This window comes from Bacillus sp. I-2, assembly GCF_001974945.1.
In the GTDB taxonomy this organism is placed as follows: Bacteria; Bacillota; Bacilli; order Bacillales; family Bacillaceae; genus Bacillus; species Bacillus safensis.
Map to the genome: position 1 here is coordinate 288,356 of NZ_LZRW01000043.1, position 56,052 is coordinate 344,407.

The window sequence follows — 56,052 nt, forward strand, 5'->3', positions numbered from 1 at the left end:
TGCATGAGGTAGAGGAGCTATGTGACCGCATGATTATCATTCAAAAGGGACAGATCAAAGCTAGTACTCATCTCCGGGATATGGAGGGGAAAGAGCAGGTGCTGATGAATATTCAGCCAGTAGAAAAGGCGGTCTCATGGCTTGACGCACACGACTATACATATGAACGAAATGGAGCGCGTGTACTGCTTCAACTGAACAAAGAACGTGTGCCAGAGCTGAACAAACAGCTTGTGCTGGCGGGATTTGATGTACTTGAAATGATGCCTCAAAAGCAGTCAATTGAAGAGGCGTTTATGAAATGGACGGAAGGCGGGACGACAGATGCTTAACCTCATCAAGAATGAGCATAAGAAAATCATGAAGAAAAAGATCACATTCATTGCTCTTTTATTGATCGTTGTATTTCAACTAGCCATGGCTCTAACCTTGAAACGAGTCATATCAAGCTTTGGTGGACAAGACACAGTCGCGAACTATTTTGCTTATTCCACGAACGTCGTGTTTATTTTGCAGGTACTTGCTGTCGTTATTGGCGCGACATTGATTTCAACAGAGTTTCAGAAAAGGACGATCAAGTTTTTATTGATCCGGCCAAAAACAAGACTGCACATTTTTCTGTCAAAATACATCATACTTGTGCTGACAGTCATTTATTTGTTTGTTTTTTATTATGTTTTGGCTTTTCTATTTGGTCTTATTTTCTTCGGTACTGATTTTGATGAAAGAACGGGGCAATTATTTCAGCATACGTTTGCCGTCATTGGATCTCAGTGGGTGGAAGTGATCATGATGGCAAGCTTTGCTTTTATGTGTTCCAGTTTGTTTAGAAACAGTCTTGTTGCCCTTGTGACCTCGTTTTTTGTTTTATATGCGGCGAAATCACTTGTACCCATCATGTCTCTCTTAGAAAATCAGTGGGGGAAAATCCTCCTTTTCGCGAATACGGACTTTACTCAGTATAGCTTTCAAGGACCGCCTCCTTTTCATGGGATGAGCATTTTGTTTTCTCTATTTATAGTAGGGGCGCATTTTGTTTTCTTTATTGGATTGGCTTGGATTCTTTTTTGGAAACGTGATGTAAATGTGTAAAAATTGTGTCAAATAACAAGAAAAATTCGTGACATCTTTGTGAAAACGAGTCTGTATTTCACGATAACCGGCTGATTTTGTCTTATAATAAGAAGGAGTCATGGAGGTGGCACTATCGTGAAAAATTTCATTACGGCTTTACCAATTTTGTTGCTGCTGTCGTTTTCGTTTGTGTCTTTTGCCTTCCAGTTTGATCACCTTGTTTATTTCAGACTAGCGCTGGGGATCTTTTCGTTAGCGGGTCTTTTCTTTCTGTATACACTTAAAAGAAACATGAAATGGTTCATGGTCTATTTATATGCGAGCTGGATCGTTCTTGCTGCCGTCACGACATTTGAGGAACCAGTCTTTTCTCAATTTTTCTTCGGTGGGTTAACGATGACAATGGGTTATCTCACATATATGCTCATTTATTTAGGAATGAAGCAGGACCGTGTAGCGAAATCACATTAAAACAAAAGCCGATAAAATCGAATAACAGATTTTATCGGCTTTTTTATTTTGTTGAAGCAGACAAAAGAGCAGTCAGTGATGACTGCTCCTCTAATAGTTATGATTCACGCCCAGCAGCTGCAAGCTGCTTCTGGTGTTTTTTGTCGATGGTTTCGTAAATACTTTCCATCATTTGAGGATCGCGCATGATGGCCTTTTTGTTCTCTTCAATCAATTGCTGGTAGGTTTTAATTTTCTTCTTAGACATGTGACTCATCGCTCCTTAATAAGAATGGACGTCTATAGGATTTCACATAGATGAAATTGATAATCATTTTCAATTAGCAATTCCATTATACAAAGACAAATGTCAGAAGTAAAGATTCAATTCAGAAAATTCACGTAACCGACATATTCCAAGCTCGTTCGACGCTGCATTCTTTCCCAGGAAATAATTTTGTCATGACTTGTCGTAAGTAAAACATCAATTTGAAACGTTTTGGCTGTGCAGCTCGTCTTATGAAGAGATTTAAAAAGAAAAAAGACATCAGCAAGAGTTTGCTGATGTCCTTCGTTTCATCAATTAAGAAACGTGCTCTTGAAGAAATTCTGTCACTTCTTCAGGCGATTTTGCGTTTGCACTGTGTAAATGACCTGTTTTTTCACCATTTTTGAAAATTAACAGGCTTGGAATGCCCATTACCTGATACGTTTCAGCTAATTCTGGGAAATCATCTTTATTTATTTCAAACCATTCATGGTGAGCATAAGCTTCTAGGATGTCTGGAATGAACATGTCCATTCTTGTGCAGTCAGGACACCATGTTGCAAAGAATTTAACGATGATTTCTTTGTCTGATTGAATCATTTCATTGAATTGTTCAGTACTTGTGATTTTTTTCAATTTGTCACAACTCCTTTTCAATGTCATTTTAATATAAAATAAAGGCGAATGACATACAAATGCTCGGGAGGCGCTTACAACCTTTACAAATCATTTCAATTACGTAACAACAAAAATTAATTAGAGCATTTTTGCTTGAAAGTGATAAGATAGTAAAGATGAATTTTAGTGGGGGGAGTATCCATTGAAAATAAGTTTAGGATTGATTTACGGCGGAAAGTCAGCCGAACATAATGTATCACTGCAAACAGCCCTTGCAGTTACAAAAGCACTTAACACTGAGAAGTTCGATATACATCCAATTTATATTACAGAAGAGGGTGAATGGTTAAGAGGAGAAAAACTCACTGAACCAGTATCAAACGTCAAAATGCTTCAATTTGAACAGAACGCAAAGACGTTTTTACCAACTTCTTTAAATGAAAGCATGTTTCCACAGCCTGCATCGGCTGATGAGAAAATTGATGTTGTCTTCCCGTTGCTGCACGGACCAAATGGAGAAGATGGCACAATGCAAGGATTACTTGAGCTGTTAAATATCCCGTATGTCGGCAACGGTGTTCTCGCGTCTGCCGCGGGTATGGATAAAGTCATGATGAAAGATGTTTTTGCACAAGCAGGACTTGCACAAGCAAAGCACCTTTCTTTCAATAAAAAAGACTACGAGAAAGCGACACCAGACAGCTTAGAACAGGTGGAAAAAGTACTGGGCTATCCATGCTTTGTGAAACCTGCCAATATGGGATCAAGTGTTGGAATTAGCAAATGCCGCAGCAAAGAAGAACTGCAGACTGCATTTGACCTCGCTTTCCAATATGATCGTCGTGTGGTCGTAGAAGAAGGCGTCGTTGGCAGAGAAATCGAGATTGGTGTATTAGGCAATGATGAGCCGAAATGCTCTGTCGTTGGTGAAATTGCGCCTAAAACAGATTTTTATGATTACAAAGCAAAATATGAAGATGGCGATACAGATTTGATCATTCCGGCGAGTGTGTCAGAGGATGAATATAAGACGATTCATGACATGGCGATTAAGGCATTTAAAGCCCTCGATGGATCTGGTCTCGTACGTGCAGACTTCTTCCTTACAGAAAAAGGTGAAGTGTTGATCAATGAAGTGAATACAATGCCTGGATTCACACCATTTAGTATGTTCCCATTACTTTGGAAACACACTGGTGTAGAGTATCCAGAGTTAATTGAAAAGCTGGTGTCACTTGCAATTGAACGCCATCAAGAAAAACAAACCATTAAAACAACTTTTTAATGTGAGCAGCAAGCAGACACTATCCTTAGGTAGTGTCTCTTTTCCTTCAAACGTGAAATGAGAAAGAGAGGCGAAAAATCATGATCAAACGTACAGTGAAACAAATCGCCCAAATGGCTGGTGGGACCCTATCTAATCAAGCTTTTGGCGAAGAGCAGATTCACGGAGTGACAACAGATACACGAAAAGTATCAAACGGCGCCCTGTTTATCCCGCTTATCGGAGAACATTTTAACGGTCATACATTTGCTTCAAAAGCAGTGGAGCTAGGAGCCTCAGCTGTTCTTTGGAATCAAAAAGAAGCCAATCCGCCAGAAGGCGTTCCAGTAATTCTTGTAGAGGATACACTAGCTGCGCTTCAACAGCTGGCGAAATCATACTTAAAAGAAGAAAACCCTCGTGTTGTCGGTATTACAGGAAGTAATGGGAAAACCACAACGAAAGACATGATTCATTCCGTCTTGCAAACAGCGTATCAAGTTCATAAAACAGACGGTAACTTTAATAATCATATCGGTCTTCCGCTCACCATTCTTGCAATGCCAGAAGGAACCGATATTGCGGTTTTGGAGATGGGCATGAGTGCAAAAGGCGAAATCGAATTTTTATCAGACCTCGCTGAGCCGGATGCAGCAGTCATCACAAATATCGGGGAATCTCATATGCAAGATTTAGGATCAAGAGAAGCCATTGCTGATGCAAAATGTGAGATCGTAAAAGGCTTAAAAGAAGACGGCATCTTTTATTACTTAGGTGATGAGCCTTTGCTTCGCGAAAGAGCAAGTTCACTCTCTCAGCGTGTAAAAACCTTTGGAGAAGCAGAGGACTGTGATATCAAGGTAACGCACATCAACCAGCTTGCAGAAGGAACAGAATTTCAGGTCGAAGGGTATGCCCAAGGTTTTCTCATTCCTGTATTAGGGAAACATAATGTGAAGAATGCACTTGCTGCTATTGCTATAGGCCAGCATTTTGGGCTGAATGAAAGACAAATTGCCCAGGGACTGATGCAAACGAAATTGACGGGGATGCGTCTTGAGCTGTTTAAAACAGACAAAGGAATCACTGTCATTAATGATGCGTATAATGCAAGTCCTACTTCTATGAAAGCAGCTATTGATCTTGTAGGGGATATGGACGGATTCGCCAATCGTATTCTTGTACTTGGAGATATGCTCGAAATGGGCAGTGAAGAAGAAATGTATCATTATGAACTTGGCCGTTACATCAAGCCGGAATTTATTGATCATGTCATGACGTATGGCCGTCTAGGTGCATTCATTGCTGAAGGAGCGAAAAAATCATTCGGGGCTGAGCACGTATTCTCCTTTATGGACAAAGAGGACCTGAAGAAAAAACTAGCTGAAGTGGCAGGGCCTGACGATGTTGTGCTTGTCAAAGCCTCACGCGGTATGAAATTGGAAGAAGTCATTACTGCACTATAAAAGTGAGAAGGTGACAGAATGATTGGCTGTTTATGTATCCACGGTTTTACGGGTGCCCCTTATGAAGTAGAACCGCTGGCGCAATATTTAAAACAGACGGCAGATTGGGAAGTGCAGTCTGTCACGCTTCCGGGGCATGGGGATGAGCTTCAGTTAAAAGGCATTCTTTATCAAGAATGGATAGCGACAGCTGAACTCGAACTTCTATCCCTTTATCGAACTTGTGACACCGTGTATTTGATCGGCTTTTCTATGGGCGGAATGATTGCTTCTTACTTAGCAGCGAAGTACCCAGTTGCCCGTCTCGTCCTATTAAGTGCTGCGGCTAAATATGTGAACCCAAAACAAATGATGCAAGACACAAGGCAGATGGTAAAGGAGTCCCTGTCTGGGTTAATTGATACAAACCCTTTGTATGATCGATATCGTCATAAGCTCACAAGCACGCCGCTGTCAGCTGCGATAGAATTTATGAAGCTGGTAAAGCAAACGAAGAATTCGCTTGAGAAGCTTCATCTGCCTGTGTTAATTGTTCAAGGTGAAAGCGACGGAATTGTGCCCGCTTCAAGTGCAGAATTTATTTATCATAAAGTCCCGTCTCGCCAGAAAGAAATGTTTTATTTGCCCGATTGTAAACATCATGTTTGTCATGAGCCATGTGCCCAGCAATTGTTTGAGAAAGTAGAACATTTTCTAAAAAAAGCAATTTAATATATAGAAAAGCTAAAATGTGGCTAAACTAATATAAATTGAATCCCACTTGTTAAAATTTGCATCATTTTTGTCGAATGAGTGACAGGCATATGGTACAATAGGAAAGAAAAGGTGGTTGATTCGGTTGTTTCAATATGACGGAAAAACCTTTATCCCGCAGTCTAATTCGAGTAACGGAGAAGTATCAGCAGGAACCATATTTCAATATCGTCAGGACGGGAATATATTAACGGGCACATATCAAGGCGGCAGTATTATATCAGGCGTACTTGTAGGAACTGTGAATGAGGATGGAACACTTCATTTTAGATACCACCATGTAAGCAAGGACGGCAGTATGAGAAGCGGGACTTGCAATTCCACTCCAAAGCAGCTGGATAACGGAAAAATTCAACTGTTTGAAAAGTGGAAATGGATGGACGGAGATCAAAGTGAAGGTGAATCTGTCATTGTAGAACAGTAGATATATCCATTTCTGTCTTGTTGAAAAACAAATAGTGTAATGGTAAGATATAAGGTAGGGTAATTCGGGCTTTGTATATAATGGACCTGTCCTTTCAGAAAAGGGCAGTTTTTAATGATCATTCACGAGATTACTGAAACAGCAATTAGAAGGAGTTTGAATAAATTGACTATAACGTTTCAAGATTTTCAATTAAGCGAAAGTCTCATGAAGGCTATTAACCGCATGGGATTTGAAGAAGCAACACCGATTCAAGCAGAAACGATTCCTCTCGGTCTTCAAAATAAAGATGTCATCGGACAAGCACAAACAGGAACAGGAAAAACTGCAGCATTTGGTATTCCTCTGGTTGAAAAAATCGACCCAGCGTCTCCAAATATCCAAGCGATTATTATTGCGCCAACAAGAGAATTAGCGATTCAAGTATCTGAAGAGCTATATAAAATCGGCCAAGACAAGCGTGCACGCGTACTTCCTATTTACGGTGGACAAGATATCGGCCGTCAAATCCGTTCGCTCAAGAAAAATCCTCATATCATCGTAGGGACTCCAGGACGTTTACTCGATCACATTAACCGTCGTACAATGCGTCTTCAAAACGTTGAAACAGTTGTGCTAGATGAAGCAGACGAAATGCTAAACATGGGTTTCATCGAAGACATTGAAGCGATCCTTTCAAATGTACCAAGTGAACACCAAACACTTTTATTCTCTGCGACAATGCCTGCACCAATTAAGCGCATTGCAGAGCGTTTCATGACAAACCCAGAACACGTAAAAGTAAAAGCGAAAGAAATGACTGTATCTAACATCCAACAGTTCTATTTGGATATTCACGAACGTAAAAAGTTTGATACATTGACTCGTCTTCTTGACATTCAATCACCTGAGCTTTCAATTGTCTTCGGCCGTACGAAACGCCGTGTTGACGAATTGACTGAAGCACTTAACCTTAGAGGTTATACAGCTGAAGGAATTCATGGTGACCTGACTCAAGCAAAACGTATGGTTGCACTTCGTAAATTCAAAGAGGGTTCAATCGATGTGCTTGTCGCAACAGACGTTGCAGCACGTGGACTTGATATCTCAGGCGTAACACACGTGTATAACTTTGACGTACCGCAAGATCCAGAAAGCTACGTGCACCGTATTGGACGTACAGGACGTGCTGGACGTACAGGTATGGCGATGACATTCATCACACCACGTGAAAAAGATATGCTTCGTGCGATTGAGCAAACGACTAAACGTAAAATGGATCGTATGAAAGAACCTACACTAGATGAGGCGATTGAAGGACAACAGCAAGTAACAGTTGACCGTCTACGCACAATCATCAGTGAAAACAACTTGAACTTCTACATGACAGCTGCTGCTGAATTGTTGGAAGATCATGATTCTGTAACAGTGGTTGCAGCTGCGATCAAAATGATGACAAAAGAGCCGGATGCAACGCCTGTTCGTTTAACAGATGAAGCACCGATGATTTCTAAACGTCATCGTAACAACCGCAGCTCTTCTAAACGCAGAGACGGCGGCGGTGGCGGAGGCTACCGTGGAAAAGGTAAGAACAGCCGTTCATCTTATGGTGATAAAAAGCGTTCTTCAAATGACCGCAATCGTTCTTCTAACGATCGTCGTCAAAAGAAATCTTATAACAACTAACATACAAGAGCGAATCCTTTGCAGGGTTCGCTTTTTTTAACAGGCTGAAATTGAAACTTTTTAGGCTTTGTTACGTAATATATTGATAGAAAAGTAAGAGAATGGGGGAAGAATGTGAGAAAACAGCCGCAACGTCAAATTAGTTTAAATGGTTTAAAGGTATGGCGTCTTCAAAATGGAATTATCTCATTGATTTTCTTACTCATCATCATTGGGGTATTTGTTGCTAGCTACTATTTTCAATGGCCATATTGGATTGGAGCGATCCTTTCTGGTTTATGGGTCTTACAGGTCATTTTTGGCATTTGGCTCATACCAAAAATCCGCCACCACATCTGGCGCTACGAAGTATTCGAAAATGAAATTGAAATACAGCATGGACTCATTCGCGTCACACGTGTCATTGTGCCAATGGTTCGTGTTCAGCATGTTGATACATCTCAAGGGCCGCTTTTAAGGCGCTACCGTTTGGCATCTGTTCAAATTTCGACTGCTGCCACAGTTCATGATATACCAGCGCTAGAATTAGAAGAGGCAGATGAGCTTCGTGATTACATATCTCGTTTAGCAAGGGTGACGGAAGATGATGTCTGAACCAAAACGTGTACATCCCATTTCGATGTTCATTGATTTTATAGCAGATGCTGTATCCATGATCAAAAACTTCATTATCCCTTTTTTCGTGTTGATTTTTGTGAACTCGAATTCGAGCATTCGCTTTTATGCATTTATCATTCTTGGTGTGCTTCTTTTGTGGAAAGCCGTTTTTACCATTTTAGAATGGAGACGATTCACTTACCGGATGGAAGACGATGAATTTCGTGTGGAATCGGGTGTGATTACGAAAAAGAAAAAATATATCTCGTTAGAACGAATTCAAACGGTTAATACAAGTGAAGGCATTTTTCAGCGGATTTTCGGTTTAGTGCGGGTTCAAATCGAAACGGCAGGCGGAACGGATGGTCCAGAAGTGAGCCTGACCGCGATTACAAAAGCAGAAGCGGAACAATTAAAGCAGTCGATTTTCAACCGGAAGAAAAGCTTGCAGGAAGAAGAAATGACGGATGAAGCAGGTGATCTGCCTGGCCATTTGACTGCGCAAAAACCTATGCAGGAAGAAATCAATGTCTCCTATCGTATGGGTGTGCCAGAATTGCTTTTGGCTGCGACCACTTCAAGCGGTATTGGTGTCATTATCTCCGGGTGTCTCGCCATCTACACGCAAATAGATGAAATTCTCCCTTTGGACGGGTTCATCAAGCAGTTCTCTTTTTTAAGTCATGCGAGCATTGAAATCTATGCGATTTTAATATTTCTTGCCGTATTGATCGCTTGGATCCTGAGTGTTGGGGTAACAGCACTTCAGTATGCAAATTTTGCTGCAAAACGAAAAGGGAATGACATCATCATTACAAGAGGGCTCATCGAGAGACATCAAATGACCATTCCACTTGCGAGAATTCAAGCAGTGAAAATCAAAGAGAATATGATCCGTGAGCCTTTTGGCTTTGCGACCGTGATGCTTGTTAGTGCAGGAGGTTCAATGACAGAGAAAGAAACCTCTTCCGTCTTATTTCCGCTCATTCGCAAGAAAAAAATAAATGAATTGCTGTCACAATTCACCGATCATTATCATGTAGCACCAGAAACAGAGCTGAAAAAAGTGCCAAAACGTTCACTCAAACGCTACCTGATCTCATATGGTTTTGTGCCGTTACTTGTAGGTGTCATCCTGTCGGTACGCTTTCCGCCATGGGGATATTTGGGACTCATTCCGTTACCACTAGCTCTATTCTTTGGCTATTTAGCTTATAAACAATCAGGATATACAATCAAAGATTCATTGATTCAAATGACATCAAGAGGCATTGGCAAGACCACTGGCATTGTCTTGAGAAAACGAATGCAAAACTATACGATGACGCAATCTTTTTTCCAAAAGAAAGGCCGGGTCGCAAGTATTCACACCTTTGTGAAATCCTCTGCGCTGCTTGATTCCTTTGGTGTGCATCACCTTGAGGAAGAAGATGCGGCACGTGTATTTGATTGGTATTCGTATGAAAAAAATCAATCGTCTTAAACGAAAAATGTCGATCAGCTCCTGCTTGAGGAGTGATCGACATTTTTTATGAGATCAATAGCGTCTTTTTTTCGAATGGAAAAGCAGCGTAATCGGTGCTAGAATCATACCGCCGATCAATCCAAATAAGTGAGCCATGATATTGATGTTCGAATTGACGAACGTCATGATGACAGAAACAGCAAGAATCGTTAAAATCACTTGTGAATTTCCGCGGTCCATCATGTGCGGTTTAAACAGGACAAGGTATAGATAAACCCCAAACAAACCGAAGATCGCACCAGAAGCGCCAACGTGTACATACTCTAAAGGCTCCACCCAATAGGTTCCGAGATTGCCAATGAATCCTGCACCAAGATAAATGATCAGAAATCGAACCTTCCCAAGCAAATGTTCAAGCGCTGGGGCGAATAAGAAAAGAGACATGGAATTAAATAAAATATGCGTGAGACTTCCGTGAAGAAAAATAGGTGTGACGAGCCGCCACCATTCTCCAGCCGCTACACCATAATTGAAACCGACGAGATGATCCTGTCCAAGCTGTATAATAGGGATAGGAACCGCAAATATAAGCCACAGGCCAATTTGTAAAACAAGGATCGCTGTTACGATTGGATACGATCTAATAAATTGTTGAAAGCTCTCCGTTCGAATAAACATAACAAACCCCTTTTGACTAGATAATGGTAAGTTTATAGTAACACGTTTATGAAGCGAACACTTAAATTAGTACGAGTATCATAGGAGGTACCTCATGATTAAAGGAATAGGCATTGATATTGTAGAGATCGACCGTCTTTCGCGAGTACTCAGCAGACAGCCTCGTTTACCGGAACGCATTTTGACTTTAAGTGAACAGGGCGTCTTTCGTACACTTAATGAAAAAAGACAGCTGGAATTTTTGGCAGGGCGCTTTGCGGCAAAGGAAGCTTTCGCTAAAGCATACGGAACAGGAATCGGTCAGCATTTAAGCTTTCATGACATAGACATTCAAAAAGACGATAAGGGAAAACCCTTCATCAAAAGCAAGAAAGCAGAGGGAGATCAGGTTCATGTGTCCATTACCCATACAAAGGAATATGCTGCTGCACAAGTTTTAATTGAAAGGTTGTCAAGCTAGTCTGCATATTGTTTGTCCCCCCTTCATATATTGGGTAGTGCGATAAGGAAGGGCGAGTTGCTAACAGGCTTTGATGGTTCGCGGTACGCAGTTAACTCTTGAGGCGTACTGTTAAAGTCAAACAAGCGGTTTCTTCCTTTTAACACAATTAACGAAGGGGTTGAAAAGGGTGAGAAAAAGCTTTGTTTTGCTTGTAACGGGAATCCTTTTTGTACTGATTCTCTCCGCATGCGGTCAAAAATCTCAGCAAGATATCGTTGGAGATTTAAACAAAAAGGCAGAGGAAATGACATCATACAAAGCCAAAGCAAAAATGACCATTGAGACAGGAAATGACCCGCAGGAGTACCATGTAGAAATTTGGTACAAAAAGCCGGAGCTTTACCGTGTCTATTTAGAAAATCCGAAAAAGGATCAGAGTCAAGTCATTTTAAGAAATGGCAATGGTGTGTTTGTGCTGACACCTTCATTGAACAAGAGCTTCCGTTTCCATAGTGATTGGCCGAATAATAGCAGTCAGGTCTATTTATTCGAATCACTTGTGAAGGATATTAAAAATGACAGCGCAGCTCAGTTCAAAGCGAAAGAGTCAAAGTATGTGTTCGAAACGAAGACCAATTATCAGCACAACCAAATGCTGCCTACCCAAGAGATTACCTTTCATAAGAAAACAATGGCGCCTGCCAGTGTGAAAGTGCTGGATAGCGACAAAAAGCCAATGGTGAAAGTGGAATTCTCTCACTTTGAATTCAATAAATCCTTTGACAAAGATGCATTTGATGAGAAGAAAAACATGACACTCTCTCAAATGGATGTTGCCACAAGTGCAGACCCATCTGACAGCTTTGCGGTGAAAACACCAGTTGATATGCCAGAAGGCGTGAAGAAGATGGAAGAGAAAGAAATGACGACAGATGCTGGGAAGCGTTATGTGATTACGTACGGCGGCAAGAAATCCTTCACACTCATTCAGGAAAAAGCGCGAGTAGCTGAAGCGTCTACGCCTGTCACGATGAACGGCGAGCCGGTCGATCTTGGTATGACAGTAGGGGTTCTGACAGATCAATCCCTCTCATGGACATCTGACGGAGTTGACTACTTAATTTCCTCAAGTGATCTATCGAAAGAAGAGCTTTTGATGGTCGCAAAGAGTGTAGAAGGCCAGTCAGCTAAATAAATGAAGTTCTCAGGCGGAAAGCCTTAATAAATGAAGCATCAGCCCTGTGCAAGGGCTGATTTTCTTTGATTTGTTTCACATTATTCTTGATTTTTAGTATCATATGAAGGGATTGAATCATTCAATAGGGAAGTGTGACTGATGGACACAAATGCCTTTTATAGAGACACATGGGCAGAAATTAATTTAACAGCAATCAAGCACAATGTTTCACATATGAAAGATCATATCGGTCAAAATGTTCAATTGATGGCCGTTGTGAAAGCCAATGCATATGGACATGGAGATATAGAAGTGGCAAGAGCTGCCCTCAAAGCAGGAGCAGACTTGTTAGCTGTCGCCTTTTTAGATGAGGCCATTTCTTTAAGAAATCAAGGCATTAAAGCACCGATTCTTGTACTCGGCGCAGTACCGCCGGAGTATGTCAAAACCGCTGTTCGATACAATGTGATCATGACCGCTTACTCCATAGAGTGGCTGAGGGAAGTCGACGCTATGGTGAAAGGGCAGATGGGACAACCCATTCGTTTTCATTTGAAAATAGACAGCGGAATGAACCGTTTAGGTGTGAAAACGTTGGAGCAAGTCAGCGAAGTAAAGAAGCTTGTCAGCGAGCATGCTTATTTACAGCTGGAAGGTGTATTTACTCACTTTGCGACCGCGGATGAAAAGGATGAGAACTATTTTGATCGGCAGGTCGACACCTTTCAAACCCTGCTTCAGCCGCTTCATACGGAGAAGCTGCTCGTTCATTGTGCCAATAGTGCAGCGGGTTTAAGGTTTAAAGAAGTGTTGTTTAATATGGTTCGCTTCGGCATCAGTATGTACGGGCTGTCACCATCAGAGGAAATCAAAGATGAACTTCCTTTCAAGCTGAAAGAAGCCATGTCTCTTCATACAAAGCTTGCCCATGTGAAGCTTATTCAAAAGGGTGAGAGTGTCAGCTATGGGGCGACGTATACAGCTAATCAAGATACATGGATCGGTACGGTACCAGTCGGCTATGCAGACGGGTGGATTCGGAAGCTGGCAGGCACGGAAGTACTTGTTGGCGGAAAGCGCCGGAAGATTGCCGGAAGGGTATGTATGGATCAATTCATGGTTGAACTGAAAGAGAATCTTCCGGCAGGGGAGCCAGTCGTTTTGATTGGTGGACAAGGTGAAGAAATGGTATCAGTCGATGAAATTGCAAATAGGCTTGAAACCATTAACTATGAAGTCACTTGCTCCATTGGCCACCGCGTCCCAAGAGTATATATAGAGGACGGCAAAAGGGTGCATGTGCGGAATCCGCTGCTTCAAGGCGGGTCAAGCTTTTTCTAAGCAGCTTTCACAGGAACGATCGTCAAACTGACATCGTTCCTTTTTATTCGACAAAAAAGGGGTAAACATTCTCCCTTTTTTAGAGATTTTGGAAATACCGTATGATTTTCGGAAAAAAGCGTATAATGTGAAAGAGGAACTCCATTATCATCTTTGATTTACGGGTGAACAGCCGCTTCATGTTCTAATAAGAAATCATGAAAAAACAGCTTTGCTTGCGCATTGAATAATGGTATGATTAGTCTTGGAATGGATCGAAACGGTATCCGTAAGTTTTGTGGAGGTGTATGTTTTTTGTCTGAATCCAGCGCAACAAACGAAATGAAGATTCGACTACCGGAGGCTTTGATGTCTGAAATCGAACGAGTAGCAGAGCAGGATAAGGTAACAAGAAATGAATTGATCTACCGAGCGACAAAAACGTATATTCGTGAACGTAATATTCGACAAAATCGTGAATCGATGAGACGCGGCTACATGGAGATGGCGAAAATTAATCTGAATATCTCTTCAGAGGCACAATACGCAGAATTTGAGGCTGAGAATACAGTTGAGCGATTAGTCAGCGGGGGTTAAACATTTGATTGTTAAACGCGGTGATGTTTACTTTGCTGATTTATCTCCTGTTGTTGGCTCCGAGCAGGGCGGGGTTCGCCCAGTATTGGTGATTCAAAATGACATTGGAAATCGCTTCAGCCCGACTGCTATCGTTGCAGCCATAACAGCCCAAATACAAAAAGCGAAATTACCGACTCACGTCGAAATTGATGCAAAGCGCTACGGCTTTGAACGAGATTCTGTCATTCTCTTGGAGCAGATTCGTACAATCGATAAACAAAGATTGACAGATAAAATCACACATCTTGATGATGAGATGATGGAGAAGGTTGATGAAGCCTTACAAGTGAGTTTGGCTCTTATTGATTTTTAATATGGTGAAATTTGGTTGCTCTCTTGGGAGCAACTTTTTTTTGTGTTCAATTTTTATTAACGTTATAATGAAGAAAGACTAAAAAGAAGTGCTGTTTATGTACGTAGGGGGTAAAACATGTCGAATCATATCGTGTTAGCTTTTGCAAGAGAGCATCGAGAGGAATTACAAAAAGAGTGGACGGACATTTTTAGACGACTCGGAGAAAAGGAAACGGACATGATGCTGAACGACAATATGTATGAAACCATCTGTTCGGAATATGTTCAATTAATCATTACATCTCTTTCAGAAGGGTATGCTGAAGATTTTGAAGAAAAAGTCCAAACTTTTGCTTTAAAAATTGTTCAAATGGGTATATCACTTAAGTTACTGGCAAATGGTCTAACAGAAATCCGTACTCATTTATATCAAAAAATGAACGATGACAAAAATACAACAGAAGAAAGTCATGACCTCATCTGGCAAATTGATCGATTCATCACACCTATTCATAACGAGATCTTAAACCAGTATTCCATCTCATGGGAGAAAACAGTCAACCTTCAAAAAATCGCGCTGCAGGAACTTTCTGCCCCGCTGATCCCAGTATTTGAGCACATTACCGTCATGCCGCTTGTTGGAACAATCGACACAGAACGTGCCAAAAAAATTATGGAGAATCTGCTCAACGGTGTCGTCAAACATCGCTCACAAGTCGTCTTAATTGATATTACGGGTGTACCTGTCGTTGACACAATGGTGGCCCATCATATCATTCAAGCATCAGAGGCTGTGAGATTAGTAGGTGCGAAGTGCTTGCTTGTCGGTATTCGTCCAGAAATAGCCCAAACCATTGTGAACCTTGGAATTGATTTATCTCAAGTTACAACAAAGAATACCCTTCAAAAAGGAATTCAAACTGCTTTGGAAATGACAAATCGAAAAATTGTTTCATTGGAGGGATAACCCAGTGAGAAATCACCCGAAGATTCCAATCTTAAAACTATATAACTGTCTTCTGATTTCGATACAGTGGGAGCTTGATGATCAAACAGCTCTCCACTTTCAAGAAGACTTGCTGAATAAAATTCATGAAACAGGAGCAAACGGTGTTGTCATTGACCTTACATCCGTTGACATGATTGATTCCTTTATTGCAAAGGTATTAGGTGATGTGATCACGATGTCCAAGCTCATGGGAGCAAAAGTTGTATTAACAGGAATACAGCCGGCAGTCGCTGTGACGCTGATTGAACTTGGAATATCGCTTGAAGAAATTCAGACAGCACTAGATCTTGAACAAGGGCTTGAGACACTGAAGCGGGAATTGGGGGAATAGATATGAAAGACCAATCCTGTGTAAGAATATTGACGGAATGGGACATAGTCGCAGCAAGACAACTGGGGCGCAATGTTGCAAAAGAACTTGGATTTGGAACAGTTGACCAAGCAAGAATTACGACGGCCATTTCAGAATTAGCTCGAAACATTTATTTATACGCTGGTAAAGGTCAGATTTGTATAGATGAAGTGATGGAGCGCGGAAAGCGTGGACTCAAAGTCATCGCAGCCGATGAGGGGCCAGGTATCATGGATATACGTAAAGTAATGGAAGACGGATTTTCAACATCAGGTGGACTCGGAGCAGGTCTTCCGGGCGTCAGACGACTGATGGATGAATTTAAATTAGATTCTGCACCAGAACAAGGAACGGAGATACAAGCTGTTAAGTGGCTTCGCTAGGAGGGAAACCATGGATTTTAAGGAGGTAATGGAGCAGCGGTACCATCAGCTGCTCAGTCGTTATATCAGTGATTTAACTGAAACATCGCTTTATCAAGCTCAAAAATTTAGCCGTAAAACCATTGAGCATCAAATACCTCCTGAAGAAATAGTGAGTGTTCACCGAAAAGTGATTCAGGAGCTTTACCCTGATTTGCCGGAAGATGTTTTTCATTCACTAGACTTCTTAATTGAAGTCATGATTGGGTACGGACTTGCCTACCAAGAACATTTAACACTCAGAGGCATCCAGCAAGAAATAAAATCTGAAATCGAAATTGCTGCAAATGTTCAGCAAACCCTTCTGGAAACGAAAATTCCAGAAGGAGATACCTTTGATATTGGTGCGATTAGTGTACCGGCAAAACAGATGAGTGGAGATTATTACCACTTTGTGACGGATCACGATACAATCAATATCGCGATCGCAGATGTCATTGGAAAGGGAATTCCGGCTGCGCTCTGTATGTCGATGATTAAATATGCGATGGATTCCTTGCCAGAGTCAGGGAGCGGCCCAACAAAGGTGCTGAAAACCCTGAATCGTGTAGTCGAGCAAAACGTAGACCCAAGTATGTTTATCACAATGTTCTATGGCAGCTATAATAAAGAAACGCATGAGTTTAAATACGCATCGGCTGGTCATGAGCCGGGCTTTTTCTATTGCAAAAAAGAGAACACATTTTACGATTTAGATGCAAAAGGGCTTGTCCTTGGGATCGCACCAGACTTTGACTACAGACAGTACGAGAAGCATTTGGACGCAGGAGACATGGTGATCTTATTCTCTGATGGGGTCACAGAATCCAAGTCAGAGGATGGTTTCTTAGAGCGGGAGGACATCAAAACACTCATATCAGAGCACCTATCCTATTCAGCTCAAGAAATGGTGGATGCCATCTACGCCAGCTTACTCAAACTGCAGGATTTTCAGCTGCACGATGACTTTACTTTACTTGTTCTCAAAAGAAAGGTTTAGAAAGTGAACATGCGGGTATATAAAACTTTAGGAAACAAGAATTTCGAGGTGAATGCATAATGAATATGTCTGTAAAAGAGCATCAAATAGATCAAAAAACGAAAATCAGTGTCAGCGGAGAAATTGATGTGTACTCCGCTCCTGAGCTAAGAGAAACGCTCATGCCTAAAGCTGAGGCGGGAGAGCATCTTGAAATCTGTCTAAAGGATGTTACGTATATGGATAGTACAGGTTTAGGTGTATTCGTTGGGCTGTTTAAAGCGGCTCAAAAAGCAGGTGGAACATTAAAGCTTGAGAACTTGTCAGAACGGCTTGTAAGGTTGTTTGAAATCACTGGATTAAAGGACATCATTGACATTTCTGCAAAGTCAGAGGGTGGGGTACAATGAACGAATCAGTAGATCTAATCGAGATGAAAATACCGGCAAAACCAGAATATGTAGGCATCATTCGTTTAACTCTTTCAGGAGTAGCGAGCCGGATGGGCTATGCCTATGAAGAGATTGAGGACTTAAAAATTGCCGTCAGTGAGGCCTGTACAAATGCAGTTCAGCATGCCTACAAAGGTGAAGACGGCGAAGATGGAGAGGTGGCTGTTCGCTTTCTTGTCTACGAGGATCGTCTAGAAATCATTGTCGCTGACAAAGGCGGTAGCTTTGACTTTAAGCAAAAACAGGAAGACCTCGGACCGTACACATCTGCTCATACGGTGGATCAATTGGCAGAAGGAGGTCTTGGTTTATACTTAATGCAAACATTGATGGATGAAGTCGAGGTGCAAGCAAACTCCGGAGTTACCGTGGCGATGACAAAGTTTTTAAACAGGGAGCGAGTTGACCATGACACAACCATCCAAAACTATGAAACTAACTAAAGATGAAGTAGACCGCCTCATCCAAAGCTATCAAACCAATCAAGACGAGCAGGCACAGCTCACGCTGGTCGAATGCTATACAAACTTGGTTGATATGCTGGCGAAAAAATATTCTAAAGGAAAAAGCTTTCATGAGGACCTTAGACAAGTTGGAATGATAGGTTTACTTGGCGCCATTAAACGATACGACCCGCTCGTCGGTAAATCATTTGAAGCCTTTGCCATTCCAACCATCATCGGGGAAATCAAACGCTTTTTACGAGATAAGACATGGAGTGTTCATGTACCAAGGCGGATCAAAGAGCTTGGACCAAGAATTAAAATGGCAGTCGATCATTTGACAACAGAGACACAGAAGTCACCTAAAGTCCAAGAAATTGCAGAATACCTAGATGTAACAGAAGAAGAAGTACTTGAAACCATGGAGATGGGCAAAAGCTATCAAGCACTGTCTGTTGACCAAGGCGTAGAGGCCGATTCTGAAGGAAGTACTGTGACGATTTTAGACGTTGTGGGCTCACAGGAAGAGGGCTACGAACGTGTGAACCAAAAATTGATGCTTGAGAGTGTGCTTCATGTGCTGTCGGATAGAGAAAAAGAGATTATCAATCTGACTTACTTGCAAAATAAGAGTCAGAAAGAGACAGGCGATTTACTTGGTATATCCCAAATGCATGTATCAAGACTGCAGCGGAAGGCAGTGAAAAAACTGCGAGATGCATTATCAGAAGATGCGTCTATGGAGCTAGGGTAATGAAACAGATTGAACAGCATGAGCATGTAAAAGCCATTATCTATCAATCGAATAAAGAAGGGAAGTCATGCTGCGGGGACAGTTTTTTTATTAAAGCAGATGATGAAGAACTAATTTGTGCTGTAGCAGACGGATTAGGCAGCGGCCAGTACGCCAATGAATCATCTTCTTTAGTCAGCGAAATTGTCGAAGAATATGGACATGAGGATGTGGCGACCCTCATCGACAGATGCAATCAGGCCATGAAAAATAAACGCGGGGCCACTGTGGCCATATTAAAGGTGAATTTTTCCCAGCAGCAATTTACCTATTGTTCGGTTGGTAATATTCGGTTTATCTTGAATGCACCTTCTGGCGATTATATTTATCCATTCCCGACATCAGGATACTTATCAGGAAAACCTAGAAAATATAAAACATACTCCTATCCCTACGAAAAAGGATCGATATTCATTATGTATTCAGACGGACTGAATGTGCCAAACATGCGCATGTGTTTAAAGCATGGACATTCAGTTGAAGACATCGCCAAACAGCTTGAAACATACACACAAGACAAAAAGGACGATCTCACCTATGTACTTGGTCAGCTCACGTAAAATAGCTGACCTTTTTTCTGTTTTGCCGGTTTTTTTGATACACTAAAAGAGAAGACACAGTGAGAGGATGCAAAGTATGAAGACATCTGACTTTTTATTGAAACAAATTGCGACAGAATTAAAGCTTTCAACAAAACAAATTGAAAGTGTGATCAAGCTTTTAGAGGATGGCAACACCGTCCCGTTTATTGCCCGTTATCGGAAAGAGCAGACAGGCTCACTGGATGAGGTGCAAATTCAAACCATTTCAGAGCGCTATACATATATCCAAAATGTCACGAACCGAAAAGAAGAAGTCATTCGCTTAATTGCTGAACAAGACAAACTGACTGATGAATTAAAACAGAAAATTGAACAAGCGCATAAACTGCAAGAGGTCGAAGATTTATACCGGCCATTCAAACAAAAGCGCAAAACAAAGGCGAATGTAGCCAAAGCAAAAGGGCTGGAGCCGCTGGCAGAATATTTACTCACGCTGCCAAGCGATCAGATCGAGAAGAAAGCAGCTGCTTTTATTAGCGAAGAAAAAGAAGTGACAAATGTAGAAGAGGCACTTGAGGGTGCGCAGCACATCATTGCTGAACAGCTCGCAGATGATCCTGATATGCGAAAATGGATTCGCAGTGAAACGTACCAAAAGGGCAGTCTGGTCACATCAGGAAAAGACGTCGAAAGCGATGAGAAAAACGTCTATGAAATGTATTACGATTATCAAGAGCCAATCAAAAAGATTGTTCCGCACCGTGTACTAGCGGTCAACCGCGGGGAGAAAGAGGGCATTTTAAAGGCAGCCATCGAACCACCAGCTGAAAATATTCGCTTCTATCTCGACAAACAAGTTCTAAAAGGCAAACAGACGACGGCGAGACCGTTTATTGAAGCGGCAATCGATGATGCGTATAAACGCCTCATTCAGCCTTCCATCGAGCGAGAAATACGAAAAGAGCTGACAGAAAAAGCAGAGGAACAAGCGATTCATATTTTTGCTGAAAACTTAAGAAAACTGCTGCTTCAGCCGCCGATGAAAGGGAAACGTGTACTTGGAGTCGACCCCGCATTTCGGACAGGCTGTAAATTAGCTGTCGTGGATGATACAGGCAAAGTCCATCATATTGGCGTCATTTACCCGCATCCGCCCGTGCAGAAAAAAGCGGAAGCGAAACAAAAAGTCAAAGAGATCATTCAATCATCAAACATCGAAGTCATTGCGATTGGAAACGGAACAGCCTCAAGAGAGACAGAACAATTCATTGCAGACTTGATTCAAGAGCTGGATCAGCCGGTGTCTTATTTGATCGTGAATGAAGCTGGAGCAAGTGTTTACTCCGCATCAGCGCTGGCACGAGAAGAGTTTCCAGATCTGCAAGTCGAAGAGCGAAGCGCCATCTCAATCGCTAGAAGATTACAAGATCCTTTAGCAGAGCTCGTGAAAATTGATCCGAAGTCTGTCGGTGTGGGCCAATACCAGCATGATGTCAGCCAGAAGCAATTAAACAGCTCGTTAACCTTTGTGGTAGAAACAGTCGTCAACCAAGTTGGTGTAAACGTCAATACCGCCTCACAGGCGCTGCTGCAATATGTATCAGGCCTTTCAAAAGCCGTCGCAGGGAATATCATCAAGCGCCGCGAAGAGATTGGGAGATTCACAAGCAGAAAAGAATTGAAGGATATCCCAAGGCTCGGTGCTAAGACATATGAGCAGTGTATCGGTTTCCTTCGCATTACAGATGGACAAGACCCGCTTGATCGTACAGGTATTCACCCTGAGAGCTATAAAGAAACAAAACAGTTTTTACGCATGATCAACATGACGCCAGACGATCTTGGCACAGAGCAGTTAAAAGAGAAAATTGCTGAAGTGAAACTGGACGAAGCAGCCCAGCAGCTGGACATTGGGACAATTACACTTCAAGATATCATTGATCAGCTGACAAGACCTGAGCGTGATCCACGGGATGAAGTGCCAAAACCGCTGCTCAAAACAGATGTGTTGAAATTGGAAGACTTGAAGCAAGGAATGGAGCTGCAAGGAACGGTGAGAAACGTTGTAGACTTCGGTGCATTCGTTGATATTGGTGTAAAGCAGGATGGGCTTGTGCATATTTCCAAGCTAAGCAATCGTTTTGTGAAGCATCCGCTTGACGTTGTATCAGTTGGTGACATTGTGACCGTATGGGTGGACTCCGTTGACCAGGCAAAAGGCCGCGTTGCCCTCTCCATGCTGAAACCAGAGTAACAAAAAAACGAGGCGCACCTTAGGATGGGGTGTGCCTTGATGTGACTGAATGTTTTTTTCTATAAAAGTACCAGCATTGATTCAGCAATTTGATTTGATAATGATTTTTCTCATAAAATGCCTTCTGCATCTGATTTTTCAGCCAGTTGGGCATCGCCCATTCCTCCTTTGATCGAAACAGTGGATGTACCTTCAATGTATGCATAGGGGAAATTGTCCCGTTCGAGGTTTTTATAGAAAGGAACGATCTTGATTGAACGAGAGAGAGTTACAGCAGTTAACAGAGCACATTTCCCAGCAGTTCTTTGGCAAGGCATTCCGCCATCAGGCTGTTTTTAATGACCGTCTAAAAACGACAGGCGGACGATATTTACTTGGTACACACAACATCGAACTGAACCGCCGATACCTAGAGGAGCATGGACGAGAAGAATTAATCGGAATCATCAAGCATGAGCTGTGCCATTATCATCTGCACCTTGAGGGAAAGGGCTATCAGCATCGTGACCGTGATTTTAAAGCGTTATTAAAACAAGTAGGAGCCCCGCGTTTTTGTACACCGCTAAAAACCGTACAAAATAAGCGCCGTGCGGAGAAACGCCATGAATATATTTGCACAGGATGCGGCCGGTCTTTTATAAGGAAAAGACGGTTTGATACCTCTCGTTATGTATGCGGCGTCTGCAAAGGGAAATTAAAGTGGCTGCGAACAACCGATTCATTGTGACAAGCATTCCTCTATGGGGATGCTTTTTTTGTTTCTATAGATGTGTGGACATATTGAGACAAAAAGAGACGCATGTCTCATTTTGTCTCTTTTTTCATCGGTATGATTCGTTCAAAACCTAAGTGTTCATGCGTCGTCATGTTGGCACGATTTTTGCTTGTATAGAAGTGCAAGCAAAAAAGATAGGAGGTTTTATCAAATGGAAATGGCATTGACTAAAGAAAAAGCCGTATGGATGTATCAAAAAATGCAGGAAATCCGCCAATTTGAAGACCGGGTGCACACCCTTTTTACAAAAGGAATTTTGCCGGGGTTTGTCCATCTTTATGCTGGCGAAGAAGCTGTTGCCGTAGGAGTCTGTGCTCATCTGAATGAAAAAGACAGTATTACAAGTACACACCGGGGCCACGGCCACTGTATAGCGAAGGGCTGTGATCTAAAAGGAATGATGGCAGAAATCTATGGGAAAGCAACAGGTCTCTGTAAAGGCAAAGGCGGATCCATGCACATTGCAGATTTTGATAAAGGAATGCTCGGTGCTAACGGAATTGTTGGAGGGGGCTTTCCTCTTGCGTGCGGGGCAGCCCTCACAGCTAAATATAAAAAGACAGAAAATGTAAGCGCTTGCTTTTTTGGGGATGGTGCAAACAATCAAGGGACTTTCCACGAAGGAATCAATCTCGCGGCCATCTGGAAACTGCCCGTTATTTTCATCGCAGAAAACAATGGGTACGGGGAAGCGACACCATTTTCCTATGCTTCAAGCTGCAAATCAATCGTAGATCGAGCGGCCGGTTATGACATTCCTGGGATTCAAGTAGATGGAAAAGATGTGATGGCCGTTTATCAAGCCGCAGAACAAGCAATTGAACGAGCAAAAAATGGAGAAGGTCCGACATTAATTGAATGCATGACATATCGGAATTATGGCCATTTCGAAGGAGACGCCCAGCGTTACAAAACAAATCAAGAAAAAACAGAACATCAAGAAGAGAGAGATGCGATCGCTCTTTTTAAAAATGAATTGATCAAGCAGCAGCTGCTGACGAATGGGGAGCTATCAAATATTGAAGCGGCTGTAGCAGAAGCGATAGATGAAGCCGTTACATTCAGTGAAGAAAGTGAATATCCAGATCAGGCCGAATTATTGACCGACGTGTATGTTTCGTATCAATAAATCAAAGGGGGAGAGGAAAATGACAAGAGAAATCAGCATGTCTAGTGCATTAAATGAAGCGATTAAACTTGCCATGAGAAGAGACGAGGATGTCATTTTAATGGGGGAAGATGTTGCTGGAGGCGCTCATGTCGATCACTTACAGGATGATGAAGCATGGGGCGGTGTGCTTGGTGTAACGAAAGGAATCGTTCAGGAGTTTGGGCGTGAGCGAGTTCTTGACACACCGATTAGTGAAGCTGGCTATGTAGGTGCGGCCATGGCAGCAGCTTCCACAGGGCTAAGACCAATTGCAGAACTCATGTTTAATGATTTTATCGGCACCTGTCTGGATCAAGTGCTGAATCAAGGAGCAAAATTCCGATATATGTTTGGCGGAAAAGCAGAGGTACCGATCACGATCAGAACGACACATGGGGCGGGTTTTAGAGCAGCTGCTCAGCATTCGCAAAGCTTGTATGCGCTATTTACAAGCATCCCTGGATTGAAAGTAGTGGTGCCTTCTTCACCATACGATGCCAAAGGATTGCTGCTGGCAGCCATCGAGGATCAGGACCCTGTCATCTTTTTTGAAGACAAAACGCTTTACAATATCACAGGAGATGTTCCAGAGCGATACTACACGCTGCCGCTTGGCAAAGCAGATGTGAAAAGAGAAGGCTCAGATGTGACCATTTTTGCAGTAGGTAAACAAGTTCATACAGCACTCGAAGCGGCCGAGCAATTAGCTGCCCAAGGAATTGAAGCAGAGGTGATTGATCCAAGAAGCTTGTCACCGCTCGATGAAGAGGCCATTCTAACTTCAGTAGAAAAAACAAATCGGCTTGTCATTGTAGATGAAGCAAATCCAAGGTGCGGAATTGCCGCAGATATTTCTTCTCTGGTTGCGGATAAAGGGTTCGATTTACTTGACGCTCCAATCAAAAAAGTGACGGCTCCTCATACACCGGTTCCGTTTTCACCACCGCTTGAAGATATCTATTTGCCGACACCTGAAAAGGTTGTGAACACCGTATTAGAGATGGTTGGAAAGAGTCATGACAAGATCTTGAACTAAAGAAAGGAGAGAGGGAGATGGCTGTCGAGGTTGTGATGCCAAAATTGGGCATGTCAATGAAAGAAGGAACGGTATCTGTCTGGAATAAAGAGGTCGGAGAAACCGTAAATAAAGGGGAAAGCATTGCAAGCATCAACTCTGAAAAAATTGAAATGGAGATCGAATCACCTGCAGAAGGAACCATATTGGATATAAAAGTGCCTGAGGGAGAAGGTGTACCGCCTGGCACGGTCATCTGCTATATCGGTGAAGGAAATGAACAGGTCGAGGAAAAGAAAGTAAAAGACCTGCCGCCAAAACAAAAGAAAGAGAGAAAGAAAATCTCCCCTGTGGCACGTAAGATTGCTCAAAGCGCTAATCTGGACATTCATACTTTAGTGGGAACAGGTCCAGATGGGAGAATCACGAAAGCGGATGTGCTTCGGGCACTTCCTGATGAAAAAGAAAAACAACACAATGAACCAACAAAGCCTCAGCCAGTCAGCATGATGCGGAAAACCATTGCCTCGCGAATGATGGAGAGCCTGCAAACAAGTGCACAATTAACAATAACGATGAAAGCGGATGTGACAAAGCTGACAGCATTACAGTCTGAGTTGAACGAAACAGCCGCAGGACGACACGATATAAAATTAACTATGACCGATTTTGTAGCCAAAGCAGTGGTTCTTTCCCTGCTAGAGCATCCTGCAATGAACAGTCAATATCAGAATGATAGAGTCGAAAATTTTGAGCATGTACATCTTGGAATCGCTGCTGCTTTAGATCACGGTCTGGCAGTGCCTGTTATTCGGCACGCGGAAAAACTTTCACTTATTGAGCTGGCGAAGAGCATCAAATCGTATGGCAAAAAAGCACGTGAAGGCAAACTTCTCCACGATGAAATTGAAGGCTCTACCTTTACAATCACTAACCTAGGCGCCTATGGTGTAGAACATTTTACACCGATTTTGAATCCGCCGGAAGCAGGTATTCTTGGCGTTGGCAAAGCGGATCACATGCCTGTATATCATGGGAATGAATTATGTAAAGGGACGATCCTGCCACTCAGTCTGACATTTGACCATCGCGTGCTGGACGGGGCTCCGGCATCCGAATTTTTATCAACTGTTAAAATGTATTTAGAAAATCCAGTATCCATTCTTTTATAGGAAGAAGGTGAAATGAATGACGCTTGTCATTATAGGAGGCGGGCCAGCAGGATATGTGGCGGCAATAACAGCCGCCCGTTTTGAAAGAGAGGTTGTACTAATCGACCAAGGCCTGTTAGGAGGTACCTGCCTGAATGAAGGCTGTATTCCAACGAAAGCACTTTTGCAAAGCGCTGATATGTACGAGCATGTGAAATCAGCTGGACATTTTGGAATTGAGCTTCCAGGGAAGGAGCCTGTCATTCATTGGGATGCCGTTCAAAGGCGGAAGCGGTCAGTCGTCAAGCAGCTGACTGATGGCGTTCGTTATTTGATGAATAAAAACAAAATCAGCGTGTTAAATGGGAAGGCATCATTTCTTTCAGCACATGAGCTATTGATAGAAAGTGAAGGGAAATCTGAAATCATTCAGGCAAAACAAATCATTATTGCTTCAGGATCAAAACCTGCTGCTTTACCTTTCGCCCCATTTGATAGAGAGTGGATCATTGATAGTAAGGATGCGATGACGCTCCCTTCAATACCAGATTCGCTTTGTATCATTGGTGGAGGGGTGATCGGCTGTGAGTTTGCAAGCATCTTTAGCCGAATGGGATCAAAGGTTGTCATGGTGGAACAGGCAGCACACATTTTACCTGAAGAAGATCACGATACAGCTAACTGTCTTCAAGATCAGCTTCAAAAAGCAGGTGTGGAAATTTTGACATCAGCAGCAGTCAAACAGCTTGATGCAATCTCAAAAAAAGTGGTGGTTGAGAAGGATCATGGGGAGCGCTGTGAAATCAAGTCCGATCATTGTTTAGTCGCCATTGGCAGAAAACCGAGGCTGGGAGAGCTGAATCTTGAGCAGATCGGCATTGAATTTGACAGGAACGGCATCTGTGTGAATGAGCATATGCAAACCAATCTCCCGCATATCTATGCGTGCGGTGATGTGACAGGCGGCGTTCAGCTTGCTCATGTTGCTTTTCATGAAGGAACGATTGCGGCATCACATGCATCAGGTGAAGATGTAAAGGTCAATGAACAAGTGATTCCAAGGTGCATCTACACGTCTCCAGAAATCGCTAGTGTCGGTTTAAATGAAGAGAATGCTAGAAAACAATATGGGGAGATTCGAATAGGGAAATTCGCATTTTCTGCAAATGGAAAAGCATTAATTTTAAATCAGCCAGCTGGTCAAGTAAAGGTCATTGTCGAACCGCAATATCAAGAAATTTTAGGTGTATCCATCATCGGACCGAATGCAACAGAACTGATTGGACAAGCGGCGGTAATGATGCATACAGAGTTGACAGCTGATACATTAGAGCAGTTTATTGCGGCACATCCGACACTCTCTGAGGCGATACACGAAGCCTTGCTGCAAACAAATGGACGAGCGGTGCATTGCTGATAGAGAAACTTTCTATCCAAATGACTCCCTGGGTCAGCCAATAATTGAAAGCGTTTTTATAATTATCTATAATGGATAAAAAGCCCCCAGAGGAGAGGATGGAATGAATCCGACGCCTTGCTATTTAAATACTTGGAAACGTTTTGTTCGTGAAGGTTTGCTTGATAGATCTCGTCTGGATAAGAGAGTGATGGAGTCATGGCACAGATGTAAACAAGCAAATGTGAACCCGTATTTAGATAAAGGACAGTCGTTGTTAGAAAAGGAATTATTCAGTATTCAAAAAAAGAAGTACTCACTATTTCTAAATGCCGCTCTTCCTTACTTAAATAAAATCAGTCAGCAATTAAAAGAATCTGACATGCTGGCATTACTCATTGATGCAGATGGATATGTGCTAAGTCTGACAGGAAGCCAAAGGACGCTGGTAGAAGCGAAAAAAATAAACTTTATGGAGGGTGCGCGCTGGACCGAAGCCGATGTGGGGACGAACGCTATTGGAACGGCACTAGTCATTGGGGAAGCTGTAGCGATTAACGGAACTGAGCATTTTTCAGTCGCTTCCCACCATTGGAGTTGTTCAGCGGCCCCTATTCGTGATGCAGACGGCACGATCATAGGAGTCATTGATATCTCCTGTATGGCGGATCAAAGGCATCCTTTTATGCTTGGAATGGCTTCAACAGTTGCATATGCCATAGAGAGAGAAATTCAGGTCCAGCAAAAAAGGAAAGAGATGGAGCTGATCAGTCATTGTCTCCAGCAGGTAGAAGTGGACGAGCTGTATGTTGTCTGTAATGAGAAAAAGCAGATTGTTTTGGCAAGTAAGCCGATTAGAGACCGATTTTCAGACTGGTACGGAATGGATGTTGATCTGCTCATGGACGATACATTTGTTACACGGGACAAGCAGATTATTCAGTCAGAACAAGACGGAAAGCTGCTTGGGATGTCTTTTTCTCTTGAAGAAGCAGCGAAGAGTAATATAACCGTTTCTTTTGCTCAATTTCCCGGGGAATCTGGAACAAGTACGGCATTTCAGCAGACGCTCAGCGAATTGAAACGAGCGGCACAAACAGATGCAAATGTATATATTTGGGGAGAAACAGGTACAGGGAAAGAACTGGCCGCTCGAGCGATTCACTTAGCTAGTGAAAGACATAAAGGACCGTTTATTGCCGTTAATTGTGGAGCCATACCCGAAAGCCTGTTAGAAAGCGAACTATTTGGTTATGCTGAAGGAGCTTTTACAGGGGCAAAGCGTCATGGAGCACAGGGGAAATTTGAACAGGCGCAAAAAGGAACACTCTTTTTAGACGAAATAGGCGAAATCCCTTATGCGATGCAAGTGGCACTTCTTAGGGTCATTGAAGAAAGGAAAGTCGTACCGCTCGGCGGGACACACGAAATCCCTTTGGATATTAGAATCATTACAGCGACACACCGAAATATGAACGAACTGCTGAAGGAAGGAAAAATACGTGAAGATTTGTATTACCGTCTTCATGTCTATCCAATCAACATCCCGCCGCTTAGAGAAAGAAAAGAAGACATTGTTGATTTATATCGTTACTACCAAAAGAAACACCAATGGAATGCAGCATTTCCTGAATCTTTTTTTCGTAAGCTGGAAGCGTACCATTGGCCAGGAAACATACGAGAGCTTTTTAATCTGTTTGAACATATAAGGGTACTGTTTCCTAAAGGAGGATGGATTGGTGAATCGCAATATGCGGAGGTATTAGAGACGATGGATCAGAAAAAGCAGAAGCTGCATCTACCAGAGTATACCGAGAATCCAAAAGAACTCACGTTTAGGGAACGCATTCAAAAGCAAACAGTGATAGAAGCACTGCATAAAACGAAAGGTCATGTGACAGAAGCAGCGAGGCTGGCAGAGGTGCCAAGAAGCACCTTTTATAAGTGGATGCGAAAGTATAAGCTGTCATGAACCCATAGGGAGCGCAGCAGCAAGGAGACCTTGGTCTTTCAGTTAGAGGTCAGGGTCTTTCTGTCATGTCTAAACAGAAAACAAGGAAGAAAGGCTTGACTGTTATATTAGTATATGTTAAATTATAAAAGCCGTCGCTAATGAGACAGGAATGAAACACTTAAAAATTCTTGACACATTTTTCTGGCATAGATATAATGAAACATGTCTTATTATTCCGCAGTAGCTCAGTGGTAGAGCTATCGGCTGTTAACCGATCGGTCGTAGGTTCGAGTCCTACCTGCGGAGCCATAATGGAGAAGTACTCAAGTGGCTGAAGAGGCGCCCCTGCTAAGGGTGTAGGTCGCGCGAGCGGCGCGAGGGTTCAAATCCCTCCTTCTCCGCCATTATTGTATGGCCCGTTGGTCAAGCGGTTAAGACACCGCCCTTTCACGGCGGTAACACGGGTTCGAATCCCGTACGGGTCATGTCATGTTTTGTTTTTTGATTCGTTGGGCTATAGCCAAGCGGTAAGGCAACGGACTTTGACTCCGTCATGCGTTGGTTCGAATCCAGCTAGCCCAGCCATTTTTCATATGTTTTTCTGCATAGCAGATGAGCCATTAGCTCAGTTGGTAGAGCATCTGACTTTTAATCAGAGGGTCGAAGGTTCGAGTCCTTCATGGCTCACCATTGTCACGCGGGTGTGGCGGAATTGGCAGACGCGCTAGACTTAGGATCTAGTGTCTTTATGACGTGGGGGTTCAAGTCCCTTCACCCGCATTGTTTTTTCAAACAGTGCACTTATGAATATATGAGCACATCATACACGCGGTCGTGGCGGAATGGCAGACGCGCTAGGTTGAGGGCCTAGTGGGTGAATAACCCGTGGAGGTTCAAGTCCTCTCGGCCGCATCTAAGAAACCAAAGGTTGTAGACCTTTGGTTTTTTTGTGCTCTTTTTTATTAAGAAAGCGATCACAAATAGCTCCATCTATTCATTGGATAGATCATTATTATGTTTTAAAACTCCACTAAACAACTATTTAATTTGTATCCTAAATAGAAAGGGCTATAAAGAAGCTGTCCTTAAAAAATTTTAAGGACAGCAAGATGATATATTACTAACCATAAATTAACAAATAAACAAACTTATGTTACTTCTGCCTAAACATCCAATACTTACATTGGATTGGTTTTTATTACTCTTAGGTATATCTGTTTCATAAAGCTTCTGTAGTGAAAGAATTTTTCTCATAGTGTTTAACCTCCTATTTATTTGAAATATTATAAGAAATAAACAAAATATAAACCTATATTAAGAACCAACTATAGAAGTACAAGCGTATAGACTTACTGAGCTACCTTTACCACCCTCACAAATAAAAATGCTGAGAACCGATTTTTTGTCAGGGTTGTCACTTTTTTTTGTAGATAATTTTTGTAATGATAAAATTTTATCAGACATTTATAACACCTCCCTTTAGATTATGATTTTATAAAAAAAGTGAAAATTCACTTTTAACTATTGTAATATTTCCCATAGAGTATTACAATATAAATAACTTAAATTGTATAAAAAGTTATAGAAAGGTAATAAGTCATGGATAATATATGTAAACTTAGTTATAAATTAGGTGAATCACAGGCGAAATCATTGGCTAGCGCATCTATTATCATATACAAAGGCGAATACTTTATTGCTACTGCAGCACATTGCCTATACGACCTGGGGAGTAATGAATTAGCTAATAACATATCAATAGAAGTAGAGAATCAAGGAAAAAAAGAGTCTTATGAAGTGCAAAATATAGTAATACCCGAAAAATGGATTAGTACTCATAGGTTAACTTATGATTATGCCTTTGGAAGAGTTAAATTGACTAAAGAAATGAAGAATGTTGCTTTTATCCCTAAGTTTGATTTTAGTAAGGATATAGAAGCGCATAATAAGGTGGTTTCGTTAGCTGGTTACCCCATCTCACTTTTTAAAACTCAGAAGAAATATTCTAAAGGTGATTTAGATTTAACACTTTTTACAGAAGAAAAGCTTGTTGGAATGCGCTCTAAACTTAAACATGGAATATCTGGCGGTCCTTGGTTTTTTGAAAGTAATAATGAAAAATTCCAGTTTGGTGTTACATCTGCAAGAATTAATAGTTTTAAAAATATGGTTTGGGCATCTGTTTGGACTAAAGATACAGAAAGAATACTTAATACGTTATTGACAAGTGAGCAGAAAATTATTCTAGCCTAAAGTGAGGGATTTTAATGGATTTAAGATATATTGAGTTTTTGAGTCCAGGTAAATTATTTTATGAACTGGTAACACCGAATAAATTATTAAACAATTATAGTATACCTACCTTAAATACAGAAGAGTGGAAACAAAACATGGATATTAATTGGAGGTATTGTATTTATACAAAGGAAAAAATGCCAAAACAAGGTTGGAAAATACATATTACAACTGATATTGATGAGGCACAAAAGACTTTAGATATTGTCATTCCATATCTCATAAGAAATAAAGTATCCTTTAAATTTGTTCCTAATGAGAGGCAATTATTATTCAAGAATTCCAAAAATGGAGATAGAGCATCTTCTGGTAAATTTATTACAATTTATCCTTATGACAAAAAGATTTTTCTAACGTTACTCTCAGATTTAGATAATTTGACAAAAGCCTTAAAAAAAGGCCCCTATATATTAAATGATAAGCGCTGGAAATATTCAAATGTCTTTTTCCGATATGGAGCGTTTGTATCTATGACTGTAAATAAAGATGGACAAAATGTTCCGGCAATTCAACGACCTGATGGCGCATTTATTCCAGATGTTCGTGCTCCATATTATGAAGTTCCGGATTTTATTGAAGAACCTATTGAAATACAAATGATGACTAAAAAAGTTGACGCAGAACTTGATAAAGAAGACACTTCAAAGTTTGATTCATATAATGTTATTTCTGCACTGCATTTCAGTAATGGTGGAGGAGTATATAAGGTTGAAAAAAACGGGAAAACGTTTGTAATGAAGGAAGGAAGGCTTGGTTCGGGTTTGGATCGGTTGAAACTAGATGGTTTTAAACGAATTTATAAAGAGGCTGAAACAATAAAACAATTAAGTGAGAAGCCTTACATAGTTGATTTTCATGATTACTTTGAAATTTGGGAAAATAACTATTTAATTGAAGAACATGTTTCAGGGATTTCTCTTATGGAATATGTATCTCAAAATTTTCCATTTTCATACAAAGAAGATAAAAATATCTATATGGAACGCATGTTGAATGTGATAGATCAGTTGATGGATGCTTTAAAAGACCTTCATAAGAGTAATATTGCACTCGGAGATTTACAGCCAAACAATGTATTGATATTAGAAGATTTCTCAATAAAATTAATAGACCTAGAAACTGCCGTAACTCCTGACAGTAAATACACCCCCGCTTTAATGACTCCGGGTTATGTTACGGATCAAGCAGAAACCTTTGAACAAGCAGATTGGTTTGCATTACTTAGAATTTGCCGATTTTTATTTTTACCAATAGAAAATTTATCTGATTTGTCAATTGATATTGAAAAAAGCCAGGATGAATGGATTGGAGAGAATTTTGGTGATGCAGTTTTAAACAAAATTAAAGAGATCCAAGAGAAGACATTGCCAACCATCAAAAAATTAAGGGAAGCTTCTAATTTAACAATTCCTCCAATGGAAATAAACTATAAGAATATTAAAGAGATAACAGAAGGTTTAAGGAATGGAATTATAAGTAATTTAAAACCTGAGTCTAAAAGTTTAATATCCGGAGACATTAGGCAATTCATTGAAAAAATGGGGAGCCTATCAATTGCTAATGGAGGATTTGGTGGAATAATGGCTTTAGATAGGACAGGGTCTCTATCCGAATCAGTTTATCAATGGGTTGATCATGTATTAGAGGCAATGTTAAAAGTAGACACTGAAGAATATAAGAATTTCCCATTAGGTTTATTTAACGGTATCTCTGGTATTACAACTGTATTATACGATATTGGTTATAAAGAAGAAGCAATTAAAATATTAAATACAATACCCTTACCAGATAAAGAAGATTTAGATTTAACACTGTTTTCTGGATTGGCTGGAATTGGATTGAACTACCTAGCTTTTTATAACATTACACAGAAAAAAGATTTTCTAGATCGCTCAATAAAAATAGGAAACAGAATAATAGATGCCTATAAAGAAGGCTGTTCCATTACAGTAAGGGATCCTTATGCAATGCCGTATGGCTTGTTAAATGGCTGGTCTGGAGTCAGCTTGTATCTTCTAATATTAGGAAAGGTGACAGACAATAGAAGCGTAATAAAACTGGCTGGCGAAATTTTCAGTAAAGAAATAAGCCAAAACATTGAAATTGATTCTAAATTAGAATTAGCACAAATAAAAGAACACTCATTGGGCTATAAAAGGTTAATACCGTATCTTGGAGAAGGTGCAGCTGGTATCGCATTAATTATGCTAGAGTTCAACAAGAATCTTCCTAATTTTATGACAGAAACTAATACGGAATTGTTCAAAAAACTAGCAAATGTTACAGACTTATACAGCACATTTGCTAGCGGCATCTTTCGAGGTGTGGGAGGAATGATTATTCTTGCTAACGCAATGAAATGTGAGGAGTTAAAGTCAGGCTCGTTAGAATACAGTATTAGAGCACTTGGTAATTATCTCCTTTATAAGAGAGGCGAGGGGATATTAAGCCCAGGAGAGTATGGCTATCGTTTATCTTTAGACTTACAAACTGGGAATAGTGGTTTACTTCTCGCACTTTCAGATATAGATAATGACAAATGGAATAGTTGGTTGCCGTTGCCTAAAGATAATAAATTAAATCTCTTTGAAGTAGAGAAATCCAATAAAGGAGGTGAAATAAATGAAAAAATTATTATCACTTCAGCACAAAGCACTAGATAAAGAGGTTACTCTATTAGCAGGCAGATCATCAGTAAGTTTAGGCTGCGGTAAGATCAGTACAGTGAGTCTATTTCTCTGCGCTAATTAAGTTACTCTTAAAGGAGGTGAAAAAACAATGAAAAAGCTACTATCACTTCAGCACAAAGCACTAGATAAAGAGGTTACGCTATTAAAAGGTAGATCATCGGTAAGTTTAGGTTGCGATAAGATCAGTACAATAAGTTTATATTTCTGTGGTAACTAATTATACTTAAAGGAGATGAAACAATGAAAAAGCAATTAAGTTACTCTTAAAGGAGGTGAAAAAACAATGAAAAAGCTACTATCACTTCAGCACAAAGCACTAGATAAAGAGGTTACGCTATTAAAAGGTAGATCATCGGTAAGTTTAGGTTGCGATAAGATCAGTACAATAAGTTTATATTTCTGTGGTAACTAATTATACTTAAAGGAGATGAAACAATGAAAAAGCTACTATCACTTCAACACAAAGCACTAGATAAAGAGGTTACGCTATTAAAAGGTAGATCATCGGTAAGTTTAGGTTGCGATAAGATCAGCACAATAAGTTTATATTTCTGTGGTAACTAATTACACTTAAGGGAGATGAAACAATGAAAAAGCTACTATCACTTCAGCACAAAGCACTAGATAAAGAGGTTACGCTATTAAAAGGTAAGTCATCAGTAAGTTTAGGTTGCGATAAGATCAGTACAATAAGTTTATATTTTTGCGGTAACTAATTACACTTAAGGGAGATGAAACAATGAAAAAGTTACTATCACTTCAGCATAAAGCACTAGATAAAGAGGTTACGCTATTAAAAGGTAAGTCATCAGTAAGTTTAGGTTGCGATAAGATTAGTACAATAAGTTTATATTTCTGTGGTAACTAATAAATTTTCGAAAAAATATTTTATCAAAAGAGAGGTCAGCCTCCTCTCTTTCTTTATATTATTCAAAAAGCAGTTGGTGTAAATATAAAAAGGGCTAATTAGAAATGCCATAAAGTTTCAAAATTCAGATATTCGTCCATTATATACTGTCTTATGTCTCCAGCTAGTATAACTTTTGTTTAGCTAATCTTCCTGTAAGCGCCAGTGGTGAGTGCAGGAGTTGCTTTGTATTAATTGAATTAAGTATACATTAAAAAAGGGTTTATAAAGAGATGAATTAAAAGAGGTTCTCAGAATAGCTAAATCGAAGTATTTTTTTATAATTGTAGTTTGTTTAGAGGAACTGCGTGATAATAATGTAATATTGATCAATATTCTAGTCATAGTACAAGTACGATATCTTAAAGGCGCTAGATATATATACATATTCTATTAGAAAGAAATATACACTTCTGGGGACTTTAGATAACATTTATCAAATAATATATTTTCTGGTTCATCAGGATGATTACTCGTAATACAAGGTTTTATAAAAAATACTAATTATAGGGGCTACCTGTGATGAACATTAATAAAGTATATGAGTCTAAATTTTAATTATTTCTTTTGATTGAAATTTAAGATAGATACTTTGTGGTGTATTTTGAATATTGATAGTCTATAGCAGAAAGGATATTATTATGAGACCTAAAAATCCCTTATTCTTTTTATTGCGTAAAATAAAACTGCCATTATTATTAATTTTATTTGCTATTACTATTTCATCTGTAGGGAGTATTAGTGGTTTGTTTATACCTCTATTTACTGGTAAAGTTGTAGATAAATTTTCTGAGAACACTTTTAATTTAGGATTTATAGCGCTTTTTTTATGTATGTTTCTAATAAATGCGGTCTTGAGTGGTATTGGTTTATATTTGCTCAGTAAAATTGGAGAAAAAATGATTATGGCAATTCGTTTTATGCTGTGGGAGCATATAATAAAATTAAAAACTCCTTTCTTTGATAATAATGAGAGTGGTTCAATAATGAGCCGTATTACAGAAGATACTAATGTTATCAACGCATTTGTATCTCAAAAATTACCGAATATAATCCCTTCTATAATAACTGTTTTAGGCTCTATTATTATCTTATTGGGAATGGATTGGAAAATGACTCTTATAACACTTATTATAGTTCCTATATTTTTAGCCATAATTATTCCTTTAGGGGGAATGGTAAGAAAAATCTCAAAAGAAGCACAATCAGAAGCAGCTAGCTTTAGTGGATTATTAGGTCGTGTCTTAACCGAAATACGTCTAGTAAAGATATCAAATACAGAAAGTTTAGAATTAAAAAATGCTCATAATAATCTTTTTGAAATATATAAATTAGGGTTAAAAGAAGCCAAAATCATTGCAATTATACAACCATTAACTAGCCTTATTCTTTTACTGACTATAGGAATTATTCTAGGATTTGGTGGTATAAGGGTTTCAACGGGGGCAATATCTGCTGGTACTCTAGTAGCTATGATTTTCTATGTAATACAATTATCTGGCCCTCTTACTAATTTTTCAACCTTACTTACAGACTACCAGCGAGCGATAGGAGCAAGCCAGAGATTGAGTGAAATATTACGCGAAGATAAAGAAGAACTGGAATCTAATAGACATGTTTCAAATATTGATTTCTGCAATAGAAATTTGAAATTTTCAAGCGTTAGTTTCAAGTTTGATGATAAACCGATTTTGAATAAAATAACTTTTGATATCCCAAATAAAAAGGTCACTGCTTTTGTAGGTCCGTCTGGTTCTGGTAAAAGTACTATTTTCAATTTAATAACACGATTATATGAATTGCCTTTGAGCAATGGGAGCATATCACTTGGAGGAATACCCATTAATGAATTTAATTTATCAGATTGGCGAAATAAAATTGGCTATGTAATGCAAACTAACGCGATGATAAATGGCACGATAAAAGATAATATAGTGTACGGCATTAAAAGAGAAATTAGTGAAGATGAAATCATTAAATATTCTAAACTGTCAAATTGCCATGAATTTGTTAGTTTGTTAGATAAAGGGTATGATACAATAATTGGAGAAAAAGGAATAAAGTTGTCGGGAGGTCAACGTCAACGAATTGATATTGCAAGAAACTTTATTAAAGACCCTGATATCCTATTATTAGATGAAGCAACAGCAAGTTTGGATAGTGAGAGTGAGAGAAAAGTACAAGATTCACTAGAAGCATTAATGAAAAAAAGAACCACAGTGATAATAGCTCACAGATTAGCAACTATTAAAAAAGCAGATCAGATCATATTCTTAGATCAAGGAGTAATTACTGGTAAAGGAACTCATGACCAATTAATGCGTACCCATGATAAATACAGGCGATTTGTGTCAGCCCAAAAATTGGTTGATTAAGTAAATTTTTGTAACACTTTATGAGTGTTTAATTAACATTTAGATCATTTATGTTAAATGTATTAAGGAAGATAACATGTTTTAGTGTAATCTTAAGATATAAAATAATGAGAAATTTGTATTAGCTTAAACTAAATAATAACTAATTGCTACTTTTAATCCGTGTGCCATATATCTTGTGAATAATTAATAATAAAGATTATTTCAGCTAAATTGACTGCATATAATTCAATTAAATAACATAAAATGGTTATGGTTTTTTAAGTATTTATCGAAAAAGGAGTTATGATAATGATAAAAAGGTTTTTTTTGATTTTACTCACATTAATTATGTCCATTGTATCAATGCTAGTAGCTGCCAAAAATTCTCCTGGGGATAATGTGATTTCATTTGATGAACCTCGTATCTTAATGATATCAATGGGAATAGTTATATTTTTATTCATTCCGCCATTGATTATGTCTTTTTTTGGTAATTTTGTTGTAAGGGTTATATCTGGTGTATACCAATGTTTTATTGTTCTTTCCTTTCTGGGACTCATTCCAATAGGATTTCTTATTCCTAATGGCTTTTTGACTATTGTTGTTGCTATTGCAGGAACTTTAATTAGCATATTTAGCGTTACAGTAACCTTTTCTATTGATAAAAATAAAGAAGTTAAATCTTAACTGAATAAATAAAAATTTAGAAGGTTCTATCCTTATTTGAGGAAAGGAGCTTTCTTTTTGAGTTTTCTGTTGTGGATTACTAAATCTTTGATAACTGATTGTTGTTTGTGGGTGTAGTTTTTTGAAAAGAAAAGTTTTAGAGCGTATCCATTAATACGCTGCAAATAAAAGAAGCACTCATTATAATAACTACGTGTTAGCTATTCTCATATCTCAGAAATGCTCCAAGTATCAGGGACATCTTCATTATCACAGGGTTAGATAGTTATCATTAAAAAGAAGATATATTGAACTCAATTCTTTTATAAAACTTTTTTTAATAGCGATTCTCATTTTTTTGACCTTACACATCAAAAAAATTGCAATTATTTCCGATTCATGCTACAATAAGAATAATTATTTTTGTTCGGCGTAAAGGATAGCATGAAGAAAGACTTTTCGTCTTGAGGATACTTTGGGCAAGGATAGTATAATACATTGTGTGGTATACGCACGAGGAGGCAACAAACATGGAACAAGGTACAGTAAAATGGTTTAACGCAGAAAAAGGTTTTGGATTTATCGAACGTGAAGAAGGCGACGATGTATTCGTACATTTCTCAGCTATCCAAGGTGACGGATTCAAATCTTTAGACGAAGGTCAAAAAGTAACATTTGACGTAGAGCAAGGTTCTCGTGGAGCTCAAGCTGCTAACGTTCAAAAAACTGCTTAATCTTCATCCTTTTAAAACAGGTTCTCTGTAGAGAGCCTGTTTTTTTATGCTTTCACTCATTTTCTCAATAAAAAACCCTACTCAGCGTACAAGTAGGGAAGTGTTACAAGGTAATCGTAAAAAAATTCATGCTTCAAAGGTTTATCAACAGTATAGCATATTGGATTTACAATATGCGGAATTTGCCTAAATAAATTCTTTTTTTAAATAAAATGAAGGGTGGAAATGTTCGTAGAGAACGTGTATTCAAAAATGGTGAGCGTGGAAGAGATTCTTAACAAAAACTTTTTATTTGTTTTTCTGTAATCCCTTTGATGACTTCTAATTCACTTAGCAAAAATTCATGGGCATCATCTAGCATTTTCTTTTCACTTGCATTGAGTGCTTTCTCTTTCTTCATACGCATCAGATCACGCACAACTTCAGCACCTTCTTGGATGTTACCCGTTTTTATTTTGTTTGTGTTAATTGTATGCCGTTCTTTCCATGTCAGTAATTGATCTGATTTGCCATGCTGGAAAATGTGCATTACATCCTTTAAAGCCAGTATATCTGTAACAGGTCTAATACGTGAACCTGACATTTTCCGTGTTGGAATCATTACTTTCATATGACTGATTGCCATTTTAATCACATAATACTGTTGTTTTTCATCAGAGAATTCTTTTTCTTCTATGGCTTCAATTATACCTGCTCCGTGCATTGGATAAACAATGTTATCACCAATTTGAAACATATCATCCACCTCCATAATGTATCTACTTTAAGGGTACCACACTTAGGGATTAAATAATCAAATTTTTAATAATAACATGTTTATTTATTTGTTGTCAACAAATTTTGTTCTAAAAAAGAGAGGTTATTTTGTGGGAATTTTTGATATGATTTTTTTAATTTGAACATATCCTCCTTGCTATAAGAAAAACAGGATATCCACAATTACAGCTCGGACTCCACCCTGTATATCCGTCATCCAGTCATTCAAACGTAAACAGCTGTTTGTGAGGAAATTATGTTAAATAGCTGCAATATAAAAAGACCAGCCATTGAGCCAGTCTTTCAAAATAGAATACGATCATAATGTCGAAATATCAATCACAAACCGGTAACGCACATCACTTTTCAGCACCCGTTCATACGCTTCATCAACTTGATTAGCGTTGATGACTTCAATTTGTGGTGCGATGTTGTGAGCAGCTGCGAAATCGAGCATTTCTTGTGTTTCTTGGATGCCGCCAACGAGTGAACCAGCTATGCTGCGGCGGCCGGAAATTAATGAAAAGACGTGGAATTGATCCGGCTTAGGCGGTGCACCGACGTTCACCAAGGTTCCATCTACACGGAGTAAGGATAAATAGGCATCCACATTAATGTTGGCAGAGACCGTATTGAGAATAAGGTCGTACTGACCAGCTAGTGTCTGAAACGTATCAGGATCACTTGTAGCAAAATAGTCTTTTGCGCCAAATGACAGTGCTTCTTCTTTTTTATTCAAAGAGCGGCTCAATACCGTCACTTCAGCGCCCAGAGCACTCGCGAATTGAATGGCAACATGACCGAGTCCGCCCATTCCGACGATAGCAACCTTTTTGCCAGGGCCTGCCTTCCAGTGCTTTAATGGTGAATAAGTTGTAATGCCAGCACAGAGAAGAGGGCTTGCGGCATCAAGGGGCAGTTGATCAGGAATGCTGACGACAAATCGTTCAGTCACGACAATTTTTTGACTGTAGCCGCCATAAGTCGGCTCCCCGTCATAGTCACGGCTGTTATACGTTTGGACGACTCCTTTTGTGCAATACTGCTCGTCTCCATTTTGACAATATTCACAGGTGCCGCAGGAATCCACAAAGCAGCCAACGCCCACACGGTCTCCGATCTGAAACTTCGTCACATCATCCCCTACAGCTGCCACGACTCCAGTGATCTCATGACCTGGAACCATCGGGAAAATGCCGCCGCCCCATTCATCAAAAGCGCTGTGGATATCTGAATGACAGATCCCGCTAAATTGAATATCAATTAAAATATCATGTGGACGAAGCGCTCTTCGTTCAATGGTCGTCCGTTCAAAATTCGCTTTGGCATGTGATACACTTAAAACGTTTGATTGGTGCGTCTGACACATTCTTGATCATCCTTTCAAAAATAAGATTCGATTCTTTCCTCTATACTGTACGTCTTAAAGTGAACTATAAGTCAACAGAAAACCTTCTGTAATAATAAATCCAGGCTGTTACAACATTCTTGATATCAAGAATTGAGCCAAAAGCATCTTGCTTTCTTTTTCAAAATGGAGATGATGAGGAAAGGGAGATCGGAAGGTAAGAGAAAGAAGGAGGGCACAATGAAAATAGCACAAGCAGCAAAACAGCTCGATTTATCCACTGCGACACTTAGATATTACGAAAATATTGGTTTGATTAGGGAAATCAAACGTGACGATCATGGGATTCGTGATTATACGGAGGATGATCTTCAATGGATCGAATTTATCAAGTGTATGAGAAATGCAGGGCTCTCGATTGATGCGCTTAGAGAATATACAGCCTTATTTTTTGAGGATGATGATCATACGTTATCTTCGCGAAAAAACATTTTGGTCAATGAACGAGAAAGACTCGTCCAAAAACAAAAGGAAATCGAAGAGACCATTAAACGATTGGATTTCAAAATAGAAAGTTATGAAGATATTATCCACAATCATGAGAAAAAACTCGCTCATCAACTGAAAACTCATTCTAATTAAACGAAGAAAAACCTGTGAAAAATCACAGGTTTTTTTGATAGAGTTATCTTTTTGTGTAACGCACCCAGTTATAATGTGCGTGGAGTGGGGTAACACCGTTGTAGGAGCCGAGCCATTCATCGACACCTGCACCATTCCACAGGTTCATCATAATTTTCCCTGGTGTTTGAGGAATTTGAGTGGTGGCGGTATGTTTTAATTGTCCATCGACATACCATTTGATAGAGTTTGGCTGCCAGTCAAATGCATACGTGTGATAAGAGTTCGCTGCATCGAAACCAAGGTTGACGATCTTTTCATGATTTCCTACACCATTGGTATAGTAGTTAAACTGTACCTTTGTTGTATCTTTTCCTAGAAATTCAATGTCAATCTCATCCCAAGGCGTGCCATCAGTCGGTCCCGTATAAGTGAAGAAAGAAGAGACGATCCCCACATTTTTGGCTGGCTTCATGTTGACTTCGTACAGCCCGTAGCCGTAAGTTTGTGTGGAGCGGTTTTCTCCGCAGTCAAACTTGTTATAGGCGGGACTTGTGAGCGATAAACGCATTTCACCTGATGAGGTCATCGACACGTTATTTGCACGCCACGTACAGTTAAACATGTTTCCATTCGAGTATCCATCGGCTTTTTGCCACAACCCCGTATTATAGTTATTAAAAGGTTCATAAAACGATCCACCCGTTTGTGCCGAGGCACCAGCTGTAAATGTGGACAAACTCAATACTAATCCAGTGACAAGCAGCATCAACATTCGTTTCATACGGTACATATTCGCATTCTCCTCTCCTTTTATGGAAGCGCTTTCTTTATTGATCATACATGATTTTTTCAAAAGGGAAAATCGGTCTAAATAATGATAAACAGTGTGCATTATTTAATAGAATTGAAAGAAGGATCATAAGTAAAAAATAATGATTGACATTGCGGACAGTTGTCCGTAAGATAATATCGGGACAATTGTCCTAAGAAAAACCTAAAGTGTTTTGATTTAACACATAGAGATGAGTGTCATGTGGATGAAGGTAAAGAAGGTGAACATGGTGGAAAAGGATATTGGGGAGGAAATTGAAGAGATCGCTTTCTCCTTGTTTCAAGAATTTGGTGTAGAAAATGTCAGTATGCATAAAATTGCGAAAACAGCTGGTGTTGGGCAGGGTACTCTTTACCGCCGCTACGCCAATAAAAGTGATTTGTGCCTTTCTATCCTTGGGGAGAGATTTGAACAGCTGATTCCAGCTTTGCATCTTTACTTGAGCAAAATAAGTGATCAGCCGGTTCGTGAACGTTTGCGCTACGTTCTCGAAGAAATTCATCTGATCGTCGGTCACCATTTAGACTGGATTCGGATGCTCACAATCTCTGGGAATTTAGAGCAGACAAGTAAAGTGTATGAGAGTCATTACAGTCAATCGCTTAGACAAATCATTCGTGATTTGCTTGAAGAAGCGAGAGAAAAGGGAGAAGCAAACATACAGGATATAGAACTGACAACGTTATGTATGTCCTCTCCAATGACGCCTGAGCTCATGTTTTATATACATGAATCCGGCTATTCAATCGAAAAAATTGCTCAATTTGCTGCAGAAAAACAGATTTTATCCGTCTTTCAATAGACATGAAAGTGGCTCATTTCTGACCACCCTGACTTCCTAAGGTTCATCTAAATTGAAAAAGAAAAGGAGCCAACTTAATATGAACAAACAGAAAGCAGCAGCTTCTGACATTCGAACGCTGCCTATTATTATTTCTTTTATCACAGCTGGATTTATTGGCCTGTTCAGTGAAACGGCATTAAACATGGCGCTGAGAAGTTTAACGTTAGACTTTGGAATTGAAGCGACGACTGCTCAGTGGCTGACAACAGGATATTTATTAACACTTGGTATTCTCGTACCGATTTCAGGACTCATTCTTCAATGGTTTACGACAAGACAGCTTTTCATTACATCGCTCGTCTTTTCAATCATCGGAACATTTATTGCGGCGGTTGCGCCGGTCTTTAGTATTTTAATGGTAGCGCGTGTCGTGCAGGCAGTCGGCACAGCATTGCTTCTGCCATTGATGTTTAATACGATTTTGGTCATCATCCCGCCTCATAAACGAGGCAGATCGATGGGGATTATTGGTCTTGTGATCATGTTTGCACCAGCTGTCGGCCCGACCGTCTCTGGTCTTATTCTGAAATCGCTGACGTGGCATTGGATTTTCTGGATTTCACTTCCTTTATTAATGGCTGCACTCGTATTTGGTTTTATTTTTATGCAAAATATTACAGAACCAACAAGACCGAAAATCGACATCTTATCAATTGTGCTTTCAACCATTGGTTTCGGCGGAATTGTATATGGCTTTAGCAGTGCCGGAGAAGGCGGCGGCTGGAGCAGTATGCATGTCATCGTTGCAATTGTAGTTGGTGTCATAGGAATTCTTGTGTTCTCCTTAAGACAGTTGAACATGAAAGAACCAATGTTGAACTTAAGCCCGTTTAAATATCCAATGTTTGTCATTGGGTTACTTCTGATTTTAGTGTGTATGATGGTGATGCTGTCTGCTATGATGATTTTGCCATTGTATCTGCAAACGTCCTTGGCGCTTTCTACATTTACAGCAGGTTTAATGCTATTGCCAGGTGGAATTATCAACGGACTGCTATCCCCAATCATGGGTGGTCTATTTGATAAGTTTGGTCCAAAATGGCTTGTCATTCCAGGTCTTGTCATTGTCGCAGCGACGATGTTTGGCTTTACGAATCTAAGTGTGAATACGTCGATTGGATTCATTGTCACCCTTCATATTACCTTAATGATCGGAATCGCGATGATCATGATGCCTGCTCAAACAAATGGATTGAATCAGCTGCCGCCAGAGCTATATCCACATGGTACAGCGATTATGAATACATTGCAGCAGGTGGCAGGAGCCATTGGTACTGCAATCGGTATCTCGATCCTTTCATCAGGAGCCCGCAGCTTTATGGAAAATGTGTCTGATCCCGCAAATCCGGTGAATCAGCTGCTCGCCTTTACAAATGGCGTCCAGCATGCATTTATCTTTGCAGTGATCATGACCGTCATTGGTTTAATCATCGCTTTCTTCATTAAACGAGTGAAGGTAGAACAACAAGTATCATAAGAGAAATGAAAAGCACTGAGGGCATAGCGCCGCAGTGCTTTTTTATTTGCTCCATGCTTGTTTCAAAGAGAGTGAAAACGGGGAGATAGGTAAAAAGTGAATTATTGATAATTTACTGCTGGTTTAGTAGGAGGAAAAGAGGAAAAGGAAACGAATGAGTAACTAAGAAATGAATAAGATAGGAGTCTGAGATCATGAACTTAGAAGAACAAATCAAAATCGCTGCTTCATTACGCCAGCCATCTGAAGATTCATTAGCGAGTCAATCGGAACTAAAGCCAGTAAATCCTCCTGAAGTGAACAAAATGGAATATGATATTCCAACAAGTGCTGGCGAAACAAAGGTGTGGGTATTTAAGCCAGTGAACACATCAAAACAGCTGCTTCCTGTTTTTGTGAATTTACATGGCGGCGGATTTATCATGGGCAGTGCTGAAATGGACAATCCATGGTGTCCAGTCATTGCAGACCGGGCGCAATGTATCGTTGTCAATGTCGAGTATCAGCTTGCACCCGAGCACCCTTTCCCAGCCGCTCTTCATGAATGCTACGATGTACTGAAGTGGCTGTATGAACACCCTGATGAACTTCAAATCGATCGGAATGCATTAGCTATTGGTGGACATAGCGCAGGAGGAAATTTGGCAACGGCTGCTTGTCTATTGAATATTCAAAGAGGAAATACACTCCCAATTGCCTATCAAGTGCTTGATTATCCGCCGCTTGATCTAGCCACTGATCCAGCAGAAAAGCCAGAGTTTAAAGAAGCGATCCCAGTTGAATTAGCGAGACTCTTTAATTCCTTCTATCTGCAAGGCCAAGATCCGCACAATCCGCTCGTTTCTCCGGTTTTTGCAGATCGTTCATCCTTAGCACAAATGCCTCCAGCTCTCGTCATCACAGCAGAGAAGGATTCGCTGGCTGAAGAAGCCGAGCAATATGCTGCTAAGTTAAAAGAAGCTGGGGTAGACGTCACGTACAGACAATTTAAAGGCGTTCCACACGGGTTCACGCACGCCGGAGATTTAGCCATAGCTGAAGAGGCTTGGCATCTGATGGGGGATCAATTAAAGAAAGCGTTTGAACAGAGACCTTGAGGGCTTCTTTTCATAGATAGGTAAAGCACAGGTGCAACCTGTGCTTTTAGTTCTCTTTATTGTTACAATTGTAATCGATTTAATTATTTCCTTTATTTGGTTCTTATGCTATTAATAAAAACTGTTCTATCATGCTTAACCTGTAATGTTTTTTGTGCATTTTGATTTAGTCTATCCACTAATGCATCAAGCGATTTCCCTTCAAATGTTGAAAACAGTGTTAAATATGTCTGAGCAATAGTTTTTGTTGATTCTGTTAGTTTTGTTGCTTTTGTAATATCTGATTTTAATGAGCTTACATCAGTTTTTGCTTGTGCTTTTAACTGACTTTTTAACTCATTTTGTTGTTGCACTTTTTTTATCATTTCTAGTTCAGCGTTCATATCAGGCACTAATTTGACCTCCTATAACCTTAGCCACCTTGCTAATTCTTTATCTTTTTCTGTTAGATTTTCTGCCATTTTTACAATGAATTGGGTTATCTCTTCTAGATCCTGAATCATATAATGCAATGAAGCTTCAAATTTATACTGCTCATCTTTATCATAAAAAAGTGGCGTTCCTTTATCAATATACGGAGCTATTTCTAATAGGGCTTGATCGACGTCATTTGGCCCAAGTTGTTCAAATTGATCTAATTTACTTTTGAATTGATTTGAAAGATTGTATATTGTTAAACTGTGTTCTCTTGGAAATGCTTCTACTTCTTTTTTTACGTTTTTTAACTCCTCTAATGCTAAAGTAAGTTGATCAGCCAATCTTTTTGCAACAGCCTTATCTACTTTTATTGTTTGACCATCCATATTAGCATAAGAGGTCATGGTTTCTAAGTCGCGATTATACACATCTTTACTTCCGTCGACATTGATGATATTGCCTTTTGAATCAAATTTGAAATTAGACTCGCTTATAGCATGTGTATCATCAATTCCAAGGGCTTGCATGATAAAGTCTGCCGCAATTGGAATAAGCGTACCAGACAGCGCAGAAGTTTTTAAACGTTTATGTCTCTTTAGTCTTGCATCAGATGGATCTTTTGTATAAATGGTCGTTCCGTTGTGTCGATCATATTCAAGTCCCCATCCGGCGCCAACCATGTCATCTGGGTTAATAATGGATTTATTCATGGCTTTAAAATCACCATTTTTTATTTTTTGTTGAGTTTCTTTATCATGAAGCTTTACAATGGATGGATTATTGAACCCAACTGAATAGATGCCGTTAATCACTCCTGCATAATCAGCCTCTGCTCCACCTAGTGAATGACCAGTTGCTGAAATAATTGTATTGGGACCAGCGTACTTTCTTTTTACTTCTCTAACTAGCTGATCAGATTGATCGAATTGAGACGTTTTTGAGATGAGTTTGTAGTCACCACTATTAAGCATAGCTTCTTGCCCTGGAGAACCAGTATATTTCGAAATGGTCTTAGTATAATTTTTAGTCTCTTTTTTAACGATATAAGGTGTTTTAGTTTTAGTTTGAAGCCCTGCTACTACGTTTCCTCCATCAGCTTTTATAACATCTTGAACAAGTTGATTTTTTGGATCAGTGCCAGCGAAAGCTATGACAACATTTTTAGGTGTATTTGTTTTAATCCATTTACCATTTTTATTTTTTGCTTGAACTAAGACTACAGCATCAAGTCCTGTATCTTGATCTTTTTCAATTTTATCTATAAACCAATAAGAATGTTCATTAATCTTTAGAGGTTTTTTTATTTCATTATGTAATGAAATTGTTTTATCATTATAAGCTAGACCACTTAATCTAAAGTACTCTTCATCTGATAGATTTGGGCGCCTTTGAGTCTCCTTCAAAATATATACAAATCCTTTCATTTTATGTAGAATTATATTAAAGGGTGATATTCAGTGAAAAAAACCATATTTATACTGTTGGTGTTTATTATAGCAGTTGGAGGATTTATTATGAAGTTAGAATCCGATAAGAATGAGCGTTTAAAAGATAAAGAACAAACTCTAGTAATTGAAGCAAAGAAACATATGGAACAGTATATAAAAGAGGGTTATCAATCTATTAAACAAATTGATTTCTCAAGTGAATATAATATTGATCCAACTGGCGGAGTAGAAGTAACAGGGTATTTAAATAATGATAGAAATAAAAAATTTTCTGGAATATATGATTCAACAAATAAAAAAATTGGAGTAGCTGTTGTCGATGCTGAAGAAAAATAAAATATTTTCATATTTCTAAGGAGAATCGGTTCAGACTAAATTTTGTGTTTCTTGTTTTTGTCAGCCAGAGCTTCGTTTTAAGTGAATTTTTCAGAATTGATTACAATTAATGGATAACATTATTCGGGTGGTTGTGAGAATGAATTATACAAATATTAAGTTTAAGCATGTTGAGTTGTTGACATAATGATTTAGTTCTAAATAATCGAATAAGTAGAAAAGAGGGGGATACAACATGGGTTATACAGTCATTACAGGAGCAAGCTCAGGTATTGGATATGAGGCGGCTCTCGCCTTTGCAGCACGAGGGAAAAATCTTATATTAGCTGCACGCCGGCTCGATAAACTCCAAGAATTGAAGGAGAAGATTCATGATCAATATCCCGATATCAAAGTAGTCATACAGTCAGTCGATTTAACAAACATAGAGCAAGTGTATTCATTTTATGAATCATTGTCAGATTATGAGCTGGATACGTTCATTAATAATGCAGGGTTTGGTCACTTTGGCTCTATAGGAGAACAAGATTTAAGTAAAATAGGGGATATGCTTCATCTGAATATCGAAGCATTAACGATTCTATCCACCTTATTTGTTCGTGATTATGAGCAAGTAGAGGGAGCGCAGCTCATTAACATTTCTTCACGAGCCGGCTATACAGTCGTCGGCAATGCCGTCACCTATTCAGCAACGAAGTTTTACGTGAGCGCCTTTACAGAAGGGCTGGCCCTAGAGTTGAAAGGAAAAGGAGCCAAATTACAGGCAAAAGTATTAGCGCCATCCGCGACAGAATCAGAATTTGCAAAGCGTTCATTGGATGTAGACGAATTTGAATATGAAGGCAATTTCAAGAAATATCATACATCAAAAGAAATGGCAGCTTGTATGCTTGAGCTTTATGACAGTGAAAAAACAGTCGGTATTGTGGACGGAAAGACATTCGAATTTGAATTGAAAAATATGATCTTTTCACACGCTGGTACAAGTATGAAATAACAATTCTCATCACTGAGGTAGATTTCCTTAGTGATTTTTTTATGGCATGATTGACTGTGTGTACAAGCATAGGAGGGGGGATCTGGTGACGTATGTAACAAATGGAGAGGTATGTCGGCTACCCTTACCAGATTAACAGTGATCACTGCATTGAAAGATGTCTGCTGGGTCAAGCGTATTTGGATCACTGAAAACGCATAATAAATGAGATAAAAACAACCTACACTTTAAATGCTTTTTTGCTGTAGTAAAGACATATATTAAAATATGAAAACCACTCAGAATAAAACCTGAGTGGTCTTTGTCCATTTAAATGTCATTAAAATCTAATCCAAGATTCTTTTTCATTTGAATCTCTAAGTAATCTCTTTTTAAAAATTTACCGTTTCGAAATTCTGGAGAAAAGATTTGAGGATTGAACAATTCTAGTCCGTTTTCAATCCAATGTTTTCTCCAAATGATATGGGATTTTTCAACAATTTCTTGGTCTGTTAACCCCTCATGATCAAATTCATCACAATCAAAATCATCTACTCCGAACTCAAAACCGCAACATGGACAAATCTCGTTACTACCTGCAAAATCGGAATAGTAAGGTCTTTCTTCTAATTCATTATAGCCACAAATTAAACAAACGTTTTTATTCATTTCTACTGGTCCTTCCAATAATTAATTCCTCTTTTAGGCTTGAAAAAAGTGATAATGACATCTTTATCTTTTTGTTTCTCTACAGATAAAAATTCATTTGTTTTTTTATTATATTTATAATAACGGTGTTTACCATTAAATTTTTTCTTGCTTTTCTTTTCTAAAATATTGTTGCTCTTACTTGCTCCTAATAGTTTGCGTGCTTTATTTAAATACTCAGATTTGGTAATGTTACCAAATTCTTTTTTGTGTTTCTTATAATGATAGTCTAGCCGTGACATACTCACTTTTTTGACTGCGTTTGAAGTAGTGGTTTTCTTACCATGTTTTTTAACAGCATTTTTAACAGCAGTTTTACCAAACTTCTTTATTGCTTGGTTAATTCCAACACGAGCAATATAGATTGCTACGACTACTAAAGGATACCATGATGCTTGAATTTGTGAGTCACTTACTGTGTACTCTTCGCCAGTTTCAATATCCACTAATAAGAGATGAGGGTCGCTTTTTTCAGCAACATCAATATCTGCTATTTCAAAATTATATTTTACAGTCTCTTTTGTGTCTTCATCAACAATTTCAGCCTCAACCATTGGTAATTGTTCTGATTCTTGAGATAAAATCACTTTACTGTTGATCAATAAATTTTCGTTTTCAACACTTACTTCAAGTTCCTGTTCATTATTCGTGTTTTTAATGACCTCTGTACTATGCAATTCTCCCGTGTTTTGTAGAGTGTTAATAGCATTTGAATTAATTTCGTCATGTTCATTTGAATTCATAGTCGCATTAGAAATGCTAGGTCCAATAATTGAAAATATCATTACTAAACATATTACTTTAATAATATTCTTAAACATCATAAACTCCTAATTCTTATTTAATAATAGGCCATAACCATAGGTTGAATCTCGTTCGTCAAAATTCAGCGTTTGAGTTTTCTGTTTTAATCTGTGAAGAATATCTTTAAAAGGTAGCGAAAAGTCATCTGGTATTAGCTTGGAAATATACCCTGTAGCATTTGCTGTAGCAAAAGAAGTACCGCTTAAAACTTTAACTTCAGCCAATTTTTTTATTTTCACTGTTTCTACATCTACACCAAGAGAAACAAAGTCGATTTTTCCTTTAGCTGCAAATTTATATATCTTATTTTTAGAATCAACAGCAGAAATAGAAATCACGTTATTATAACGAGCAGGATAATCACTTTTTAAACCAAATTTATTACCTGCAGCAGCTATAATTAAAATATTATGACTAACGACTTCGTCAATTTTTTTTTTAAGTTTTACATTATTCTCAGAAAGACCAAAACTCATATTGATGAGATTCACTTTGTTGTCAATACACCAATCTAATGCTTTGATTAAAGTTTCTACACTTGTGTTTCCATTCTCGTCTAAAATATTTCCATCATAAAAATCTATGTTCTCATTGTTTTTATTAATAATTTCAGCAATAGCAGAACCATGTCCGAAAGAATCCATCTCTGTTTTTTTATTATCAAAGCGCTTTATAACAGAAACATCAACATGATTTACGTCAATACCGCTATCTATGACTGCTATTTTAATGTTGTGATCATTTTTAGGTATGTAAATGAAAACAATAGTGAATATGATGAACAAGAAAAGAAAAATAAACTTTATTTTCATATTACCTCCTTTATAGTATATTCTACTCACGTAATTAACTTTTTCCATATATAAATAATTTTGTTAAGGTAAATTTAAGGTTAATTAGGTTATTTTTATAATTTTGTTTATATTTTAAAGTAATTCATTAAAAACATAAGGTCATTCCCAGTATTTGGTACTATACCTTTAGCCTCATGCCGATGAATGAATGTATGGTATAAAGTAAATCCTATAGATAGAGTTTAGCCATGAATCCATCAAATGAGGAAAAGAGATGATCCAATGAACATGACAAAATGGTTAGGTGCTGTCCTTCTTTCTGTTTTATTACTGGTGACAGCAGCCTGTGCGAACACGGGCACTCAAGAGAATAGTCAAAATGAAAAAGAGAACGTATCGAGTGCAACAAAAGAGAAAAACAAGGCGGTTGAAACAGGGAATAAGTCCTTATCTAATATTAAGGTATTAGCCACGGGCGGGACGATTGCTGGCAGTTCAGACAGTGATACAGATACGACGGGCTATAAATCTGGTTCACTCGGCATTGATAAAGTCATTGATTCAGTTCCACAGCTGAAAGATATTGCAAATGTCACGGGTGAGCAGGTTGCGAATGTCGGCAGTGAAAATGTTGATAACGCTCTTCTTTTAAAATTAGCCAAGCGAGTGAATGAACTATTAAAAGATGATCAAGTGGATGGCATTGTCATCACGCATGGAACAGATACACTTGAAGAAACAGCTTACTTTTTACATCTGGTTGTCAAAAGTGATAAGTCTGTGGTGGTCGTTGGCTCAATGAGACCAGCATCGGCAATCAGTGCGGATGGTCCGCTCAACTTGTATCATGCGGTGAAAATTGCATCAGCCAAAGAAGCAAAGGGCAAAGGGGTCATGGTCACATTAAATGACCGAATTGCATCGGCTCGATTTGTTACGAAAACAAACACGACCACAACCGATGCCTTCAAGTCACTTGAGCAAGGATACATCGGAGAAGTTACTGGTGAAGTGGTGTCCTTTTATAACGAACCGACAAGAAAACATACGACTGAAAGTGAATTTGATGTATCAAAGATAAAAGAATTGCCGCAAGTTGATATTTTATACGGCTATCAAAATGATCAAAAATATATGTATGATGCCGCAGTCAAAGCAGGTGCAAAAGGGATTGTCGTGGCTGCAGCAGGAAATGGAACGATGTCAACAGAAGCCATCAAAGGGGCAACAGATGCAGTGAAAAAAGATGTGGTTGTTGTGAGATCAAGCCGTACGGGGAATGGAATTGTCACCCGCGAAAAAACGGATGATGAACATCACTTTGTGTCCTCTGATTCATTAAACCCGCAAAAAGCACGTATTCTGCTCATGCTGGCACTGACGAAGACAAAAGATCCAGGTAAAGTGCAAAGGTATTATGAACAGTATTAATGAAGAAAAAGACCCAAGTCATATTGGGTCTTTTTTTATGCATGTTCCTGATGTTCAGCACGTTCCTTTAAAGAGAGTAAAATATCTCGCCAAATATCGTCTACATCAGTAAGAAAGTGCCCTGCTTGATCTATATAATGGGTTTTGACGTTTGGAATCGCCTGAGCTATTTTTTCTATTTCTACAAATGGAGCCATTGTATCTTCTTTTCCGTGCCAGACATCAACAGGGATTTGAATATCTTTCATATCGAATGCCCATGGTTTCGAGAGTAAAATGGGTTCACGAATACATTCATCCACCGATTGACGAGTCGCTTCGTATAAATGTGTCATCATCATCTCTAACTGCTCATCGGTTTGAAGGAATTGCCGATCCCACGGATGTAAATGCTTGTTCCCGTTTTTGGCCAGCTTCTTAAATTTCTCTGGTTTGTTCTCAATCATTTTTTTCTGGGAACGATAGCTTGCTTTCAATAGCCAAGGAAACTTCTTACTAAGGAAAAAAGCCAATTTGTTTTCTTTCAGCATAGTTTTAGGAGGTTTCCCGTTCTGAAAAGGGGTTGTACTTGAGATCAGAGCGGCTGAAAGGACGCGATCCGGCAATTGATAGGCACAACCAGCTGCGAATGCGCCGCCTCCAGATACACCCATCACTGAAAAATGTTGAATGCCAAGATCATCTGCCACTTCCAGCACGTCTTTTGCCCAGTCTAAAATTGTACGGTCAGGTAGAGGGGTGGATAAACCGAATCCAGGTCGATCCAAACAGATGAGACGAATGCCGAGCTTTTGAGAGATTGGATCATCATCTAAAAACATCACTCTTGATCCAGGTGTTCCATGAAAAAAGAAAATTGGAAACCCCTCAAGATCACCGTATTGAGTCAAACCAATGTACCGGCCATCTTGTAAATGAATGCTTTGCATATTTTCATCTCCTTAATAGTTTAGCTAACTTAAATGTTAGTGAGAGAAACACCGTATTAAGGCGCTTCTTTTGCAATCTGATAGATCTTTTCGTATAGAGATAGTAATGTTTTTAAATCTTCTTTTGGAAGCTTTGCATAATATTTTTGAATAAGGTGCAATTGAATGTCTTCCGTATTCTTGTGATAGTCATGGCCCTTTTGAGCACAATCAACAATGATTTCTCTTCGGTTATGTGGATTAATTTCTCGTTTGACATAGCCGAGCTGCTCAAGCTTTGATACAAGCTGGCTAGCTGCGCTGGCAGAAATCGAAAAGTAATCAGCTAATTCATTGATTGTTCTCGTTTTCGTGCGCAATAGCTCAAGCGTCAGCTCTTGTTTGGCTGATAAATCTGCATACTCATGTTTTAAAAATCGCTGATACTCTTCTACATAAATTGAGCCTAGAGCATTCGAGTATTCAATGATCTTTTTACCGTAATGAATGATTTCCTCATCCAATGACATCACCTCTATTCTATTATAGGCATTCTTTATATTTAAGTGAAGTTAAATATAAAGGGAAATTAAATGAATGACTGACGAGATACTTGAAAGGGAGATCACCGGTATATCCACTTTTTCATCAAAAAGGGACATAGTATACTTCCCATGACCCCTGCACATTCATAAAATGTGGTTGGTTTGAATTTGAACACGTAGTACGCCAAAGTAGCCGTGAAAAGGTCGCAGAAGAAAAATACGTATAAGTCCTTTTTGGTGATAGCGCAAATGACTATTTTGTTTGTTTTCACATGAATCACTCCTTATGAAGTCGATGACTTTTTCATTGTATTATGAGGAAAATCCATTTATAATTAAAAATAAACCAACTGGTCGGTTTTATTTAGTCTGCATGAAGAAATGCAGGGTAGAAAGGGATTGTGACACATGACAAGTACACAAAGCGGGGCTGGAAAGAGTGAGAAGACGAAGCAAAAAATCGTCACCGCTTCTCGTGATTTATTTGCAAAAAAAGGTTATTCAGAAACATCCGTGCGTGATATTTTAGAGGCTGCTGAGGTGAGTAAAGGCAATCTCTATCATCATTTCAAAGGAAAAGAGTTTTTGTTTCTTCATATTATGGAAGAGGATCATCGTTTGATGATGGAAACGTGGCATGAGGAGAAGAAAACACTGGACCGAGCTATCGACAAGCTTGCCGGGTTTGCAGAACTGCTCAGCCAAATGGGCATTAACTACCCATTAATGAGAGCGAGTGAGGAATTTTGCGCCAGTGCCTTTACATCAGACGAAGTCATGGAACGGCTGAACAAGATTGATGTCGATTTTGATGATGTGATGAGAGATATCTTACTTGAAGGAAACAAAGATGGCAGCTGGTCGATTCAGCATGTGGAGTCAAAAGTGAAAATATTACTTTCCGTTTTTTATGGATTAGACGTGTTATATAAAAATGACACCATCGAGCAGAAGAAAGAGTTACAAAAAGAGGCGATCTCATTGTTTATTCAAGGAATCAACCATCATGAGTAACAAGTGAGTCAGTAAAGGGGAAACAAACATCATGCAAAAACCGATTCGAGAGCAAAAAGCAGTACTCGTGATTTTATTAAGTAATATATTTATTGCGTTTTTAGGCATTGGTCTCATTATTCCTGTCATGCCGTTATTCATGAATGTGATGCATCTAACAGGGAGTACGATGGGGTACCTTGTGGCGGCGTTTGCCGTTGCTCAGCTCATCGCATCACCTATTGCAGGGAGATGGGTAGACCGCTACGGAAGAAAGATTATGATTGTGACCGGGCTGTTTCTATTCGCGTTATCAGAACTCGTTTTTGGTCTTGGTACACACGTGTATGTTCTGTATTTTGCAAGGCTTCTAGGCGGTATTAGTGCGGCATTTATTATGCCGGCTGTCACTGCGTATGTCGCAGATATTACGACCGTTCAAGAAAGATCAAAGGCGATGGGCTATGTTTCTGCCGCCATTAGTACCGGTTTTATCATTGGCCCGGGAATTGGCGGGTTTATTGCAGAATACGGCGTACGCCTGCCATTCTTCTTTGCGGCAGGGATTGCGTTTATTGCCGTCATTTCGTCTATGTTTATGCTGAAGGAGCCTTTAACAAAAGAAGAGCGAGAGAAGCAAATGAATGAAGTGAAAGAATCGACTTTCTTTAAAGATTTGAAAAAATCAATTCATCCAAGCTACCTTATCGCCTTTATCATTGTGTTTGTCCTCGCATTTGGACTATCTGCATATGAAACAGTCTTTAGCTTGTTCACAAATCATAAATTTGGATTTGGTCCAAAA

Annotated in this window: 66 protein-coding genes and 7 tRNA genes (2 of these 73 only partly in view); 57 read left to right on the forward strand and 16 right to left on the reverse strand. The window is 39.4% G+C overall.

What is annotated here, in order from left to right:
- The 3 genes from BAE31_RS14380 to BAE31_RS14390 form a co-directional block, all read left to right on the forward strand.
- On the forward strand, nt 1-332 hold the end of the coding sequence (locus tag BAE31_RS14380; RefSeq protein ID WP_076840765.1) for an ABC transporter ATP-binding protein. 580 nt of this gene lie to the left of the window's left edge; 332 of the gene's 912 nt are visible here — the last part of the coding sequence; its start codon lies beyond the left edge, outside the window; it ends in the stop codon at nt 330-332.
- A complete protein-coding gene (locus BAE31_RS14385) occupies nt 325-1,092 on the forward strand; it encodes an ABC transporter permease (protein ID WP_076840766.1) in 768 nt (255 codons plus the stop codon). The genes BAE31_RS14380 and BAE31_RS14385 overlap by 8 nt, the downstream gene beginning before the upstream one ends.
- Before the next feature lie 117 nt (nt 1,093-1,209).
- Complete coding sequence (locus BAE31_RS14390; RefSeq protein ID WP_017366657.1) at nt 1,210-1,545, forward strand: hypothetical protein; 336 nt, start codon at nt 1,210-1,212, stop codon at nt 1,543-1,545.
- Nucleotides 1,546-1,642: 97 nt separating this feature from the next.
- Here the strand turns inward: BAE31_RS14390 and fbpB are convergent, their stop codons facing one another.
- Both fbpB and BAE31_RS14400 read right to left on the reverse strand, forming a co-directional pair.
- Nucleotides 1,643-1,792, reverse strand: coding sequence for a Fur-regulated basic protein FbpB (fbpB, locus tag BAE31_RS14395; RefSeq protein ID WP_065215285.1), 150 nt, complete (start codon nt 1,790-1,792; stop codon nt 1,643-1,645).
- Between the two features lie 315 nt (nt 1,793-2,107).
- Nucleotides 2,108-2,428 carry a thioredoxin family protein gene (locus tag BAE31_RS14400; RefSeq protein WP_076840767.1) on the reverse strand — a complete coding sequence of 107 codons (321 nt, stop codon included), beginning with the start codon at nt 2,426-2,428 and terminating at the stop codon, nt 2,108-2,110.
- Between the two features lie 184 nt (nt 2,429-2,612).
- Between BAE31_RS14400 and BAE31_RS14405 the strand changes: the two genes are divergently transcribed.
- The 7 genes from BAE31_RS14405 (at nt 2,613) to BAE31_RS14435 (ending at nt 10,062) form a co-directional block, all read left to right on the forward strand.
- Complete coding sequence (locus BAE31_RS14405) at nt 2,613-3,695, forward strand: D-alanine--D-alanine ligase (RefSeq protein WP_041107469.1); 1,083 nt, start codon at nt 2,613-2,615, stop codon at nt 3,693-3,695.
- An 80-nt stretch (nt 3,696-3,775) separates the two neighbouring features.
- Complete coding sequence (locus BAE31_RS14410; RefSeq protein ID WP_041107467.1) at nt 3,776-5,140, forward strand: UDP-N-acetylmuramoyl-tripeptide--D-alanyl-D-alanine ligase; 1,365 nt, start codon at nt 3,776-3,778, stop codon at nt 5,138-5,140.
- A gap of 18 nt (nt 5,141-5,158) precedes the next feature.
- The gene (locus tag BAE31_RS14415) at nt 5,159-5,851 is read left to right on the forward strand and encodes an alpha/beta hydrolase (RefSeq protein WP_041107465.1); all 693 of its coding nucleotides are present in this window, start codon (nt 5,159-5,161) and stop codon (nt 5,849-5,851) included.
- Between the two features lie 127 nt (nt 5,852-5,978).
- Nucleotides 5,979-6,317: an avidin-fold protein gene (locus tag BAE31_RS14420; RefSeq protein ID WP_046313963.1), complete on the forward strand. Its 339-nt coding sequence runs from the start codon at nt 5,979-5,981 to the stop codon at nt 6,315-6,317.
- Nucleotides 6,318-6,482: 165 nt separating this feature from the next.
- Entirely contained in the window at nt 6,483-7,982 is a 1,500-nt protein-coding gene (cshA, locus tag BAE31_RS14425; protein ID WP_024427371.1) for a degradosome RNA helicase CshA, read from the forward strand.
- A 114-nt stretch (nt 7,983-8,096) separates the two neighbouring features.
- Nucleotides 8,097-8,576, forward strand: a complete 480-nt coding sequence (locus BAE31_RS14430; RefSeq protein WP_024425383.1) for a PH domain-containing protein — start codon at nt 8,097-8,099, stop codon at nt 8,574-8,576.
- Nucleotides 8,566-10,062 carry a PH domain-containing protein gene (locus BAE31_RS14435; RefSeq protein ID WP_076840768.1) on the forward strand — a complete coding sequence of 499 codons (1,497 nt, stop codon included), beginning with the start codon at nt 8,566-8,568 and terminating at the stop codon, nt 10,060-10,062. Before BAE31_RS14430 ends, BAE31_RS14435 begins: the two co-directional genes overlap by 11 nt.
- A gap of 54 nt (nt 10,063-10,116) precedes the next feature.
- Here BAE31_RS14435 and BAE31_RS14440 read toward each other — a convergent pair whose 3' ends face one another.
- Nucleotides 10,117-10,722 (reverse strand): rhomboid family intramembrane serine protease, encoded by a 606-nt coding sequence (locus BAE31_RS14440; protein WP_076840769.1) that lies wholly within the window; start codon nt 10,720-10,722, stop codon nt 10,117-10,119.
- A 94-nt stretch (nt 10,723-10,816) separates the two neighbouring features.
- Here BAE31_RS14440 and acpS point away from each other — a divergent pair, with 94 nt between their 5' ends.
- The 14 genes from acpS to BAE31_RS14510 all read left to right on the forward strand — a co-directional run bounded on the left by acpS (nt 10,817) and on the right by BAE31_RS14510 (nt 21,819).
- Complete coding sequence (acpS, locus tag BAE31_RS14445; RefSeq protein ID WP_076840770.1) at nt 10,817-11,182, forward strand: holo-ACP synthase; 366 nt, start codon at nt 10,817-10,819, stop codon at nt 11,180-11,182.
- Between the two features lie 160 nt (nt 11,183-11,342).
- A complete protein-coding gene (locus tag BAE31_RS14450) occupies nt 11,343-12,359 on the forward strand; it encodes an outer membrane lipoprotein-sorting protein (RefSeq protein ID WP_139336391.1) in 1,017 nt (338 codons plus the stop codon).
- A gap of 141 nt (nt 12,360-12,500) precedes the next feature.
- Nucleotides 12,501-13,682: an alanine racemase gene (alr, locus tag BAE31_RS14455; RefSeq protein WP_076840772.1), complete on the forward strand. Its 1,182-nt coding sequence runs from the start codon at nt 12,501-12,503 to the stop codon at nt 13,680-13,682.
- Between the two features lie 294 nt (nt 13,683-13,976).
- Nucleotides 13,977-14,258 carry a hypothetical protein gene (locus BAE31_RS14460; RefSeq protein ID WP_003214273.1) on the forward strand — a complete coding sequence of 94 codons (282 nt, stop codon included), beginning with the start codon at nt 13,977-13,979 and terminating at the stop codon, nt 14,256-14,258.
- A 4-nt stretch (nt 14,259-14,262) separates the two neighbouring features.
- Nucleotides 14,263-14,613: a type II toxin-antitoxin system endoribonuclease NdoA gene (gene ndoA, locus BAE31_RS14465; RefSeq protein WP_024425388.1), complete on the forward strand. Its 351-nt coding sequence runs from the start codon at nt 14,263-14,265 to the stop codon at nt 14,611-14,613.
- Nucleotides 14,614-14,730: 117 nt separating this feature from the next.
- On the forward strand, nt 14,731-15,561 hold the full coding sequence (locus BAE31_RS14470) for an RsbT co-antagonist protein RsbRA (protein WP_076840773.1): 831 nt from the start codon (nt 14,731-14,733) through the stop codon (nt 15,559-15,561).
- 4 nt (nt 15,562-15,565) lie between these two features.
- Complete coding sequence (gene rsbS, locus BAE31_RS14475) at nt 15,566-15,934, forward strand: RsbT antagonist protein RsbS (protein ID WP_003214235.1); 369 nt, start codon at nt 15,566-15,568, stop codon at nt 15,932-15,934.
- A 2-nt stretch (nt 15,935-15,936) separates the two neighbouring features.
- Nucleotides 15,937-16,338 (forward strand): anti-sigma regulatory factor, encoded by a 402-nt coding sequence (locus BAE31_RS14480; RefSeq protein ID WP_024425390.1) that lies wholly within the window; start codon nt 15,937-15,939, stop codon nt 16,336-16,338.
- A 10-nt stretch (nt 16,339-16,348) separates the two neighbouring features.
- Nucleotides 16,349-17,356, forward strand: a complete 1,008-nt coding sequence (locus tag BAE31_RS14485) for a PP2C family protein-serine/threonine phosphatase (RefSeq protein WP_024425391.1) — start codon at nt 16,349-16,351, stop codon at nt 17,354-17,356.
- A 59-nt stretch (nt 17,357-17,415) separates the two neighbouring features.
- Nucleotides 17,416-17,745, forward strand: a complete 330-nt coding sequence (locus BAE31_RS14490) for an anti-sigma factor antagonist (RefSeq protein ID WP_024425392.1) — start codon at nt 17,416-17,418, stop codon at nt 17,743-17,745.
- Entirely contained in the window at nt 17,742-18,230 is a 489-nt protein-coding gene (rsbW, locus tag BAE31_RS14495; RefSeq protein ID WP_024425393.1) for an anti-sigma B factor RsbW, read from the forward strand. The genes BAE31_RS14490 and rsbW overlap by 4 nt, the downstream gene beginning before the upstream one ends.
- Nucleotides 18,196-18,984, forward strand: coding sequence for an RNA polymerase sigma factor SigB (sigB, locus tag BAE31_RS14500; protein ID WP_024425394.1), 789 nt, complete (start codon nt 18,196-18,198; stop codon nt 18,982-18,984). The genes rsbW and sigB overlap by 35 nt, the downstream gene beginning before the upstream one ends.
- Nucleotides 18,984-19,583, forward strand: coding sequence for a PP2C family serine/threonine-protein phosphatase (locus tag BAE31_RS14505; protein ID WP_076840774.1), 600 nt, complete (start codon nt 18,984-18,986; stop codon nt 19,581-19,583). The genes sigB and BAE31_RS14505 overlap by 1 nt, the downstream gene beginning before the upstream one ends.
- Before the next feature lie 76 nt (nt 19,584-19,659).
- The gene (locus tag BAE31_RS14510) at nt 19,660-21,819 is read left to right on the forward strand and encodes a Tex family protein (protein WP_076840775.1); all 2,160 of its coding nucleotides are present in this window, start codon (nt 19,660-19,662) and stop codon (nt 21,817-21,819) included.
- Between the two features lie 19 nt (nt 21,820-21,838).
- On the opposite strand, the gene cmpA is transcribed toward BAE31_RS14510, so the two are convergent.
- Nucleotides 21,839-21,973, reverse strand: a complete 135-nt coding sequence (cmpA, locus tag BAE31_RS19505; protein ID WP_008346893.1) for a cortex morphogenetic protein CmpA — start codon at nt 21,971-21,973, stop codon at nt 21,839-21,841.
- A 99-nt stretch (nt 21,974-22,072) separates the two neighbouring features.
- Between cmpA and BAE31_RS14515 the strand changes: the two genes are divergently transcribed.
- From BAE31_RS14515 to BAE31_RS14575, 13 genes are all read left to right on the forward strand, one after another.
- A complete protein-coding gene (locus tag BAE31_RS14515) occupies nt 22,073-22,546 on the forward strand; it encodes a SprT family protein (protein ID WP_076840776.1) in 474 nt (157 codons plus the stop codon).
- Nucleotides 22,547-22,745: 199 nt separating this feature from the next.
- Nucleotides 22,746-23,723 carry a thiamine pyrophosphate-dependent dehydrogenase E1 component subunit alpha gene (locus tag BAE31_RS14520; RefSeq protein WP_076840777.1) on the forward strand — a complete coding sequence of 326 codons (978 nt, stop codon included), beginning with the start codon at nt 22,746-22,748 and terminating at the stop codon, nt 23,721-23,723.
- A 19-nt stretch (nt 23,724-23,742) separates the two neighbouring features.
- Nucleotides 23,743-24,780, forward strand: a complete 1,038-nt coding sequence (locus tag BAE31_RS14525) for an alpha-ketoacid dehydrogenase subunit beta (RefSeq protein WP_034622614.1) — start codon at nt 23,743-23,745, stop codon at nt 24,778-24,780.
- 17 nt (nt 24,781-24,797) lie between these two features.
- Nucleotides 24,798-25,931 (forward strand): dihydrolipoamide acetyltransferase family protein, encoded by a 1,134-nt coding sequence (locus BAE31_RS14530; RefSeq protein ID WP_076840778.1) that lies wholly within the window; start codon nt 24,798-24,800, stop codon nt 25,929-25,931.
- Nucleotides 25,932-25,947: 16 nt separating this feature from the next.
- A complete protein-coding gene (gene lpdA, locus BAE31_RS14535) occupies nt 25,948-27,327 on the forward strand; it encodes a dihydrolipoyl dehydrogenase (protein ID WP_076840779.1) in 1,380 nt (459 codons plus the stop codon).
- A gap of 103 nt (nt 27,328-27,430) precedes the next feature.
- Nucleotides 27,431-29,278 carry a sigma-54-dependent Fis family transcriptional regulator gene (locus BAE31_RS14540; protein WP_076840780.1) on the forward strand — a complete coding sequence of 616 codons (1,848 nt, stop codon included), beginning with the start codon at nt 27,431-27,433 and terminating at the stop codon, nt 29,276-29,278.
- Nucleotides 29,279-29,494: 216 nt separating this feature from the next.
- A tRNA-Asn gene (locus BAE31_RS14545) sits at nt 29,495-29,569 on the forward strand.
- Nucleotides 29,570-29,573: 4 nt separating this feature from the next.
- Nucleotides 29,574-29,664: transfer RNA gene (locus tag BAE31_RS14550), tRNA-Ser, on the forward strand.
- A gap of 9 nt (nt 29,665-29,673) precedes the next feature.
- Nucleotides 29,674-29,745 (forward strand) — tRNA-Glu (locus BAE31_RS14555).
- Between the two features lie 25 nt (nt 29,746-29,770).
- Nucleotides 29,771-29,845 (forward strand) — tRNA-Gln (locus BAE31_RS14560).
- A gap of 29 nt (nt 29,846-29,874) precedes the next feature.
- Nucleotides 29,875-29,950 (forward strand) — tRNA-Lys (locus tag BAE31_RS14565).
- A 7-nt stretch (nt 29,951-29,957) separates the two neighbouring features.
- A tRNA-Leu gene (locus BAE31_RS14570) sits at nt 29,958-30,040 on the forward strand.
- 48 nt (nt 30,041-30,088) lie between these two features.
- A tRNA-Leu gene (locus BAE31_RS14575) sits at nt 30,089-30,172 on the forward strand.
- A gap of 219 nt (nt 30,173-30,391) precedes the next feature.
- Here BAE31_RS14575 and BAE31_RS20175 read toward each other — a convergent pair.
- Together BAE31_RS20175 and BAE31_RS19720 are read right to left on the reverse strand one after the other, a co-directional pair.
- On the reverse strand, nt 30,392-30,514 hold the full coding sequence (locus tag BAE31_RS20175; protein WP_212667505.1) for a class III lanthipeptide: 123 nt from the start codon (nt 30,512-30,514) through the stop codon (nt 30,392-30,394).
- Between the two features lie 60 nt (nt 30,515-30,574).
- Nucleotides 30,575-30,724: a class III lanthipeptide gene (locus tag BAE31_RS19720; protein WP_170871302.1), complete on the reverse strand. Its 150-nt coding sequence runs from the start codon at nt 30,722-30,724 to the stop codon at nt 30,575-30,577.
- 135 nt (nt 30,725-30,859) lie between these two features.
- On the opposite strand from BAE31_RS19720, the gene BAE31_RS14580 reads away from it, so the two are divergent.
- The 11 genes from BAE31_RS14580 (at nt 30,860) to BAE31_RS14600 (ending at nt 38,909) form a co-directional block, all read left to right on the forward strand.
- Complete coding sequence (locus tag BAE31_RS14580; protein ID WP_076840781.1) at nt 30,860-31,513, forward strand: trypsin-like serine peptidase; 654 nt, start codon at nt 30,860-30,862, stop codon at nt 31,511-31,513.
- A gap of 14 nt (nt 31,514-31,527) precedes the next feature.
- Nucleotides 31,528-34,218 carry a class III lanthionine synthetase LanKC gene (lanKC, locus tag BAE31_RS14585; RefSeq protein WP_083704014.1) on the forward strand — a complete coding sequence of 897 codons (2,691 nt, stop codon included), beginning with the start codon at nt 31,528-31,530 and terminating at the stop codon, nt 34,216-34,218.
- On the forward strand, nt 34,178-34,306 hold the full coding sequence (locus BAE31_RS20180; protein WP_212667506.1) for a class III lanthipeptide: 129 nt from the start codon (nt 34,178-34,180) through the stop codon (nt 34,304-34,306). Before lanKC ends, BAE31_RS20180 begins: the two co-directional genes overlap by 41 nt.
- A gap of 27 nt (nt 34,307-34,333) precedes the next feature.
- On the forward strand, nt 34,334-34,462 hold the full coding sequence (locus BAE31_RS20185; RefSeq protein ID WP_212667507.1) for a class III lanthipeptide: 129 nt from the start codon (nt 34,334-34,336) through the stop codon (nt 34,460-34,462).
- Between the two features lie 66 nt (nt 34,463-34,528).
- On the forward strand, nt 34,529-34,657 hold the full coding sequence (locus tag BAE31_RS20190) for a class III lanthipeptide (RefSeq protein ID WP_212667507.1): 129 nt from the start codon (nt 34,529-34,531) through the stop codon (nt 34,655-34,657).
- Between the two features lie 23 nt (nt 34,658-34,680).
- Complete coding sequence (locus tag BAE31_RS20195) at nt 34,681-34,809, forward strand: class III lanthipeptide (protein WP_212667507.1); 129 nt, start codon at nt 34,681-34,683, stop codon at nt 34,807-34,809.
- A 23-nt stretch (nt 34,810-34,832) separates the two neighbouring features.
- Nucleotides 34,833-34,961: a class III lanthipeptide gene (locus BAE31_RS20200; RefSeq protein ID WP_212667508.1), complete on the forward strand. Its 129-nt coding sequence runs from the start codon at nt 34,833-34,835 to the stop codon at nt 34,959-34,961.
- Between the two features lie 23 nt (nt 34,962-34,984).
- Nucleotides 34,985-35,113 carry a class III lanthipeptide gene (locus BAE31_RS20205; RefSeq protein ID WP_212667508.1) on the forward strand — a complete coding sequence of 43 codons (129 nt, stop codon included), beginning with the start codon at nt 34,985-34,987 and terminating at the stop codon, nt 35,111-35,113.
- A gap of 680 nt (nt 35,114-35,793) precedes the next feature.
- Nucleotides 35,794-37,527 (forward strand): ABC transporter ATP-binding protein, encoded by a 1,734-nt coding sequence (locus tag BAE31_RS14590; protein WP_076840782.1) that lies wholly within the window; start codon nt 35,794-35,796, stop codon nt 37,525-37,527.
- A gap of 291 nt (nt 37,528-37,818) precedes the next feature.
- A complete protein-coding gene (locus tag BAE31_RS14595) occupies nt 37,819-38,196 on the forward strand; it encodes a hypothetical protein (RefSeq protein WP_076840783.1) in 378 nt (125 codons plus the stop codon).
- Between the two features lie 509 nt (nt 38,197-38,705).
- On the forward strand, nt 38,706-38,909 hold the full coding sequence (locus BAE31_RS14600) for a cold-shock protein (RefSeq protein WP_003214229.1): 204 nt from the start codon (nt 38,706-38,708) through the stop codon (nt 38,907-38,909).
- A 274-nt stretch (nt 38,910-39,183) separates the two neighbouring features.
- Here BAE31_RS14600 and BAE31_RS14605 read toward each other — a convergent pair whose 3' ends face one another.
- Both BAE31_RS14605 and BAE31_RS14610 read right to left on the reverse strand, forming a co-directional pair.
- On the reverse strand, nt 39,184-39,645 hold the full coding sequence (locus BAE31_RS14605) for a CarD family transcriptional regulator (RefSeq protein WP_139336392.1): 462 nt from the start codon (nt 39,643-39,645) through the stop codon (nt 39,184-39,186).
- A 339-nt stretch (nt 39,646-39,984) separates the two neighbouring features.
- Nucleotides 39,985-41,034, reverse strand: coding sequence for an NAD(P)-dependent alcohol dehydrogenase (locus tag BAE31_RS14610; protein ID WP_008346759.1), 1,050 nt, complete (start codon nt 41,032-41,034; stop codon nt 39,985-39,987).
- Between the two features lie 219 nt (nt 41,035-41,253).
- Here BAE31_RS14610 and BAE31_RS14615 point away from each other — a divergent pair, with 219 nt between their 5' ends.
- Complete coding sequence (locus BAE31_RS14615) at nt 41,254-41,655, forward strand: MerR family transcriptional regulator (protein ID WP_008346757.1); 402 nt, start codon at nt 41,254-41,256, stop codon at nt 41,653-41,655.
- A gap of 43 nt (nt 41,656-41,698) precedes the next feature.
- On the opposite strand, the gene bglS is transcribed toward BAE31_RS14615, so the two are convergent.
- Nucleotides 41,699-42,427, reverse strand: coding sequence for a beta-glucanase (gene bglS, locus BAE31_RS14620; RefSeq protein WP_046313988.1), 729 nt, complete (start codon nt 42,425-42,427; stop codon nt 41,699-41,701).
- A gap of 247 nt (nt 42,428-42,674) precedes the next feature.
- On the opposite strand from bglS, the gene BAE31_RS14625 reads away from it, so the two are divergent.
- From BAE31_RS14625 to BAE31_RS14635, 3 genes are all read left to right on the forward strand, one after another.
- Nucleotides 42,675-43,271, forward strand: coding sequence for a TetR/AcrR family transcriptional regulator (locus BAE31_RS14625; RefSeq protein WP_239500402.1), 597 nt, complete (start codon nt 42,675-42,677; stop codon nt 43,269-43,271).
- 79 nt (nt 43,272-43,350) lie between these two features.
- Entirely contained in the window at nt 43,351-44,790 is a 1,440-nt protein-coding gene (locus BAE31_RS14630) for a DHA2 family efflux MFS transporter permease subunit (RefSeq protein WP_076840785.1), read from the forward strand.
- 194 nt (nt 44,791-44,984) lie between these two features.
- Nucleotides 44,985-45,887, forward strand: a complete 903-nt coding sequence (locus tag BAE31_RS14635) for an alpha/beta hydrolase (protein ID WP_076840786.1) — start codon at nt 44,985-44,987, stop codon at nt 45,885-45,887.
- A 92-nt stretch (nt 45,888-45,979) separates the two neighbouring features.
- Here the strand turns inward: BAE31_RS14635 and BAE31_RS14640 are convergent, their stop codons facing one another.
- Together BAE31_RS14640 and BAE31_RS14645 are read right to left on the reverse strand one after the other, a co-directional pair.
- Nucleotides 45,980-46,279: a hypothetical protein gene (locus tag BAE31_RS14640; protein ID WP_052462930.1), complete on the reverse strand. Its 300-nt coding sequence runs from the start codon at nt 46,277-46,279 to the stop codon at nt 45,980-45,982.
- 12 nt (nt 46,280-46,291) lie between these two features.
- Nucleotides 46,292-47,707, reverse strand: coding sequence for a lipase (locus BAE31_RS14645; protein WP_041106397.1), 1,416 nt, complete (start codon nt 47,705-47,707; stop codon nt 46,292-46,294).
- A gap of 111 nt (nt 47,708-47,818) precedes the next feature.
- Here BAE31_RS14645 and BAE31_RS14650 point away from each other — a divergent pair, with 111 nt between their 5' ends.
- Together BAE31_RS14650 and BAE31_RS14655 are read left to right on the forward strand one after the other, a co-directional pair.
- Entirely contained in the window at nt 47,819-48,088 is a 270-nt protein-coding gene (locus BAE31_RS14650) for a DUF1433 domain-containing protein (protein WP_041106399.1), read from the forward strand.
- A gap of 235 nt (nt 48,089-48,323) precedes the next feature.
- A complete protein-coding gene (locus BAE31_RS14655) occupies nt 48,324-49,085 on the forward strand; it encodes an SDR family NAD(P)-dependent oxidoreductase (RefSeq protein ID WP_076840787.1) in 762 nt (253 codons plus the stop codon).
- Between the two features lie 309 nt (nt 49,086-49,394).
- On the opposite strand, the gene BAE31_RS14660 is transcribed toward BAE31_RS14655, so the two are convergent.
- From BAE31_RS14660 to BAE31_RS14670, 3 genes are read right to left on the reverse strand one after another with little or no spacing between them, the layout of a single operon-like run.
- The gene (locus BAE31_RS14660; protein ID WP_051627378.1) at nt 49,395-49,751 is read right to left on the reverse strand and encodes a hypothetical protein; all 357 of its coding nucleotides are present in this window, start codon (nt 49,749-49,751) and stop codon (nt 49,395-49,397) included.
- Nucleotides 49,736-50,593, reverse strand: a complete 858-nt coding sequence (locus BAE31_RS14665) for an SAR2788 family putative toxin (RefSeq protein ID WP_051627377.1) — start codon at nt 50,591-50,593, stop codon at nt 49,736-49,738. The genes BAE31_RS14660 and BAE31_RS14665 overlap by 16 nt, the downstream gene beginning before the upstream one ends.
- Nucleotides 50,594-50,602: 9 nt before the next feature.
- A complete protein-coding gene (locus BAE31_RS14670; protein ID WP_052462933.1) occupies nt 50,603-51,388 on the reverse strand; it encodes a S8 family serine peptidase in 786 nt (261 codons plus the stop codon).
- Between the two features lie 264 nt (nt 51,389-51,652).
- On the opposite strand from BAE31_RS14670, the gene BAE31_RS14675 reads away from it, so the two are divergent.
- A complete protein-coding gene (locus tag BAE31_RS14675; protein ID WP_076840788.1) occupies nt 51,653-52,801 on the forward strand; it encodes a type II asparaginase in 1,149 nt (382 codons plus the stop codon).
- 35 nt (nt 52,802-52,836) lie between these two features.
- Here the strand turns inward: BAE31_RS14675 and BAE31_RS14680 are convergent, their stop codons facing one another.
- Both BAE31_RS14680 and BAE31_RS14685 read right to left on the reverse strand, forming a co-directional pair.
- A complete protein-coding gene (locus tag BAE31_RS14680) occupies nt 52,837-53,730 on the reverse strand; it encodes an alpha/beta fold hydrolase (protein WP_076840789.1) in 894 nt (297 codons plus the stop codon).
- Nucleotides 53,731-53,786: 56 nt separating this feature from the next.
- Complete coding sequence (locus BAE31_RS14685) at nt 53,787-54,239, reverse strand: MarR family winged helix-turn-helix transcriptional regulator (protein WP_041106407.1); 453 nt, start codon at nt 54,237-54,239, stop codon at nt 53,787-53,789.
- A gap of 423 nt (nt 54,240-54,662) precedes the next feature.
- Between BAE31_RS14685 and BAE31_RS14695 the strand changes: the two genes are divergently transcribed.
- A complete protein-coding gene (locus BAE31_RS14695) occupies nt 54,663-55,268 on the forward strand; it encodes a TetR/AcrR family transcriptional regulator (RefSeq protein WP_076840791.1) in 606 nt (201 codons plus the stop codon).
- 31 nt (nt 55,269-55,299) lie between these two features.
- A protein-coding gene (locus BAE31_RS14700; protein WP_076840792.1) for an MFS transporter crosses the window boundary here: on the forward strand, nt 55,300-56,052 show its 5' portion. Its footprint extends 450 nt past the window's final position; only the first 753 of its 1,203 coding nucleotides appear in the window; it begins with the start codon at nt 55,300-55,302; the stop codon falls past the right edge of the window.

What these genes read in the sequence shown, in the direction of transcription:
- BAE31_RS14695 (WP_076840791.1), top strand. Translation starts at nt 54,663, where the DNA reads ATGACAAGTACACAAAGCGGGGCTGGAAAGAGTGAGAAGACGAAGCAA.
- BAE31_RS14505 (WP_076840774.1), top strand. Translation starts at nt 18,984, where the DNA reads ATGAAACAGATTGAACAGCATGAGCATGTAAAAGCCATTATCTATCAA.
- BAE31_RS14610 (WP_008346759.1), bottom strand. Translation starts at nt 41,034, where the DNA reads ATGTGTCAGACGCACCAATCAAACGTTTTAAGTGTATCACATGCCAAA.
- BAE31_RS14590 (WP_076840782.1), top strand. Translation starts at nt 35,794, where the DNA reads ATGAGACCTAAAAATCCCTTATTCTTTTTATTGCGTAAAATAAAACTG.
- BAE31_RS14625 (WP_239500402.1), top strand. Translation starts at nt 42,675, where the DNA reads ATGAAGGTAAAGAAGGTGAACATGGTGGAAAAGGATATTGGGGAGGAA.
- BAE31_RS14480 (WP_024425390.1), top strand. Translation starts at nt 15,937, where the DNA reads ATGAAAGACCAATCCTGTGTAAGAATATTGACGGAATGGGACATAGTC.
- BAE31_RS14675 (WP_076840788.1), top strand. Translation starts at nt 51,653, where the DNA reads ATGAACATGACAAAATGGTTAGGTGCTGTCCTTCTTTCTGTTTTATTA.
- BAE31_RS14665 (WP_051627377.1), bottom strand. Translation starts at nt 50,593, where the DNA reads ATGTTTAAGAATATTATTAAAGTAATATGTTTAGTAATGATATTTTCA.
- BAE31_RS20205 (WP_212667508.1), top strand. Translation starts at nt 34,985, where the DNA reads ATGAAAAAGTTACTATCACTTCAGCATAAAGCACTAGATAAAGAGGTT.
- BAE31_RS20175 (WP_212667505.1), bottom strand. Translation starts at nt 30,514, where the DNA reads ATGAGAAAAATTCTTTCACTACAGAAGCTTTATGAAACAGATATACCT.
- BAE31_RS14410 (WP_041107467.1), top strand. Translation starts at nt 3,776, where the DNA reads ATGATCAAACGTACAGTGAAACAAATCGCCCAAATGGCTGGTGGGACC.
- BAE31_RS20180 (WP_212667506.1), top strand. Translation starts at nt 34,178, where the DNA reads ATGAAAAAATTATTATCACTTCAGCACAAAGCACTAGATAAAGAGGTT.
- lpdA (WP_076840779.1), top strand. Translation starts at nt 25,948, where the DNA reads ATGACGCTTGTCATTATAGGAGGCGGGCCAGCAGGATATGTGGCGGCA.
- BAE31_RS20185 (WP_212667507.1), top strand. Translation starts at nt 34,334, where the DNA reads ATGAAAAAGCTACTATCACTTCAGCACAAAGCACTAGATAAAGAGGTT.
- BAE31_RS14650 (WP_041106399.1), top strand. Translation starts at nt 47,819, where the DNA reads ATGAAGTTAGAATCCGATAAGAATGAGCGTTTAAAAGATAAAGAACAA.
- BAE31_RS19720 (WP_170871302.1), bottom strand. Translation starts at nt 30,724, where the DNA reads ATGTCTGATAAAATTTTATCATTACAAAAATTATCTACAAAAAAAAGT.
- rsbW (WP_024425393.1), top strand. Translation starts at nt 17,742, where the DNA reads ATGAACGAATCAGTAGATCTAATCGAGATGAAAATACCGGCAAAACCA.
- BAE31_RS14470 (WP_076840773.1), top strand. Translation starts at nt 14,731, where the DNA reads ATGTCGAATCATATCGTGTTAGCTTTTGCAAGAGAGCATCGAGAGGAA.
- alr (WP_076840772.1), top strand. Translation starts at nt 12,501, where the DNA reads ATGGACACAAATGCCTTTTATAGAGACACATGGGCAGAAATTAATTTA.
- BAE31_RS14385 (WP_076840766.1), top strand. Translation starts at nt 325, where the DNA reads ATGCTTAACCTCATCAAGAATGAGCATAAGAAAATCATGAAGAAAAAG.
- BAE31_RS14615 (WP_008346757.1), top strand. Translation starts at nt 41,254, where the DNA reads ATGAAAATAGCACAAGCAGCAAAACAGCTCGATTTATCCACTGCGACA.
- lanKC (WP_083704014.1), top strand. Translation starts at nt 31,528, where the DNA reads ATGGATTTAAGATATATTGAGTTTTTGAGTCCAGGTAAATTATTTTAT.
- BAE31_RS14595 (WP_076840783.1), top strand. Translation starts at nt 37,819, where the DNA reads ATGATAAAAAGGTTTTTTTTGATTTTACTCACATTAATTATGTCCATT.
- BAE31_RS20195 (WP_212667507.1), top strand. Translation starts at nt 34,681, where the DNA reads ATGAAAAAGCTACTATCACTTCAACACAAAGCACTAGATAAAGAGGTT.
- BAE31_RS14670 (WP_052462933.1), bottom strand. Translation starts at nt 51,388, where the DNA reads ATGAAAATAAAGTTTATTTTTCTTTTCTTGTTCATCATATTCACTATT.
- BAE31_RS20200 (WP_212667508.1), top strand. Translation starts at nt 34,833, where the DNA reads ATGAAAAAGCTACTATCACTTCAGCACAAAGCACTAGATAAAGAGGTT.
- BAE31_RS20190 (WP_212667507.1), top strand. Translation starts at nt 34,529, where the DNA reads ATGAAAAAGCTACTATCACTTCAGCACAAAGCACTAGATAAAGAGGTT.
- bglS (WP_046313988.1), bottom strand. Translation starts at nt 42,427, where the DNA reads ATGTACCGTATGAAACGAATGTTGATGCTGCTTGTCACTGGATTAGTA.
- BAE31_RS14635 (WP_076840786.1), top strand. Translation starts at nt 44,985, where the DNA reads ATGAACTTAGAAGAACAAATCAAAATCGCTGCTTCATTACGCCAGCCA.
- BAE31_RS14685 (WP_041106407.1), bottom strand. Translation starts at nt 54,239, where the DNA reads ATGTCATTGGATGAGGAAATCATTCATTACGGTAAAAAGATCATTGAA.
- BAE31_RS14440 (WP_076840769.1), bottom strand. Translation starts at nt 10,722, where the DNA reads ATGTTTATTCGAACGGAGAGCTTTCAACAATTTATTAGATCGTATCCA.
- BAE31_RS14510 (WP_076840775.1), top strand. Translation starts at nt 19,660, where the DNA reads ATGAAGACATCTGACTTTTTATTGAAACAAATTGCGACAGAATTAAAG.
- BAE31_RS14600 (WP_003214229.1), top strand. Translation starts at nt 38,706, where the DNA reads ATGGAACAAGGTACAGTAAAATGGTTTAACGCAGAAAAAGGTTTTGGA.
- BAE31_RS14540 (WP_076840780.1), top strand. Translation starts at nt 27,431, where the DNA reads ATGAATCCGACGCCTTGCTATTTAAATACTTGGAAACGTTTTGTTCGT.
- BAE31_RS14680 (WP_076840789.1), bottom strand. Translation starts at nt 53,730, where the DNA reads ATGCAAAGCATTCATTTACAAGATGGCCGGTACATTGGTTTGACTCAA.
- BAE31_RS14520 (WP_076840777.1), top strand. Translation starts at nt 22,746, where the DNA reads ATGGAAATGGCATTGACTAAAGAAAAAGCCGTATGGATGTATCAAAAA.
- cmpA (WP_008346893.1), bottom strand. Translation starts at nt 21,973, where the DNA reads ATGCCCAACTGGCTGAAAAATCAGATGCAGAAGGCATTTTATGAGAAA.
- BAE31_RS14530 (WP_076840778.1), top strand. Translation starts at nt 24,798, where the DNA reads ATGGCTGTCGAGGTTGTGATGCCAAAATTGGGCATGTCAATGAAAGAA.
- BAE31_RS14580 (WP_076840781.1), top strand. Translation starts at nt 30,860, where the DNA reads ATGGATAATATATGTAAACTTAGTTATAAATTAGGTGAATCACAGGCG.
- BAE31_RS14655 (WP_076840787.1), top strand. Translation starts at nt 48,324, where the DNA reads ATGGGTTATACAGTCATTACAGGAGCAAGCTCAGGTATTGGATATGAG.
- BAE31_RS14415 (WP_041107465.1), top strand. Translation starts at nt 5,159, where the DNA reads ATGATTGGCTGTTTATGTATCCACGGTTTTACGGGTGCCCCTTATGAA.
- BAE31_RS14525 (WP_034622614.1), top strand. Translation starts at nt 23,743, where the DNA reads ATGACAAGAGAAATCAGCATGTCTAGTGCATTAAATGAAGCGATTAAA.
- BAE31_RS14630 (WP_076840785.1), top strand. Translation starts at nt 43,351, where the DNA reads ATGAACAAACAGAAAGCAGCAGCTTCTGACATTCGAACGCTGCCTATT.
- sigB (WP_024425394.1), top strand. Translation starts at nt 18,196, where the DNA reads ATGACACAACCATCCAAAACTATGAAACTAACTAAAGATGAAGTAGAC.
- fbpB (WP_065215285.1), bottom strand. Translation starts at nt 1,792, where the DNA reads ATGTCTAAGAAGAAAATTAAAACCTACCAGCAATTGATTGAAGAGAAC.
- BAE31_RS14605 (WP_139336392.1), bottom strand. Translation starts at nt 39,645, where the DNA reads ATGTTTCAAATTGGTGATAACATTGTTTATCCAATGCACGGAGCAGGT.
- acpS (WP_076840770.1), top strand. Translation starts at nt 10,817, where the DNA reads ATGATTAAAGGAATAGGCATTGATATTGTAGAGATCGACCGTCTTTCG.
- BAE31_RS14435 (WP_076840768.1), top strand. Translation starts at nt 8,566, where the DNA reads ATGATGTCTGAACCAAAACGTGTACATCCCATTTCGATGTTCATTGAT.
- BAE31_RS14490 (WP_024425392.1), top strand. Translation starts at nt 17,416, where the DNA reads ATGAATATGTCTGTAAAAGAGCATCAAATAGATCAAAAAACGAAAATC.
- BAE31_RS14485 (WP_024425391.1), top strand. Translation starts at nt 16,349, where the DNA reads ATGGATTTTAAGGAGGTAATGGAGCAGCGGTACCATCAGCTGCTCAGT.